Raw genomic sequence first — 55,245 nt, forward strand, 5'->3', positions numbered from 1 at the left:
GTGGAGTGGAACGGGTCGGCGTAGACGCCGTTCGCCAGCAGGGCCGCCAGTACCGTGGAGCGCGGGCCCGCCGGATACCAGTCCCGCGCCGGGTACCCGGGGGAGGACACGTCCGCCGCCGAGTCGCCCACCTTGGCCGTGGACTGGACGGCGTAACCGGTCAGCGGGGTGCTGGTGCCGGCGGCGGAGGGCACGTGGGTGATCCGGGCGGGCCGGTGGGGCTCCGCCGTGTCCCGGGGGCCGGCCCAGGCGCCGGTGGTCAGGGAGCCGACCAGGGCGATGAGCGCGGCGGTCATGGGGAGCCGGCGGGCGGGGCGAGGGAACACGGCGGTCTCCAGCCTCGTAAAGTTAGGAAACTTTACTAACTCAGGCCACGCTAGGGCGCGTCACCGACCGTGTCAACGACCCCCGCCGGGGTGGCCGTTGAACGGGTCAGGTTCCGGCCGTACGGCGCTCGAACACCAGGTCGCGGGCCGTGTCCAGGGCCGTCGCCACCGCGCCCAGCAGCACGGCGTCCTCACCGAGCCGGCTCGGCGCGATCCGGGGCCGCAGCGGGGTCAGCGCGCGCAGCCGCTCGCGCACGGGCCGCAGCAGCAGGTCGACGCTGTGCCCGACACCGCCGCCCAGCACCACGAGGTCCGGGTCCAGCACGGCGGCGGCCGCCGCCACGGTGTGCGCTATCCGCTCGCCCTCCAGCTCCACCGCCCGCACCGCGCCCGGATGCCCCTGCCGGGCCGCGTCGAACACGGCCTTCGCCGTGAGCTGCCCGCGCATCCCGAACTCCCGGGCGGACTCCACCACCGCCACCCCCGACACCGCGTCCTCCAGGCGCTCCTGCTTCTGCCGGCCGTGCCACGGCAGGAAGCCGATCTCCCCGGCCAGTCCGCGCGCGCCCGTGAACAGCCGCCCCTCGCTGACCACCCCCATTCCCAGACCGGTGCCGATCAGGATGTACGCGAAGAGCCGGCTGCCCGCGCCGACGCCGTAGGTGTACTCGCCGAGCGCCGCCAGATTGGCGTCGTTGTGCACCTCCAGCGGCACGCCCAGCTCCGTGCGCATGCCGTCCACCAGCCCGGCCCGTCCCCAGCCCGGCAGGTGCATCGCGTAGCGCACCCGCCGCTGCTTCTCGTCGTACACCCCCGGCGTGCCCACCACCCCGTGCACCACCCGAGCCGGGTCCACGCCCGAGTTGGCGATCACCTGGCGGGCGGTGCTCACGACCAGGTCGGTGAGGGCGGCCGAGGCGCGCGCCCGGTTGCGTATGTCGGCGCGCGCCACGACCGTGCCGTCCAGGTCGACCACCGCCACGCGCAGCCAGCCCCGGCCGATGTCCACGCCGAGCGCGTACCCGGCGGCCGGATCGGGGGCGTAGAGCACGGCGGTGCGCCCGCGCTCGGGGGCCTGGGTGCCGACCTCGTGCACCAGGCCGGCCGCCGCCAGCGAGGCCAGCGCGCTGGAGACGGTCGGCTTGGACAGGCCGGTCTCGCGGGCCAGTTGGGCGCGTGAGGCGGCGCCGAGCGCGCGCAGCCGGTCCAGCAGCAGCCGTTCGTTGGTACTGCGCAGACGCCGGCGGCTCCAGGGCTGTTCCGGCTGCTCTACGACGTCGCTGGCGGGCATCGCACCATTCTCGTGCATTCCTGCCGCACACTTGACGGCTCTAGTAAGGCTCCTTAACTTTATCCGCCAGTCACCCTCCGCCGGGCGCAGCGCGCCCGTCGCGTCAGGAGTCCCCCATGTCCGGTAGCCCGCCACCCCCGGGTGGTTTCGTCCGCCGTGTCGGCCTGTTCCAGGCCACCGCGATCAACATGAGCCAGATGTGCGGCATCGGGCCGTTCGTGACGATCCCGCTGATGGTCGCTGCGTTCGGCGGCCCCCAGGCGGTCATCGGGTTCGTCGCCGGCGCGGTCCTGGCGCTGTGCGACGGCCTGGTCTGGGCCGAGCTGGGCGCCTCCCTGCCCGGCTCCGGCGGCAGTTACCTCTATCTGCGCCAGGCCTTCCAGTACCGCACCGGTCGCCTGATGCCGTTCCTGTTCGTGTGGACGGCGATGCTCTTCATCCCGCTGATCATGTCCACGGGCGTGGTCGGCTTCGTCCAGTACCTGGGCTATCTCGCCCCCGGCCTCGGGCAGACCGCGGGTGACCTGATCGGCCTCGGCGTCATCGCCCTGGTGGTGGCCCTCCTCTGGCGCGGGATCGAGCACATCGCCCGGATCACCGCCGTGATGTGGACGGTGATGATCGCCTCGGTGCTGCTGGTGATCGTCGCCGCCGCCACCCACTTCAGCCCACACATGGCCTTCACCTATCCGGCAGGGGCCTTCAATGTGATGAGCAACCACTTCTGGCTCGGCTTCGCGGCGGGCCTGACGATCGGCATCTACGACTACCTCGGCTACAACACCACCGCGTACATGGGCGCCGAGATCAAGGAGCCCGGACGTACGCTGCCGCGCTCCATCCTCTTCTCGATCCTCGGCATCATGGCGATCTACCTGCTGCTCCAGATCGGCACGCTCGGTGTCGTGGACTGGCACCGGATGACCGACCCCGGCGACATCGCCTCCTCCTCGGTCGCCTCCGCCGTGCTGGAGGAGACCTGGGGCGAGGGTGCGGCCGACACGGTGACGGTGCTGATCCTGATCACCGCGTTCGCCTCCGTCTTCGCCGGACTGCTCGGCGGCTCCCGGGTGCCCTACGACGCCGCCCGGGACCGGGTCTTCTTCCGCCCGTACGCCAAGCTGCACCCGAGGCACCGCTTCCCGATGCTCGGCCTCGCCACCATGGGCGCGATCACCGCCGTCGGCTTCCTCATCGGCCGCCACACCGACCTCGCGACCCTGATCCAACTGCTCACCACGGTGATGGTCATCGTGCAGGCACTGGCCCAGATCGTCGCGTTGACGGTCCTGCGCCGACGCCGGCCGGACCTGCCCCGCCCGTACCGGATGTGGCTGTACCCCCTGCCGAGCGTCGTCGCCTTCGTCGGCTGGTGCGTGATCTACGGCTACGCCGACGAGAACTCCCCGGGCCGTCATCCCCTCGAGTGGTCCCTGGCCTGGCTGGCCCTCGGCGGTGTGGCCTTCCTGATCTGGGCGCGGACGGAGAAGGTGTGGCCGTTCGGCCCGAAGGAGATCAGCGAGGAGACCGGCACGGAGCCCGCGGGGGCGGTCACGGCAACGCCCTTGGCATGAGCTAGAGTTACCGCATACGCACACCTCCCCGGCCGGACCCCTGTCCGCCGGGGAGGCTTCGGTTCATGACCGACATCATGACCGCGGACGTCACCGTCCGCCCCGCGACCCCCGAGGACCGGCCCGCCGTGGAGCGGCTGTGGCTGATGTTCCGCCACGATCTGTCCGAGTTCACGGGCCTCCTGCCCGCCGCCGACGGCGCCTTCCGCAGCGAACGCGTGACGTACGCCTTCACGGAGCCGGGCTGGGCGCCGTATCTGCTGACCTGCGCGGAGCGCCCCGCCGGGTTCGCCTTCGTCCGCGGGCTCGACGCTCCGGTCCGCGTGCTGAACAGCTTCTTCGTGGTGCGTGGCGCCCGGCGCCGGGGCATCGGGCTGCGGGCCGTGCGCGAGGTGCTCACCCGGCACCCGGGGCCGTGGGAGATCGCCTTCCAGCAGGACAACCCGGCCGCGGGGGGCTTCTGGCCGCGCGTCGCCGCGGACCTGGCCGGCGCCGCCTGGACCAGCGAGCCACGGCCGGTGCCGGGGCGGCCGGACCTGCCCCCGGACGTGTGGATCTCCCTCACCGTGGCGGGCTGAGCATGCCGGACCGTCGGGGCCTCCTTGACATGCAGGTAATTGCCTGCATAACGTCGAGTGTGCGATCGGAGGACGACACCCGGATGGACAAGGTCTTCAAGGCGCTCGCCGACGACACGCGCCGGCGCCTGCTCGACCGGCTCCACGAGAACAACGGCCAGACCCTGGGCGAGCTGTGCGAGCGCATCGCCATGACGCGCCAGTCGGTGACCCAGCACCTGGCCGTCCTGGAGTCCGCCAACCTGATCAGCACGGTGCGGCGGGGGCGGGAGAAGCTGCACTACCTCAACCCCGTGCCGCTCCACGAGATCCAGGAGCGGTGGATCGACAAGTTCGAGCGCCCGCGCCTCGCCGCGCTCGGCGCCGTGAAGCGACGAGCCGAGGAAGCCATGACCGACAAGCCCCGTTTCGTGTACGTCACCTACATCGCGAGCACACCCGAGAAGGTCTGGGAGGCCCTCACCGACGCCGACCTGACGGCCGCCTACTGGGGGCACCGCAACGTCTCCGACTGGCGGCCCGGCTCCCGCTGGGAGCACGTGCGCACCGACGGCTCCGGCATCGCCGACGTGGTCGGCCGGGTCGTGGAGAGCGAGCCGCCGACCCGTCTGGTGACCACGTGGGCCGCTCCCGGCCAGGAGGGGCAGGAGGACCGGCACTCCCGGGTCACCTTCGAGGTCCGTGCGCACGAGGACATCGTCCGGCTGACCGTCACCCATGAGGAGCTGGCGGACGAGGGGGAGCACGCGGACGTCGCGTCGGGCTGGCCGGCCGTGCTGTCCAACCTGAAGTCGCTGCTGGAGACCGGCCGGACCCTGCCGCAGGAGCCGTGGCTGGTGCCGTCCCGCTGACGGCCGTGACCTGTCCGCCGCGCGGACACGAGAACGCGGAGCCGGTCCGCCCGGGGGCGGACCGGCCCGCGTTCTTTCCTTCCTTTCCTCGGTCTCCTCTTCAAAGGCTCATGACGGCTCTTCCAGGGCTCCTCCGGCCTTCTAGGGCCGGGGGGCGCTCTTCGCTGCCGTACCGGCGCACACGAGTCCGAGGACGAGGGCCAGGGCTCCGATGACGATGTTGTTGACGATGACACCCGTGTCGGGGGCCGTGCCCACGATCCACGGAGCGATGATCATCCAGATGCCCAGGGCGCACATGGCCCAGCTGAGGCCGTACATGCGCTCGGGGGCCCGGGTGAATCCCAGCGCCAGCAGGCCTATCGCGATGCCCATGATCAGGTTGTGGGTCATGAGGGCGGGCTGGCCGGCCGTGTAATGCAGGATCCACGGGGAGGCGGCGCAGTACAGGCCGAGCAGGAAGACCGGCCCGTCCACGAGCGCCACATCACGACCGCCGAGCATGCGGGCGTAGCGGTCCCGCATTTCGGAGACATCGGGGTGGCTCGATATGTCACCCCTGTGCAAGTTGGCCATGAGTCGTCTCCTTCGACTGTGCAGCCCGGACCGCGTCCGGTGCGGCAGGCGACAAGCTCCGCATGCTCCAGTTTGCCCTTATTTCTCCCTTATGTGTAGAGCTTCGGGCGCATGTGACGCCTGACCCTGCCCAGGGGGAGGGAGCGACGGCACCCAGGGCGCCCGCCGGGCCGGCGGGCCCGCTCAACCGCGGCTCCGCGCCCGCCTGAACCGGGCCAGCCCGTCGGCCAGGTCGACGATCGGCTCGGGATACGCGGCGGCGCGCCCGCGGTCGGGGCCCGCCAGCTTCCACGGCTCGTGCGCCGCCGCGCCCGCCACCTCCCTCAGCTCGGGCACCCACCGCCGGACGTACGCCCCGTCGGGGTCGTACCGCTTGGCCTGGATCAGCGGGTTCAGGACCCGGTTGGGGCGGGTGTCCGTGCCGGTGCCCGCGATCCACTGCCAGTTCATCTGGTTGTTGGCCAGGTCACCGTCGACCAGCCACTCCAGGAAGTGCCGGGCCCCGACGCGCCAGTCGACGTACAGCGTCTTCGCCAGGAAGCTCGCCGTCAGCAGCCGGGCCCGGTTGTGCATCCAGCCCTCGTGGCGTAGCTGGCGCATCGCCGCGTCGATCACCGGCCAGCCGGTACGGCCCTCCCGCCACGCCTCGATGTCGTCCCGGGCCGTCCGCTCGGAGCGCCAACGGTCGTGCCGGGTGCGGTAGTCGGCCGCGGCCGCGCCGGGCCGGGCCGCCAGCACCTGACGGTGGAAGTCCCGCCAGGCGATCTGCCGTACGAAGGCCTCCGCCCCCGGACCGTCCGCGCGGCGCGCCCGGTGGACCAGCTCGACCGGGGACAACGTGCCGAAGTGCAGGTGCGGGGAGAGCCGGGAGGTCGCGTCCCCGGCCAGGTCGTCGTGCCGGTCGGCGTAGGTTGCGAGGCCGGAGCGGAGCCAGGCGGCGAGCCGCTTCCGGCCGGCCGCCTCGCCGCCCTCCGCCAGCCCCGGGGAGATCCCCGGCAGCGAGGCCCGGGACGGCAGCTCCTCGGAACCGATGCCGGGCGGCACGGGGACCGAGCGGGGCGCACCCAGGACCTCCCGCGGCCGCTGTCGCGACCACTGCCGGAAATACGGCGTGAACACCGCGAAGTGGTCCGAGGAGGCGGGGGTCACCTCGCCGGGCGGCACCACCGTGGTCACGGCCTCGTGGACGTGCAGCCGCCGCCCCTCGGCCTCCAGCGCACGCCGCAGCCGCCGCTCCCGCGACCGGGCATAGGCACTCGCGTCGGCCGCCATGTGCACCTCGTCGGCGTCCGCCTCCGCGACCACCGCGCAGACCTCCTCGACGACGTCGCCGGAGCGCACCACCAGCCGCCCGCCGCGCTCACGCAGCCCCGTGTCCAGGTCCCGCAGGCAGTCGGCGAGGAACGCCAGCCGATTGGGCGCCGCGAAGCCCGCGTCGGCCACGCCCCGGTCGCGGACGAACAGCGGGACGACCTGACGGGGGCCCTCCAGCGCGGCCCGGAGCGGCGGGTGGTCGTACAGGCGCAGGTCGGCGGTGAACAGGACGACCGAGACATCCATGGCGCGGCTCCGGAACGAGGAGGACGGAGGGGCAGGAGAGGAGCAGGAAGGAGTGAGGGCGAGGAGGACCGAGGAAGAGGCGACAACCGGGGGACTTCCGGTCCGGCGGGCCCGGCGGACGAGGCGTCAACGGGTGACGTCCGGGTCCTGCCGGGCCGCCGCCCGCGCGATGTTGCGGGCCATCCCGCCGAAGACCACGGCGTGGAACGGCGAGACGCTCCACCAGTACGCGTGGCCCAGCAGCCCGTGCGGGTGGAACAGGGCCCGCTGCCGGTACCGGCTGCGGCCGCTGCCTGCCGGTTCCGCGCACATCTCCAGCCAGGCCAGCCCGGGCAGGCGCATCTCCGCTCGCAGCCGCAACAGGTGACCGCGCTCGATCTCCTCCACCCGCCAGAAGTCCAGCGAGTCGCCCGCCCGCAGCCGCTCCGCGTCCCGCCGGCCCCGGCGCAGGCCCACCCCGCCGACCAGCCGGTCCAGCCACCCCCGAAGGCTCCACGCCAACGGGAAGGAGTACCAGCCGTGCTTTCCGCCCACGCCTTCGATCACCCGCCACAGTGCGTGCGCCGGGGCGTCCACCACCTCCTCGCGCCGGTCCGTGTACAGGCTGCCGCCGGCCCAGTCGGGGTCGGTGGGCAGCGGATCGCTGGGCGCGCCGGGTACGGCGGCGGAGGACCAGCGGGTGGTCACGCGCGCCTCGCGCACCCGGCGCAGGGCCAGCCGTACGGCCTGGTCGAAGCCGAGCGGATGACCCGGCGGGTCGGGCAGGTACCGGGTGATGTCGTGTTCGCGGCAGACCACCTCGTGGCGCAGCGACTCCGTGAGCGGACGCGCGATGGACGCCGGGACGGGCGTGACGAGTCCCACCCAGTGGCTGGACAGGCGCGGCGTGAGGACCGGCACGGACACGATCAGCCGCCGCGGAAGCCGCGCGACGCGCGCGTAGCGGACCATCATGTCCCGGTACGTGAGGATGTCCGGCCCGCCGATGTCGAAGGCCCGGTTCACGTCGTCCGGCAGGCCCGCGCTGCCGACCAGCAGCCGCAGCACGTCCCGTACGGCGATGGGCTGGATGCGGGTGTGCACCCAGCTGGGCGTGACCATCACCGGCAGTCGTTCGGTGAGGTAGCGCAGCATCTCGAAGGAGGCCGAGCCCGAGCCGATGATCACGGCGGCACGCAGCACCGCGGTCGGTACCCCGGAGCGCAGCAGGATGCGGCCCACTTCCGCCCGGGACCTCAGGTGCGGGGAGAGCCGGTCCGCGGGCACCCCGGACGGCGTGAGGCCGCCGAGGTAGACGATGCGCCGCACACCCGCCGCCTTCGCCCGTTCCCCGAAGACGCGGGCCGCGCGGCGGTCGGTGTCCTCGAAGCCCTTGCCGCTGTTCAGCGCGTGCACGAGGTAGTACGCCACGTCGACGTCCCGCATGGCCCGGGCGACCGAGTCCGCGTCCGTGACGTCCCCCCGCACCACCTCCGTCTCACCCGCCCACGGGTGGTCGCGCAGCTTCTCGGGGGAGCGGGCCAGACAGCGCACCCGGTGCCCGGCGGCCAGCAGTTCGGGCACGAGCCGGCCCCCGATGTAGCCCGTGGCCCCCGTCACCAGGCAGCGGGGCCGGTCCGTCGAGTCGTGGTGGTTCATCCCGTGCAGGTCCTCCGCGTCGGTGGTCTCCCGGCAATCACTTCCCGCCGGGCCCGGCGGGCGGATGCGTGTCCTCCCCTCGGCCGAACCTCCGGGCGGGTCCGCGCGACGGCCGGTCGGCGGCCACCGGCCGACCGCACCGCACGGGGTGCCGCAAGCACCGGACGGGGTGACATGTCCTCACCGATCCGGGGCAGCCGGACCGGTACAAGCTGTACATTCCGCTGGGTCAGCGACGCAGGAGGTGTCCGCCGTCATGAGTGCCAAGGTGCTGGAGCGATTCCCCGCAGGGTCTCCCCGTGGGTCGTGGCCCGCGGAGGAGTACGCCGCCGCCCGACGTGCCGAGGGCGAACCGGCGACCGTGGTCATGGACCTGAAGTCGGACGCGTTCCTCGTCGTGGTCGAGGCGCGGGAGAACGACGGCCGGGCCTGAGCCGTCCGGTGGCGCGGGAGTCTTTCCCCGGCTTTCGGCCGCCGGACCCGCCTTGCCTTGTCCGGTCCGCCATACGAGACCGGCCGGGAATTCCTTGACGGCCGTCGCCGGGTGCTGCGACGATCACGGCATGACGATGCGACTGGACCTCACGCGGCGACGCCATGTCGACCTCGCGCGCGTCTCCAGTGCCTCCTGTCGCCCCACGGTCTGAACCGCGCTTTCCCGCCGGTCCCGTCGGGCCCTGCCGCGTTCCTGACTCGCCCGCTCTTTCCGCCCTGCCGTAGCCGTCATCCGGCGTGCCCGGAAATCCTGGATTCCCGCCGGGCACTTCCGCGGCAGGAATTCCGTGGTTCCGTCGTTCCTCGGTTCCCGGCATCCGCGGTTTCCCGGAAGCGCGGTTTCCCGGAAGCGCGGGTTCCCGGAGTCGGGGGTTTCGCGGAGTGCGCGGGTTCGTGGAGTTCGCCGAGTTCCGCATGCCCGGAACGCCCGCGGAACCCGCCTGCCGGTTCCCCGCCCGGCCTCCGGGCCGGACTCCGCTCCCTCCGACTTCACCGGGCGCCCGCTCCCGTGCGCGCGTGCCCGGAGCACCCCAGAAACGAGGCACCCATGGCCACCGTCCTGTCCGTCTCCGGCAGCCCTTCCGCCTCCTCGCGCACCGGCCGCCTGCTGCGCCACCTGGACCAGCGGCTCACCGCCCAGGGCCACGAGGTGATCCCGCTCGACGTCCGTACCGTCCCGGCCGAGGCCCTGCTCGGCGCGGACTTCCGGCACCCCGCCATCGTCGAGGCCACCGAACTGTTCTCCCGCGCCGACGGCGTCGTGGTCGGCACCCCCGTCTACAAGGCCTCGTACTCCGGCGTCCTCAAGGCGCTCCTCGACCTGCTCCCGCAGTACGCGCTCACCGGCAAGACCGTACTGCCCCTCGCCACCGGCGGCTCCACGGCCCATGTCCTCGCCATCGACTACGCCCTGCGCCCGGTGCTGAACTCCATGGGTGCCGCACACATAGTCCAGGGCTGGTTCACCCTCGACAAGGACATCACCGTGCGGGAGGACGGCTCGGTGGCGCTCCCGCCCACGACCGCCGAGGCCCTGGGGCACGTGGTGGACCAGTTCGCCGCGGCCCTGGACCGCACCCCGCTGCTGGCGGCGGCGAGTTGACGGCCCTGGCCGCCGGGTGCCCGCACCCGCCCCACACCCCACTCCGCACCCCCGGCGAGGCGCACCGCGCCGCACCGCTCCACCCGGCCGCCCCGGCACGGCCCGCTCGATCGGAGACCCCCGCGTGTCCCTCACCTTCCACTGGTTCCTGCCCACCAACGGGGACAGCCGCCATGTCGTGGGCGGCGGCCACGGCACCCCGGCCACGGAGTCCGGGCGCGACCGGCCGCCGACGGTCGCCTACCTGAGCCAGATCGCCCGGGCCGCCGAGGACCTGGGTTTCGCCGGTGCGCTGACGCCGACCGGCGCCTGGTGCGAGGACGCGTGGCTGACCACCGCGATGGTCAGCCGGCACACCGAGCGGCTGAAGTTCCTGGTCGCCTTCCGGCCCGGCTTCGTCTCGCCCACCCTCGCCGCCCAGATGGCGTCCACCTTCCAGCGGCAGAGCGGCGGACGGCTGCTGCTCAACGTCGTCACCGGCGGCGAGAGCCACGAACAGCGCGCCTACGGTGACTTCCTGGACAAGGACGCCCGCTACCGCCGTACCGGTGAGTTCCTGCAGATCGTCCGAGGGCTGTGGGAGGGCAGGACGGTCGATCTGCGCGGGGAGCACCTCCGGGTGGAGGAGGCGAGGCTCGCCCGGCTGCCCGACCCGGTCCCCGAGGTGTACTTCGGGGGTTCCTCGCCCGCCGCCGGACAGGTCGCGGTCCGGCACGCCGACGTGTACCTCACCTGGGGCGAGCCGCCCGCTCAGGTCGCGGCGAAGATCGCCTGGATCCGGAAGCTCGCCGCGGAGCACGGCCGTAGCCTCCGCTTCGGGATCCGGCTGCACGTCATCACCCGGGACACCTCGGCGCAGGCGTGGGCGGAGGCGGACCGGCTGCTCGCAGGCTTCGACCCCGAGACCGTACGGGCCGTCCAGTCGGGCCTGGCGCGCAGCGAGTCGGAGGGCCAGCGGCGGATGCTGGCGCTGCACGGCGGCAGCCGTGACCGCCTGGAGATCCACCCCAACCTCTGGGCCGGCATCGGCCTGGTGCGCGGCGGCGCGGGCACGGCGCTGGTCGGCAGTCACGAGGAGGTCGCCGAGCGCATCGAGGAGTACCACGCCCTCGGCATCGACGAGTTCGTCCTGTCCGGCTATCCGCACCTGGAGGAGGCGTACTGGTTCGGCGAGGGCGTCCTGCCCCGGCTCGCCGGCCAAGGGCTGTGGACACACCCTGAGGGCGGGGCCGCCGCCTCGGCGCGGGTGCCGTTGGCGGACTGAGCGAGCGGCGGGCGGCCGGAGCGGGGGCGGGGGAGAGAACCGGGGCGCAGGCCGCGGCCTGCCGTCGCTGCTCCTACCGGTCCTGCCCACCGGCGGTGGCGGGTGCCCCGCCGAGCGTCCGCAGATGGGCCGCGCGCGATTCCACGGTCTGTCCCTGCACCAGCAGGAACAGTCCTTCCCGGGCCAGACGCTGGGCGCGGCTCGTCAGGGCCATCGCACGGCCGCCGCCGGCCACCACCGCGGCGGTGGTGGCCGCGCGCAGCACCTCGTACGCCTCCGCGCGCACGGCCAGCCGTTCCCCGGCCCAGTCGTCCACGCCTTCCCCGGTGTTGTGCCCTCTCGGCGCCGGCCCGTGCCCAGCCGCCTCGGTGCCCGCCCCGCCCGGCCCCCCGCCCCGCGCCTCCGGGAGCGGAGCGTCGGCCAGGGCGTAAGCGCGTGCGCGCAGGCCGGTCAGGCGGGAGCGGAGCGGGGTGGCCGTCTCGCCGTCCAGGAGGGACAGCGCCGCCTCCGCCACGCCGAAGACCGCCGGGCTGGTGGTCAGGGTCTTGACCCGGTCGCCGGCGGCCCACCGGTCGTACGGCGTGCGCAGGGCCACCGCCTCCTCGGGCAGCCGGAAGCCGTCCAGGTCCAGCGACACCGTGCGCGCGGCGGTGAGCGCCGCCAGCCGCATCGGCGCCGACGCCCGCAGCCCGGGCTGTTCGCGTGCCTCGGCGAAGGCGAACAGCACCTCGTCGCGGTCCGTCACCCCGGCCAGCAGCATCACGTCGTTCAGGCCCCACCCGGTGTACCAGGGGACGGTGCCGTCGAACCGCCAGCCGGTGCCGTCCCGGCGGACCCGCACCGGCCGGCGCGGATACGACCGCAGGTGCGCGTACGCCACCCCGGACAGCAGCTCCCCGCGCGACAGCGGGCCCAGCAGCCTGTCCCGGACCGCGCGTTCACCGCGTACCAGCGTCTGCACGGGCGTGTGGTGCTGGGTCTGCACGAACCAGGTCGCACAGCACGCGCCGGACAGGATCTCCGCGGTCTCCCGCAGGACGGCCGGTGGCGCCCCCGCGCCGCCGTACTCCGCGGGCGCGGCCACCCCGAGCAGCCCCGACCGCTTCACCGCCTCGATGTGGCCCGCGGGAACCCACTCCTGGTCGACCCGTTCGGCCTCGGGGATCAGCAGGTCCGTGGCGAGCCGGCGGGCGCGGACGACGAGCGGGTGCGAGGAGAGGTCCATGCGGGGGATTCTTCCGCTGTTCCGGCGCTCCGGAGATTTTTTCCGCGACCGTGGCGCGCGGTGTCGATCCGGGACCCGGCCGTTCGTGTAGGAGGTGACACACAGCCCGCCACGGGCCCGACGCCTTGGAGGACGTCATGAAGCACTACCTGCTCAGCGTGGTCCAGCCGGCCGGTGCGACCCCGCCCGGTCCCGAAGCCCTCGCCACGATCATGCGCAACGTCGAGGCCTTCAACGACGAGCTGCGCACCGCGGGCGCCTGGGTCTTCGCCGGTGGCCTGCACGGTCCGGAGACCGCGACCATGCTCCGTCCCCAGGACGGTGACGTGCTCGTCACCGACGGCCCGTACGCCGAGGGCAAGGAGTACCTGGGCGGTCTGTGCCTCATCCGGGCCGCCGACTCGGACGAGGCCCTGGACTGGGGCCGCAAGGCGGCCCTCGCGACCACTCTGCCCATCGAGGTACGGCCCTTCGTGGACCAGCACTGAGGCCGGAGCGGCACCGATGGCCGAGACCGGGGCCGGCGGCGGCCCTGGAGCTGCTCGTCGCGCTGGACCCCGGCCGGTACCACGTGCCGAACGTCGTCGTGCTGCGCCGACCGGGCCGGAGTGCCGAGGCGGCGGCGGAGTACGGCCACGCCGCCGGCCCGGCGCCGAGCGCGCGTACCTGGTGCCGCGAGGACGGGAGACGGAGGGACCTGAGGCACCCTTGACTGGTACAGACCAATGGGGTTAAGTGTCCGCAACCCCCCGCCGCGGCCGCCCCCACCTCGTGGGTGCGGCCGTGTCACACCGGGAGGAGCCGGTCCCCGGTCGGGCGCCGCGTCGCCGCGGTGCCGTGTGCGAGACTCCGCCGATGACTCCCGACGACATGATCACCGCGGACGCGTCCGGCACCTGGGAACTCGGCGACCTGCCCGTCCACCGCATCGGCTTCGGCACCATGCGGCTGACGGGCAGCGCCGCCTTCCACCACGGCACCCCGAGCGACCGGGACCGGTCCCTCGCCGTCCTGCGCACGGCGGTCGAACTGGGCGTGAACCACATCGACACGGCGGCCTTCTACTTCTCGTCGCTGCGTTCCGCCAACGAACTCGTCAACACCGCGCTGTCCCCGTACCCCGACGACCTCGTCATCGCCGCCAAGGTCGGCCCCTACCGCGACTACCACGGCGAGTGGGGCACCTCCGCCCGGCCCGACCAGCTGCGCGGGCACGTCGAGGAGAACCTGCGCCAGCTCGGGCGGGACCACCTCGACCTGGTCTATCTGCGCCGGATGCGCCAGGACTCCATCGCCGAGCACTTCGGCGCCCTCGCCGAGCTGCGCGAGGCCGGCCTGGTCCGGCACCTCGGGATCTCCTGCGTCGAACCCCGGCACCTCGCCGAGGCGCTTGGGATCGCGCCGGTGGTGTCCGTGCAGAACCGGTACGCGGTGGACCGGCCCGACCCCGTGGACGACGAGGTGCTGCGGCTGTGCGGCGAGCACGGCATCGCCTTCGTCCCCTTCTACGCCGTGGCCGGACGGACCGGGGAGCGCGGTGCGACGACCGCTCACGACGACGCGGTGCTCTCCGCCGCCCGGGCCCACGGCGTGAGCCCGGCACAGGTCCGCATCGCCTGGACCCTGCACCAGGGACCGCACGTCCTCGCCATCCCCGGCACCGGCAACCCGGACCACCTGGCCGAGAACGTCGCCGCCGGTGCGCTGCGCCTGACGGAGGAGGAGCTGACCCGGCTCGGCCGGGCCCGGGCGCAGGCGGGCTGACAGCGCAGGCGGACCGGCCGCGCGCGGGCCGGCTGACCGAGGGCGGGTGTCACACGCCGAACGGGCCGGTCGCGCGCGGTGGGCGCCCGGACGCCCGACCGTGACGGACCGCGGCCGGGACCGGTACCGGGCTGACTACGATGGCACGGACGCGCGCTGGACCGCGCACGAAGACGACCGCATACGAGGACGGGTGAAGAACCTCGCCATGACCGACGCCAAGGACGAACGCCGGCCGGCCGGCGAGCTCGAAGCGAGCGTCCTGGCCGCGCTCTGGGCCGCCGGCGCGCCCCAGACGCCCGGCCAGGTCCAGTCCAGCCTGGGCGCGGACCTCGCCCGTACGACGGTGACGACGATCCTCACCCGCCTGCACGACAAGGGCGTCGTCCACCGGCGGCGCCAGGGCCGCGGGTACGCCTACTTCCCCGCCCGGGACGTCCAGGACGCCCACGGCCTCACCGCCCGGCGGATGCACAGCGAACTGGACCGGGACAGCGACCGCGAGACGGTCCTCGCCCGCTTCGTCGCCCAGCTGAGCCCGGACGACGAACGCATCCTGCGCGACCTGCTCGAATCCGACGGCCGATGACCGCCCTCCTCCTGCTGCCCCTGCTGCTGCCGTGCGCCCTGCCGCCCCTGGCCCGCCGGGCCCTGGACCGGCTGGCCCCGGCCGCCGCGCTGTGGTCCGTCACGGGCTGCGCGGTGCTCCTCGCCGGCTGTTCGACGCTGGCACTCGGCATGTCCGTCCTGACCGGGCTGCTGAAGCTGCCGCTCTTCGCCGCGCTCGGCGAGCTGGTCCGTCCGCTGCGCACCGCCTCCGACGCCCTCGTCGTCCCGGCCGCCGTCGCCTCGGCCTGCGCGCTGGCCGGGTGCGGCTGGAGCCTCGGCCGCGCGGTGCTGGACCAGGCCCGTGCCTTCCGGGCGGCCCGGGCGGAGGCCGCGTGCGGAGCCGTCGCCGGCGACCTGTGCGTGATCGACTCGTCCCGGCCCGACGCCTACGCCCTGCCGGGCCGCCCGCACCGGGTCGTCGTCACCACGGCGATGCTGCGCAGCCTGGACGGTCCGGAGCGGGAGGCGCTGCTGGCCCACGAGCGGGCGCACACCGCGGGCGGCCACCACTACGCCCTCGCCGCCGCCGAACTGGCGGCGCGCTGCCACCCGGCGCTGCGGCCGGTCCGCGCGACGATCCGGCTGGCCGCCGAGCGCGCCGCCGACGAGGCCGCCGCCGTCTCGGTCGGCGACCGGCGCCTGACCGCCCGCGCCATCGCCCGCGCCGCCCTCGCCGGACAGGCCGCCCGGTCCGTACGCCCCGGCATCGCCCCCGGCGCGGCCACCGGTCCCGTCCCCCAACGCGTCCAGGCCCTGCTGACCGCCCCGGGCGCCCGCACGGCCCGCGCGGTCTCCGCGCTCCTCATCGCCTGCACCGCCCTGTCCTGCGTGGCCTCGGCCACCGCGACGGCCGACGTCCACCACCGCGTGGAGGTCGCCCAGGGCGAGGAGAGCCCCTGACCCGAGGCACGGGTGGCGGTCCGTGGTCCCGCGTCCGGTCGCAACGCGCGTAGACCGAGACTGGCGTCGCGAAGGTTTTACGTATAACCTCACCGGCTAACCACCCCCTCCGGAAGGTCGCCATGCGTCGCGTCGCCCTTGTCACCCTCGTCGTGCACGACTACGACGAGGCCGTCCGCTTCTACACCGAAGCCCTCGGGTTCCGGCTCGTGGAGGACGCCCCGCGCCCCGACGGCTCGCGCTGGGTCGTCGTGGAGCCGGGGGGCGACGGACCCGGACTGGTGCTGGCCCGTGCGAAGGACGACGCGCAGCGGGCCCGCGTCGGCGACCAGACCGGCGGGCGCGTCGGCTTCTTCCTGCACACCGACGACTTCGCCCGCGACCACGCCCGGATGACCGCCGCCGGCGTGACCTTCCTGGAGGAGCCGCGCCACGAGCCGTACGGCACGGTCGCCGTCTTCCAGGACCTGTACGGCAACCGCTGGGACCTGCTCCAGCCCGCCGGCCACTGACCCGCCACCGCACCACCTGCCCCAGGACCCGAGGAAACGAAACGCCCATGACCGCGTCCCGCATCGACACCGAGACCCTCCGCCGGCTCCCCAAGGCCGTCCTGCACGACCACCTCGACGGCGGCCTGCGCCCCGCCACCGTCGTCGAGCTCGCGGCCGCGGTCGGCCACACACTGCCCACCACCGACCCGGACGAGCTGGCCGCCTGGTACGTCGAGGCCGCCAACTCCGGTGACCTGGTCCGCTACATAGCCACCTTCGAGCACACCCTCGCCGTCATGCAGACCCGTGAGGGCCTGCTGCGCACGGCCGAGGAGTACGTCCTCGACCTCGCCGCCGACGGCGTCGTCTACGCCGAGGTCCGCTACGCCCCCGAACTGAACACGAGCGGCGGGCTCACCATGCGCGAGGTCGTGGAGACCGTGCAGGAAGGGCTCGCCGCCGGGATGGCCAAGGCGGCCGCCGCCGGCACCCCCGTCCGCGTCGGCACCCTGCTGTGCGGCATGCGCATGTTCGACCGGGTCCGCGAGGCCGCCGACCTGGCCGTCGCCTACCGCGACGCGGGCGTCGTCGGCTTCGACATCGCCGGCGCCGAGGACGGCTTCCCGCCCGCCGACCACCTCGAAGCCTTCGAGCACCTGCGCCGCGAGAGCGTCCCGTTCACCATCCACGCCGGCGAGGCGCACGGCCTGCCCAGCATCCACCAGGCCGTCCAGGTCTGCGGCGCCCAGCGCATCGGCCACGGCGTCCGCATCACCGAGGACATCCCCGACCTCGCGGCAGGCAAGCTCGGCCGTCTCGCCTCCTGGGTGCGCGACCGCCGCATCGCCCTGGAGATGTGCCCGACCTCCAACCTCCAGACGGGCTGCGCGACCTCGATCGCGGAGCACCCGATCACGGCCCTGAAGGACCTCGGCTTCCGGGTCACCCTCAACACCGACAACCGTCTGGTCTCGGGGACGACGATGACCCGGGAGATGTCCCTGCTGGTCGAGGAGGCCGGCTGGACGGCCGAGGACCTGCGCACGGTCACGGTGAACGCCCTCAAGAGCGCGTTCATACCGTTCGACGAGCGCAACGCCCTCATCGAGGGCGTGGTCCTGCCGGGTTACGCGTCCGCGCTCTGAAGGAGCCCCCTGAGGTAGGCGGCCTGCCCGACGTGCTGGAGGTCGTCGGACAGGACGCTCACCAGGCGCACCCCCAGCGACACCGGGGGATCCCAGCGTTCGTCCACGACGCGTTCCAGATCCTTGGCGGCCAGCCCGCGCAGGCAGCCGAGGGTCTGTTCGTGGACGGCGTCGTAGTACCCGGTCAGCAGGTCCGCCGAGTCCACCCGTACCTTCGCGACCTTGGCGGGGGTGTGCGCGTACCCCGTGTCGTGTCGTGGCAGGTCGAGGCCGAAACGCTTCTCCCAGTCCTGCGCGAGCCACACCTGGTCCAGGTCGAAGGCGTCGGCGACGTGGTCGTCCTGCACCCGTGTGAGGTGCCAGACCAGCCAGGCGACGGAGTTGGCGCCGGCGGCCGGGCGGTGGTTCAGCTCGTCGGGGCCGAGGCCGTCGAGGGCGGCATGGACTTCTTCCCGGATGCGGCCGTAGCCGTCGATGAGGATGTCCTTCGCATGCATACCGTCCACCATCGCGCATCACCGGCGCGCCCGCGCCCGGAACCCCGCTTTCGCACAGCCCCCGGCGGCTCCCGCCGGGAGTCGCCGCCGAGCCGGCCGGCGTGCGTGGCGCCCGGCGGCCGTCACCGCGGCGCGCCGGCGGCCGTCACCGCAGCTCGTCCGCGGGCGTGGCCAGGACACCCGTCTCCAGGAGGGTGACCAGTGCCCGCGCGGCCGGGCTCGTGGCTCGTTCCGGCGGCAACAGGGCGACCGTCTCGTACTCCGGCTCGTCCGCGCCCTTCACCGGGAGCGCCGTGAGCGCCGGCCGCTTGTGCCGGAAGTGCCGGGGTACGACGGCGATCCCCAGGTTCTCGTCCACGAGGTCCAGCAGGCTGTGCACGTCGTTGACCTCCAGCGCGACCGTGCGCCGCACGCCGGCCGCGGCGAACGCGGCGTCGGTGGTGCGGCGCGGACCCCAGTCCGGGTGGAAGTCGACGAAGACCTCACCGGCGAGGTCCTCCGGGCCGAGCACGGCCTGGGCGCGGGCCAGCCGGTGGCTCGGGTGGCACAGCACCGTCATCGGCTCGCTGGTCAGGGACACCGAGCGCAGCTGGTCGGTGTCGGCCTGGGTGCGGTAGGCGAAGGCCAGGTCGAGCCGCCCGGCCGCGACCTCCTCGGCCAGCGCGCCGGAGCCGGCCTGCCGCAGCCGGATCTCCACGTCCGGGTGCCGGCCCCGGAAGGCGGCCAGCAGCCGGGCCACGTGCACCCCGGCGATGCACTGCTCGGTGCCGAGGGCCAGCGTGCCCCGCAGGACACCCTGCACGGCGGCCACCGCCTCGTGCGCGGAGCGCACCTGTGCCAGGATGCGTTCGGCCTCCCCCAGCAGCGCGCGCCCGGCTTCGGTGAGCGTCACCCGGCGGGTGGTCCGTACGAACAGCGGCGCCCGCAGCTCCCGCTCCAGCGCCCGGATGGACGCCGACAGGCCCGACTGGGACACCATCAGGCGTTCCGCGGCCCGGGTGAAGTGCTGGTCCTCGGCGACCGCGACGAAGTGCTGGAGGTGGCGCAGTTCCATGATTGAGAAGCCTATCCGCTGAATTCCATCGGATTCTTCTGTTGGACCACTGCCCGCCGCCCGGGGAAGAGTGGCACCGGTAGATCGTGTGCCAACCCCTCTGGAGTCGCGTTGTACACCGCACACCCCGACCGCTACGCCGACATGCCCTACCGGCGCACCGGACGCAGCGGCCTGAACCTCCCCGCCCTGTCGCTCGGCCTGTGGCACAACTTCGGGCCCGACCGGCCCGTGGAGACCCAGCGGGCCATCCTCCGCCGCGCCTTCGACCTCGGCGTCACCCACTTCGACCTGGCCAACAACTACGGCCCGCCGCCCGGCGCCGCCGAGTCCGCCTTCGGCGAGGCGCTCAAGGCGGACTTCGCCGGCTACCGCGACGAACTGGTGATCTCCACCAAGGCCGGTTACCTGATGTGGCCCGGCCCGTACGGTGAGTGGGGCTCGCGCAAGTACCTGCTGTCCTCGCTCGACCAGAGCCTGAAGCGGATGGGCCTGGAGTACGTCGACATCTTCTACTCGCATCGCTTCGACCCGGACACTCCCCTGGAGGAGACGATGGGCGCCCTGCACACGGCGGTGCAGCAGGGCAAGGCCCTCTACGTCGGCGTCTCCAACTACTCCGCCGAGCAGACCCGCGAGGCCGCCCGCATCCTCGGCGAGCTGGGCACGCCGCTCCTCATCCACCAGCCGCGCTACTCGATGCTCGACCGGCGCCCCGAGGACGAGGGCCTGCTCGACGCCCTCGACGAGCTCCAGGTCGGCTCCATCGTGTACTCCCCGCTGGAGCAGGGCCTGCTCACGGGCCGCTACCTGGACGGCATCCCCGAGGACTCCCGGGCCGCGAGCGACAGCCCGTTCCTGAACTCGGACGCCGTCACCGAGGACCTGGTCGCCCGGCTGCGGGCGCTGGACGAGATCGCCAAGTCCCGCGGCCAGACCCTGGCGCAACTCGCCCTCGCCTGGGTGCTGCGCGGCGGCCGGGTGACGTCCGCCCTGGTCGGCGCGAGCAGCCCGCGGCAGATCGAGGACAGCGTCGCGGCCATCGGCAACCTCGGCTTCGACGCCGACGAGCTGGCGCGGATCGACGCGATCGTCCGGCCGTAGCGCCGCAGCGCCCGACGGTACGGGGGAGCGGCCGCGACGAACCGCGGCCGCTCCCCGCGTCGTACCGTCACCCCCGTGCCCTTCCGGAAGGCGGCGCCGGCCCGGTCAGGCGCCCGCCGGTACCCGGTCCAGGAAGCCCAGCACCTGCCGGATGCGGCCCTCGTCGTCCAGCGTGACCACGTCGAACCCGGCCACCGGTGCCGAGCCGTCCTGCTCGTTCACCAGCTCCCACCCGAAGCGCGCGGTGTCGTGGTGGCCGTCGACCGCGCCGAGCGGACGGAACACGAAGCCGGGGAACTGCTCGTGGGCCGCCGCGATCACGGCCGCGATCTGCTCGTGCCCGCGGACCTCCACGAGCGGGTCGGTGTAACCGCCGTCCTCGGTCCACGCGGCGGCGACGGCCTTCTCGATGTCCTCCCGCCGGGTGGCGTTCCAGGCCTCGAAGTAACGGGCGGCGGCGTTCTCGTGACGGTCGGTGTGCGCGGTCATGGTGAAGCTCCTCCATCGAGGTCGTCCGTGCTGGTCAGGTCCCGGATGCGGGGTTCGCCGATCCGGTGTGACCACCATGCGGGAGGAGTGGGTGCCGGGTCGATTACCTCCGGGGTCATGGCCCGGGGGCGGGACGGCCCGTCGCGTTTCGGCCAGAACCGGCGCTGAATATGCCAAGAGACTGGCCGGAAAGACATGGTGACAGTGGTTCAGTAGTGAACATACTCGACAGTGAGGACTTCACTTCCCGCGAGGTCCCGATCACGCACCGCACACGGCCGCACCGCAGACGAGCCGCACCGAAAGCGAGGCCAGCCGCAAGGCGAACGACGCGACGGGGAGTGCGCATGCACGACGAGTTCCTGTGCCATGTCACCGCGTACGGCACGTGCGGCGGAGAGCGCATCGGAGTGCCCCTGGGCACCTACCGGGCGCCCACCCTGGCCCTCGCTCTGTGGTGGCTGCGCGACCGGGCCAACTGGATCGCCGACCGGCTCGACCCGCGGCCCGAGGCCGGGCATTTCCCGCCGAACGCGCTCGTCCCGGTCGCGGACACCGTGCCCGACGTGCCGGCCGTCCTGCGCGCGTGGTGCGGCGACCCGGCCCAGCAGGAACTGGTCGCCGACGAGCTGGCCGCGGGGAGGCTGGTGCGGATCGCGACCGGCGACGACACGACCGAATACGAGCTGCTCGCGGAGTCCGTCGACGCCCTGCGCATGCAGCGGACCGTCCCGGCCCTCGTGGTGCCCGTCGCCTGAGCGCTCGCCGGACCGGTCGCACCCCGCCGAGCCGTGAGCCGCCGTTCCGGCCCCTCCCGGCCCCTGCAGGCCCCTGCCGGCTTCGTGGGAGAAGCGTGCGCCGTGACCCTCGCCACTGTGCGCGGTGGGCGAACGGATCAGGTGGACTGCCGGGCCGGGCTCGGGGTACGAGGACTGGTGCAACAGCGACCGGCCGGACCGGGTTTTCGAGAGAGACAGCATGATCAAGCACCTGGGCGGGGCAGTGATACCGACTGGTTTCGACGTACCCGTGGAGCCGCTGCGGCGCGCGGCACACTACACCGGCGAACCCGGATGCATCGCCGAGGCACGTGCCTTCGCGTCCCAGTTCCTGGAGCAGCTGCGCACGGAATGGTGCGCCACCGCCGACGACCGGGCCGACGGCGAGCTGCTGCTGATGGTGAGCGAACTGGTCACCAACGCCGACCAGCACAGCAACGGCCCCTACATCCTGGAGCTGGAGGGCACGGACGCCTCGGTCGCGGTGTCCGTGTACGACAGCAGCACCGCCCTGCCCCGCCGTTACCCGAAGGACCCCAAGCGCGTCGGACGGCACGGGCTGGAGATCGTGCACGCCCTGGCCTGCGAGGTCACCGTGGAGCGCGTGCCGGTGGGCAAACGCGTGCGGGCCGTCTTCCCGCTCCGGCGCGAGGGCGACGTCCGGCCTGAGGCCTCCTGAACCACGACGTCGACGACGTCACCACAAGGACGAGAAGTCGGGCCGGTGCCTGGGCGCCGGCCCGACCCGCATGTCAGGCGCAGCCGAGTTCACCCAGCATCCCCTGCCGCAGCCGGGTGATGATCCGCTTGATCAGCCGGGAGACGTGCATCTGGGAGCACCCCAGCCGCTCCCCGATCTCGGCCTGGGTGGCCTCCTCCACGAACCGCATGTGGATGATCCGCCGGTCCCGGTCGCTCAGCTGCGCCATGAGCGGGGCGAGCGCGTGGAAGTCCTCGACGAGCCGCAGGCCCTCCTCCTCGACACCGATGAAGTCGGCGAGCACGGCCTCGCCGTCCTCGGGGCCGTCGCCGGTGAGCGCGGCGTCCAGGGAGGCGGAGTTGTAGCCGTTGGAGGCCAGCTGGGCCTCGACGACCTCCTTCTCGGAGAGGTTCATCAAGGTGGCCAGCTCGGCGACGGTCGGGTCCCGGTCCAGCCGGCTGGACAGCTCCTCCCTGGCCTTGGCCAGCTCCACCCGCAGCTCCTGGAGGCGGCGCGGCACGTGGACGGCCCAGGTGGTGTCCCGGAAGAACCGCTTGATCTCGCCGACGATGTACGGCAGCGCGAAGGAGGTGAACTCGACCTCGCGTGCCAGCTCGAACCGGTCGATGGCCTTGATCAGGCCGACCATGCCGGTCTGGACGATGTCCTCCATGTCGTCGCCGCGACCGCGGAACCGTCCGGCCGCGAAGCGCACCAGCGACATGTTCATCTCGATGAGGGTGTTGCGCGCGTACTGGTACTCGTGCGTCCCCTCCTCCAGCTCGGTCAGCCGGCGGAAGAACTGGCGGGAGAGTTCCCGTGCGTCCCGCGGGGCGACGGACGCGGGGTCCGCGATGCCAGGCAGTGACCCTTCGCCCGTCCTGTCCTGCTCGGTCTGCTCGGCGACCTCTGCTTGCGACCGGATCCCGGCGGCGGTTGTCATTGCCTCTCCCACGAAAGTCACGGTTCGACCCTGCCTGTGCGGCAGCCGGTCGGCCCCGGACACAGGTCACGTTCCCGCGGGTACCCGATGTACGGCGGGTCATTCCTCCCGCGGAGCCGTTCACGGCGCGAGTACCCCCGGCTACGGCGCGCATGCGTGCGCCGCCCGCAAGTGGCGTGAAACAGCCGCTTCGGGCCGGGTTTCCCTCTGGGCGGAACGCCGCGCCCTTGTCCCTCACCGTACCGCTCCTAGGCTGACGGGATGAGCAACCCGCTGAGCGAGGAAGCCCGAGTGATCCCCCTGCGGCCGGCGCCCGGCCGTCCGGACCTGCCGGACGTGCCGGACGGCGGCACCCCGCCCCGTGAGCCGCTGTGGCGTGATCTGGTCGGCGAGGTGCTGCGCCGGGAGCGGCGGGCGCAGGAGCGCACGCTCAAGGACGTGGCCGACGCGGCCCGGATCTCGCTGCCCTACCTGTCCGAGGTCGAGCGGGGCCGCAAGGAGGCATCGTCCGAGGTGCTGGCCGCCGCGGCCCACGCGCTCGGCCTGGGCCTCGGCGACCTGCTGTCGCTGGCGCACGGCGAGCTGACCCGGCGCACGGCCGAGCGGCGCCGGCCCGCCGCCGTACCGCACCGGCCCGCCGCCGCGCCGGACCGGACGTACCGGGGGCTCTGCCTGGCTGCCTGACCGGCGGCGGCCCGGCCGGCTGCCCACGGCCGGGCTGTTTCCGGGTGGTCGAGGGGCGGACCGATGAGTTTCGCGCGGGGGAGCGGTCTGCCTGTGTACGACGGCGTTCCACGCCCGGTTCCACCCCCTCGTACACGCCCCAGGAGGCGCTCATGACCACCGGCGGATTCACCACGTGTCTCTGGTTCGACGGCCAGGCGGAGGAGGCCGCGCACCACTACGTGTCCGTCTTCAAGGACGCTGCCCTCGGGCGCGTCGTGCGCTGGCCCGAGGGCGGTCCCGGACCGGCCGGCTCGGTGCTGACCGCGGAGTTCACGGCCAACGGCCAGCGGTTCGTCGCGCTCAACGGCGGCCCCGAGTTCACCTTCGACGAGGCGGTCTCCTTCCAGATCCTCTGCTCCGACCAGCAGGAGATCGACCACTACTGGACGAAGCTCACCGAGGGCGGCGGCGAGGGGGGACCCTGCGGCTGGCTCAAGGACAAGTACGGCCTGTCCTGGCAGGTCGTCTACGCCCGGCTGCTCGACATGGTCGCCGACCCCGACCCCGAGAAGGCCGCGCGTGCCGTCAAGGCCATGATGGGCATGGGCAAGCTGGACGCCGCCGCGCTGGAGAAGGCGTACGCCGGCGAGTAGCGGGAGATCCGGCCGGCCGCCCTCACCGTCACCCGGCCTCGGCGAGGATCTCGGCGATCACGTGCCGGGAGTTCTCCGCCAGGGCCGGGTTGGTGTGCCAGTAGTACGGCAGCTGGATCAGCGAGATCGACAGCGCCCAGCCCCGCCCGCGCGCCCACTCCGCGTCGTCGGCGCCCACGACCTCGCGGAAGGTGTCCCGGGCGGAGGCGGGCAGCAGGTTCCAGGCCACGATCAGGTCCACCGCCGGGTCGCCGACGCCGGCACAGCCGAAGTCGATGACCGCGCTCAGCCCGTCCCCGTCGACCAGCACGTTCCCCGGGGAGAGATCCCCGTGCGCCCAGGCCGGCGGACCCGCATGGGCCGGGGCCCGCAGCGCCTCCTCCCACCGGGCCGCCACGGCCGCCGTGTCGATCCGGTCGGTGAGCCCGCCGAGCCGCGCCAGCGCGGCCCGGGTCGGCTCGTCCCGGGAGGCGAGCGGCACACCCCGGGAGGCGGGCGGACCGTCACGCGGGTCGATCCGGCGCAGCGCCGCCACGAACGCCCCGAGCCGCTCGGCCAGGCGCTCCGGCTCCGCGACGGCGCCGGCGACCGGGTTCCGCCCGTCCAGCCAGCGGTACACCGACCAGGGCCAGGGGAAGTCCTCGTCGGGCGCGCCGAGCCCGGCCGGCTCCGGGGTGGGCACCGGCAGCAGCGGACCGAGACGGGGCAGCCAGCGCTGCTCGTGCGTCACGTCGGCGACGGCGCCGGGATGCCGGGGCAGCCGTACCACGAGGCCGCCGCCGAGGCGGAACATGGCGTTCTCCGTGCCGGAGGAGTCCAGGCGCCGTACGGGCAGCGCCGCCCATTCGGGAAACTGCCGGGCGATCAGCCGGCCGACGAGCGGCGGGTCGGCACCGACCTCGCCCTCGCGCATCTTGACCGTGTTCATCGGACTCATCACAGCGCGACACGGGCCCCGCTGTCGACCGAATTGCGGCTGCCGGCTCGGCGCGCGGGCCGCACCCCCGGTGGCTAGCGTGAACAGACGGGACAGACCACTCCAGGAGGGCCGCCAGCATGGCCGTGCAACCCGAGGGAACGCCCTGTTGGGCCGATGCGATGTTCAGTGACGTCGAGGGAGCCAAGCGGTTCTACGGCGACGTCCTCGGCTGGACCTTCGGCGAGTCGTCGTCGGAGTACGGCAACTACACCCAGGCCTATGTGGACGGCAGGGCGGTGGCGGCGGTCGTCCCGCCCATGCCCGGTCAGGAGGGCCAGTCGCAGTGGTGCCTGTACTTCGCCTCGCCGGACGCCGCGGCCACCGCGGAGCGGATCCGGGAGAACGGCGGCGAGGTCCTGATGGAACCGATGCAGGTCGGTGACTTCGGCACGATGTGTCTGGCCCGGGAGCCCAGCGGAGCCGTGTTCGGCGTGTGGCAGGCGGGCACCCACGAGGGTTTCGAGGCGGTGGCCACGCCGGGGGCGTACTGCTGGGCCGAGGTCTTCACCAGGGAGCCGGAACAGACGGACGCCTTCCTCGCCGCGGTCTTCCCGTACCGGGTCAAGGAGATCGAGGACGACGCGGTGGACTTCCGGATGTTCGACGTCGGCGAGGACACCGTCCTCGGCCGGATGCGGATGACCGACGACTTCCCGCCCGAGGTGCCGTCCTACATCAATGTCTACTTCGCCGTCGACGACTGCGACGCGGCCGTCGACCGGGCCGTGAAGCTGGGCGGGATCCTCCGCTTCGGCCCGATGAGCAGCCCCTTCGGCCGGTTCGCCGCGCTCAGCGACCCGCAGGGCGCGAACCTCTCGGTGATCGACATCACCACCACCGAGGGCGAGATGCCGAAGGTCAGGGACGTCTGACCGGGCGCGCGGGAGCGCCCCGCGCGGCCATGGCATGATCGGGCGCATGCGTGAACGTATGGTGGCCGCCTGCGACGGGGCTTCGAAGGGAAACCCCGGACCGGCCGGATGGGCGTGGGTGGTCTCGGACGACGACGAGCGGACCCCCGCCCGCTGGGCGGCGGGCCCGCTCGGCCGGGCCACCAACAACGTCGCCGAACTGACGGCCCTGGAGCGGCTGCTCGCCGCCGTCGACCCGGACGTGCCGCTGGAGATCCGGATGGACTCCCAGTACGCGATGAAGGCCGTCACCACCTGGCTGCCCGGCTGGAAGCGCAACGGCTGGAAGACCGCCGCCGGCAAGCCCGTCGCCAACCAGGACCTGGTGGTCCGCATCGACGAACTGCTCGCAGGCCGGTCCGTCGAGTTCCGCTACGTCCCCGCCCACCAGGCCGACGGCGACCCGCTGAACGACTTCGCCGACCGCGCCGCCAGCCAGGCGGCCTCCGTCCAGGAAGCGGCCGGCAGCGCGCTCGGCTCCTCGGAACCCCCGCCGTCGCCCGACACCCCGTCGGGCGCCGGGGCGGCGCGCAGGAAGGCGCCCCACCGCACCGGCGGCACCGCGTCCTCACGCACCGGTGGCGGCGCGTCCGGCCGCACCATCAAGGCGAAGTTCCCGGGCCGCTGCCTGTGCGGCCGGTCCTACGCGGCCGGTGAGAAGATCGCCAAGAACGCGCAGGGCTGGGGCCACCCGGAGTGCCGTACCGCCGAGGGCTGATCAGGCGTCGAACGTGTAGAACCCGGTGTGGTCCAGCAGGTCCGCCGGGCGCACGGTGTTCCACGGCTTCATGGTGTCGTTCAGGTCCACCACGTCCGGCGTGCCGCCCGTCGGCACGTAGGCGGCACCGGGGTGGCGGCGCTGCCACTGCGACCACAGCTTGTCGACGTAGGCGTGGTGCAGCCAGAACACCGGGTCGTTGGGGGAGACCCCGGTGGCCATCTGGCCGCCGACCCAGACGTGGACGCGGTTGTGCAGGTTGACGCCGCGCCAGCCCTCCAGGTGGTTGCGGAAGCCGTCCGAGGCGCTGTTGTACGGCGCCGTGTCGTACGTCGCGATGGACAGCACCGACTCCACCTCGGCGGGCGTCGGCAGCTCGCGCACACCCGTGCCGAGCGAACGGCGCAGGAACGTACGGCCGTCGACCCGTACGTTGACCGGCCAGTCGCCCGTGGACGCGGCGAACGGCCCGTCCATCACCCGGCCGTCGCCGGCGCGCCCGGTGCCGCCGAGGAAGTCCGGTGCCCACAGCGAGGCGCGCACCGTGCGGTCGGCGCTCCAGTCCCAGTAGGGCAGGGCGACCGAGGAGTCCACGGACTGCAGCGCCTGCTCGAAGTCGAGCAGGAATCTGCGGTGCCAGGGCAGGAAGGAGGGGGAGCGGTGGCCGGTCCGCTCGCCGCTGTCGGTGTCCGCCATGATGAACGCGTTGTGCGTGCGCACGAAGTCGTCGTAGCGCCCGGTGCGCTTCAGTTCGAGGACGGCGGCGACGAATCGGCGCTTCTCGTCCGCGGTCAGGGTGGCCTGGTTCTTGCGTACGGTCATGGTGCGTGGTGCTCCGGAAGTCCTCGGCGGGGCGGTCAGTTGGCGTCGAAGGGCAGCAGCGGCGCGCCCTGCAGTTCCGCCACCGCGGCACGGGCCGCGGCGCGCGGGGTGGCCACCGGGGCGTAGTGACTGACGACGCTGATCCAGCTGCCGTCGGCGTTCCGCATCACGTGCAGCGGCACGCCGTCGACGAACACGGCGTAGTCGCCGCCGTGTTGGTGGTGGTGTCCGCCGCCGCTCGCCGGACCGCCCTGTATCCGGCGGCCCCGGTAGACCTCGTCGAAGGAGCCGGGGGCGGCGGGCGCGTGGCGGCCGACGGCCGAGGCCGTCGTGGCGACGGCGGCTGCCGCGCTGAGCGCGCGGCGCCGGGTGATGCCGGGCATGCGGGTCCTCCTGAGGAGCGGTCCGGTGGTGACGACGCATGCCTACCGGGACGCCGGGGAGTGGAAGAAATCGGTCGGAACCGGTTGGCTGTGATCCGGACAATCGGTCACATGTGGTACGGAGTTGAACCAGGACGATCTTGCCGTCACAGCCGTCCGATCCGCGCCGGAACGGGGAATTCCTTGCCGGGCCGACCGGCTTACCGGTGATCCTTCCCGGCCGCCGACCGTCCGGGTGGCGCGGCTCACCGCGCCAGACTGACGCGATCAGGCGCGCCCGCACCCTGCTACCCTCCGGTGTCAGTCGATCACGTCCGGTGACTGTCAGGGGTGTGCGCGTGAAGGTCGTCTGTGTCGGAGGCGGGCCCGCCGGTCTGTACCTCGCCATCCTGCTCAAGCGGCAGGACCCCGCCCGCGACGTCACCGTCCACGAACGCAACCCGCGGGGCTCCACCTACGGCTGGGGCGTCACGTACTGGCGCGGCCTGCTCGACAAGCTCCAGGCCCACGACCCCGCTTCGGCACGGGCGATCGAGGAGCACTCCTTCCGCTGGAGCGAGGGCGTCGCCCACGTGGGGGACCTGACGACCCGGCACCACGGCGACGAGGGCTTCGGCATCGGCCGCCACCGCCTGCTCGACCTGCTCGCCACCCGGGCCCACGCCCTGGGCGTCCGCCTGGAGTACGAGAGCGAACCCACCGACCCGCCCGCCGACGCCGACCTCGTCGTCGCGGCCGACGGCGTGCACAGTGCCCTGCGCACCCGCCGGGCCGCCCACTTCGGCACCCGGATCACCTCCGGCCGCAACCCCTACATCTGGCTCGGCACGAGCAAGGTCTTCGACGCCTTCACCTTCGCCTTCACCGAGACCGAGCACGGCTGGATCTGGGCCTACGGCTACGGCTACAGCGGCGAGCACAGCACCTGTGTCGTCGAGTGCTCCCCGGAGACCTTCACCGGCCTCGGACTGGACCGGGCCGGCGAGGACCAGGGCATCGCCCTGCTGGAGAAGCTCTTCGCCGGTGTCCTGGACGGCCACCCCCTGACCGCGCGCCCCGGCGCCTCATGGCTGACCTTCCGCACCGTGACCAACGAGACCTGGCACGACGGCAACCTGGTCCTGCTCGGCGACGCGGCCCACACCACCCACTACTCCATCGGCGCCGGCACCACCCTCGCCCTGGAGGACGCCATGTGCCTCGCCGACGCCCTGGGCTCACACGCCGCACTGCCCGACGCCCTCGCCGCCTACCAGCACCGGCGCCAGGCCGAACTGCTGTCCGTGCAGAGCGCGGCCCGCCACAGCGCCCAGTGGTACGAGAACCTGCCCCGCTACATCCACCTGCCCCCGCACCGGATGTTCGCCCTGCTCGGCCAGCGGCACTCGCCCCTGCTGCCGTACGTCCCGCCCCAGCTCTACTACGGCCTGGACAAGGCGGCCGGACGGCTGGAGGCGCTGCGCCGGCTCAAGCGCTGGCTCGGCCCGCGCGCCGCCCGCGCCCTGCACGCCCGCGCCACGGCCCGCCGGAACTGAGGTCTTCCGCTCGGATCGGGCCGGACCGGCACGGCGTGACCCAAACGGGAGACCCTGGCCGCTCCGTCCCCTCGGGGGGCCGGGCGCGACCACGTCCGTCGTGTGCGGCCGCACCCGCGCGGGCTACGGCCTCAGCGCGTTCGCCGGCCGGCCCGCCCGGCCTGCCGGGGCCGGGCCGCCGCCGCGCAACAGGCCGCCCCTCGCGGGGGCTTCGCCAAGGCGCGGCACCACCAGGTCGGCTCCGTGCCGGCTCCCCGTTCGGATCAGGAAACGTTGGTGAATGGCCATTCACTCGATAAGGTGAATGAGTATTCACCCCGTCACCGTGCCGCCCGCAGGAGCGCCGATGGACCAGCCCGCCCCGATATCCCCGCCGTCCCGGCTGCGCGACCGGCTCACCATTCCCGTACTGGCGTCCGGCGGCATCCTCATGGCGGTCATGCAGACCGTGGTCGTCCCGCTCCTGCCCGACCTGCCCCGGCTCACCGGCGCGTCGGCCGCCGCCGTCTCCTGGACGGTCACGGCGACCCTGCTCTCCGGCGCCGTCCTCACCCCCGTCCTCGGCCGGGCCGGCGACATGTACGGCAAGCGCCGGGTGCTCACCGCCGCGCTCGCCCTGATGACCGTCGGCTCCGTGATGTGCGCGCTCTCCTCCGACATCGGCGTCCTCATCGCCGCCCGCGCCCTCCAGGGCGCCGCCGCCTCCGTGGTCCCGCTGTCCATCAGCATCCTGCGCGACGAACTCCCACCGGAACGCCGGGGCTCGGCCGTGGCGCTGATGAGTTCCACCGTCGGCATCGGCGCCGCGCTCGGCCTGCCGCTCGCCGCGCTGGTCGTGCAGTACGCCGACTGGCACACCATGTTCTGGCTGACCAGCGCCCTCGGCGCGGCGGGCGTCACGGCGACCTGGTGGGCGGTCAAGGAGTCGCCGGTGCGGGAACCCGGCCGGTTCGACGTCCCCGGCGCCCTCGGCCTCGCCGCCGGCCTGGTCTGCCTGCTGCTGGGCGTCTCCCAGGGCGGCACCTGGGGCTGGGGGAGCGCACGGGTCCTCGGGCTGTTCCTCGCCGCGGCCGTCGTGCTCGCCCTGTGGTGCCTGTGGCAACTGCGCACCGCCCGGCCCCTGGTCGACCTGCGGCTGGTCACCCGGCCGCGGGTGGGCCTGTCCCATGTGGCGGCCCTGCTGACCGGGTTCGCCTTCTACGCCAACTCCCTGGTCACCGCCCAGCTGGTGCAGGCACCGAAGGCCACCGGCTACGGCCTCGGCCTGTCCATCGTCGCCACCGGCCTGTGCCTGCTGCCCGGCGGCGTCACCATGCTGCTGTTCTCCCCGCTGTCGGCCCGCATCTCGGCCGCGCGCGGCCCCCGGATCACACTCGCGCTGGGCGCCGCCGTCATCGCCTGCGGCTACGCGCTCCGCATCGCCGACAGCCGCGACCTGTGGATGATCATCCTGGGCGCCACCGTGGTGGCGACCGGCACCACGCTCGCCTACTCCGCGCTGCCGACCCTCATCCTGCGCGCCGTGCCGGCCGCCCAGACCGCTTCCGCCAACGGCGTCAACGTCCTCATGCGGACCATCGGCCAGGCCGTCTCCAGCGCGGCTGTCGCCGCCGTCCTCGTCCACCACAGCAGCCCCCTCGGCGGCGTTCCCGTACCCAGCCTCCACGGCTACGAGCTCGCCTTCGCCATGGCGGGCGCCGTCGCCCTCGCGGCCTGCGCGGCGGCGCTGTCCATCCCCGGCGACGGCCCCGCGCCCGGTGCCCGGCGGGCCCGCGGCGGCACCCGCGGCGCCCGCGACGAGGCGATGGAGGGAGCATGAGGACCATGACCACGCCGCCCGGTGAGGCGCCCGCACCCGCACGCCGGGACGCCGAGGCCACCAAGGCCGCCATCCTGAGAGCCGCCCGCCACCTCCTGGCCCGGCACGCGCACGCCGACATCACCCTCAAGGCCGTCGCCGAGCGCGCCGGGGTGAGCCCGCCGCTCATCCTGAAGTACTTCGGCAACAAGGACGCCCTGTTCGCCCGCGTGATGTCCTTCGACACCGACGCCGACGCCCTGCTGGACGCGCCGCTGGACGCACTCGGCCGGCACATGGTCCGGCACGTCGTGTCCAGCCAGCGCGAGCGGGGCGCCGACCCGCTGCTGCGCATCGTCTTCGCCCCGCTGCACGGCGACCACGGCGACGTCCTGCGCGCCAACTTCCGCGCCCAGGTCACCGAACGCCTCGCGGCCCGGCTCACCGGCGCCGACGCGGGCCTGCGCGCCGAACTCGCCGTCGCCGCCCTGGTCGGCCTCGGCGTGATGTACGGCATCGCCCGCGGCCCCCACCTGCGCGGGACCGACGCCGACGACCTCGCCGAGCGTTACGGGCCCGCCGTCCAGGCCCAGCTGACACCCGGTGCGGGGCAGCGGGACCCGTCCGGCGCGGACCCCCGGCGGTGACCTCGCCGGCCAGGTCTCGGAGTGCCCCGCGCCAAGGGCTCATCCCGTCCGGGAGCCCGGGGAGTTCCGCGGCGGCCGGCGCCGGGGCGGCCGCCGACGCGGGTCCGCCGGCCGGATGACAGACTGACGCCATGGACGAACGCGTAATCGGCAGGTCGGGACAGTGGGCATCGGTGGTCGGGCTCGGCACATGGCAGCTGGGCGCCGACTGGGGCGACGTGGACGACAAGGAGGCGCTGTCCGTCCTGGAGGCGGCGGCCGAGGCCGGGGTCACCTTCTTCGACACGGCCGACGTGTACGGCGACGGGCGCAGCGAGGCCACCATCGCCGCGTTCCTGCGCGGCCGGCCCGATCTGCACGTGCTGGTGGCCACCAAGATGGGCCGCCGGGTCGAACAGGTCCCGGAGAACTACGTCCTCGACAACTTCCGTGCCTGGAACGACCGCTCGCGCCGCAACCTCGGCGTCGACCGCATCGACCTGGTGCAGCTGCACTGCCCGCCCACCCCGGTCTACTCCTCGGACGCGGTGTTCGACGCCCTGGACACGCTGGTCGAGGAGGAGCGCGTCGCCGCCTACGGCGTGAGCGTGGAGACCTGCGCCGAGGCGCTCACCGCCATCGCCCGGCCGAACGTGGCGAGCGTGCAGATCATCCTCAACCCGTTCCGGATGAAGCCCCTGTACGAGGTGCTGCCCGCCGCCCGCGCGGCCGGCGTCGGCATCATCGCGCGCGTGCCCCTCGCCTCCGGGCTGCTGTCCGGCAAGTACACGAAGGACACGGTGTTCGCGGCCAACGACCACCGCACCTACAACCGGCACGGCGAGGCCTTCGACCAGGGCGAGACCTTCTCCGGCGTCGACTACGCGACCGGTGTCGAGGCCGCCGCCGAGTTCGCCGCCCTCGCCCCCGAGGGCTACACCCCGGCCCAGCTGGCGCTGCGCTGGATCATCGAGCAGGACGGCGTGACCACGGTGATCCCGGGTGCCCGCAACCCCGGGCAGGCCCGCGCCAACGCCGCCGCGGCCAAGCTGCCGCCGCTGCCGCCGCAGACGTCGGCCGCGATCCGCGAGCTGTACGAACGCCGGATCAAGGACCAGGTCGAGCGCCGCTGGTAGCCGCGCGCACGCGGACCGTTTGAACGGACGACCGGGCGGTTACACGCAACCGCATGACGGAGGCAGGGCGGCGCAGAGGGCGGAATGAGACCGAGGAGGAGCGGGCCGACCGGATGTGGGGTGAGCTCATCCAGGAGGTCCGGGTCGCGCAGACGGGCGTACAGATCCTGTTCGGCTTCCTGCTGACGGTGGTCTTCCAGCCGAAGTACGGCAAGCTCGAAACCGTCGACCAGGTGATCTACATCGTGACCGTCGTCCTGGGCGCCTGCGCGACCGGCGCCCTCATCGGACCGGTCTCCCTGCACCGCCTGGTCTCCGGCCGCCGGGTCAAGCCGCAGGCGGTACGGCTGGCGTCCCGGATGACCTTCGTCGGCCTGGTCCTGCTGCTCGCCACGATGACGTCGTCCCTGCTGCTGATCCTGCGGGTCGCCACCCACGACAGCTACGTTCCGTACCTCGTGGCGGCCGTCGTCGCCTGGTACCTGCTGTGCTGGTACGGCCTGCCGCTTTGGGCCCGCCGCCGCCACACGTCCGGGACGGACGAGAGCCCCTAGGACCGGCGGGCGGCCAGGGCCGTGAGGTGCCGGTCGTGCGTCCTGCCGAGCAGCAGCACGGAGAGCACCGCCCCGATCAGGGCGCAGAACATGTCCCACTGGGTGTCCCACACATCGCCCTGCGTGGCGAGGAACGCGTCCGCGCCGTGTCCGCCGGTCTCGGCCGCCAGCCACTCCAGCAGCTCGAAGCAGGCGCTGAACGCCAGGCAGGCGCACACGGTGAGCGGCGCCAGCCAGCGGCTGCCGCGCAACGGCGAGGTGCGGCTGAGGAGCTCACGGACCAGTACGGCCGGGACGAAGCCCTGCACCAGGTGGCCGAACCGGTCGTACGGGTTGCGTTCCAGGCCGAAGGTGTCGCGCACCCAGTCGCCCACCGGGACCTGCGCGTAGGTGTAGTGGCCGCCGACCGCGAGGACCAGCGCGTGCGCGGTCAGCAGTGCGCACAGCAGCCCGGTCAGGGGGAAGCGGCGCCAGAGCAGCACCACCAGGGGCAGCCCGGCCAGCGCCCACACGGTCTCCAGGAACCAGGTGGTGCGGTCGCGCGCGCCGCACACCGACACGGCCAGCCCGACGGCCACCACGCCGGCATAGAGGGCGGGCGGCACGCGGCGCGGCGCGCGGAACGGGGCGGGGTGCACTGCGGTCACGGCGGGCTCCTTGCCTGAGGCGGCCTGGGGGTCGTAGGAGGCCCATGGTGGCGCCCGGCCGGGGCCGCCGGCATGAGTACGGCTACTCAGCCGCCGAGAGGATCTCCGCCAGCAGCTCGTCCACCGGGAAGTGCTCCCGGCCCGGCGGGACGACCTGGTGGGTCTCGTGCAGGAACGCGGCGACGGCGGGCGCCCAGGCGAACACCACCGCGCGGTGCCGGCCTCCGTCCGGCCGGGTGTCCCCGAGGAACTCCAGGCGCAGCTCGTGCCACGGGCCGGTGGCCTCCGGGCGCATCCGGACGTCACCGACGCCGACCGGCCCGGCCAGTCCGTCGGCGAGCATCTGCCGGTCCAGCCGCCAGCAGGCCAGCACCCGGCCGTCGTGGGCGAAGACGGCGCTGACGGCGAACGGGTCGTCGGCGTCGTAACCGAGGTGGGCCAGCACCGGACACCTGCCGGTGCCCTGCGCGAGGAGCTGCACCACAAGGGTCTTGTGCACGTACGAGTTCACGCGGGGGCCTCCGGGACGATGGGCGTAGAGCCCTCTAGTACCCCCGTTGCGCCCGGAATGCTCACCCGTGTGACTGAATCCGAAGCACGGCGCTCCGCACGGCCGGGCGGCAGCCGGGGCCGCCCGGTCCGAGAGCGCACGTCAGGCGTGTCGTGCGGCGGTTCGCCGTCAGGCGAAGGCCTCCCGCAGCGCGGGCAATAGGGTCTTCGCCGACCAGTCCAGGAACTCGGGCTGCGAGTCGCCGCCGATCTGGACCAGGGCGACCTCCCCGAACCCGGCCTCGGCGTAGGGCCGTACGGCCTCCACGAAGGCGTCGGGGTCGTCACCGCACGGGATGGAGGAGGCGACGTCGTCCTCGGTCACGAACTGGGTGGCGGCCTCGAAGGAGTCCGGGTGCGGCAGTTCGGCGTTCACCTTCCAGCCGAGCCCGAACCAGCGGAACTGGGAGTGGGCACGCTTGACCGCCGTTTCCCGGTCCGGGTCGTAGCACACGGGAAGCTGGCCGACCCGGGGCTTGCCGGTGCCGCCGTGCCGGTCGAACGCCTCCAGCAGACCCGCCTTCGGCTCGGTCGCGATCACCAGGTCGGCGAGGTGGCCGGCCAGCTTGCAGGACTGGTCGCCGGAGACGGCGATGCCGATCGGCGGCGCCTGCTCCGGCAGGTCCCACAGCCGTGCCGACTCCACGTCGTAGTGTTCCCCGTGGTGCGTGACATGGCCGCCCTCGAACAGCGCCCGGATGATCCGCACGGCCTCTTCGAGCATGTCGTGGCGCACGTCCACCGGCGGCCAGCCGCCGCCCACGACATGCTCGTTCAGGTTCTCCCCGGCGCCCAGGCCGAGCCGGAACCTGCCCTCCGACAGCAACTGCACGGTCGCCGCCTTCTGCGCCACGATCGCCGGGTGGTAGCGCAGAATGGGGCAGGTCACGTACGTCATCAGGGGGATCCGCGAAGTGGCCTGGGCGGCGGCGCCCAGCACGCTCCACGCGTACGAGGCGTGTCCCTGCGAACGCAGCCACGGGAAGTAGTGGTCCGAGATCACCGAGAAGTCGAAGCCCGCCTCCTCGGCCCTCACCACGTGGTCCACCAGGTCCCGGGGACCTGCCTGCTCGGTCATCATCGTGTATCCGATTTGCACCATGGAAGGCGAGTCCCCGGCTCGGCGCCCGGAAAACGGCCCACGCGCGCGGGTCACTCGTCCGGCGTGCGGAAGGTGGCGAGGATCGTCTTCAGCGCCAGCCGGCTGGCCGCGTCGTCCCAGGCCGCGGCCGGGGTGGTGAAGCGCAGCGAGAAGCCCCGCGCACCGCCCAGCAGGAAGCCCCGCCCGAAGGTGTGCACCCGGGCATCCCCGGAGCCCGCCAGCCACTCCAGGTCGGCGGCGCTGCGGCCCCGGTACGTGGTCGCCCGCACGGTGCCGACACGGTCGTAACCGGGGAGCTTCCTCAGCCCGGGCTCGACGTCGTCCCGCCAGACGGCCACCGGGTCGGGGCCGACGCGCTCGCTGTAGGTCACGGCGAGCGTGGGGGAGCCGCCGCCCCGGCCGAAGGTGACGCGGTAGGCCAGGCCGGACACCCGGGAGGTGGCCAGCCGCCGCCAGCCGCCGGGCAGCGCCACCGAGAAGCCCTCGGGCGCGGTGTACCGGCGGTAACCGGCGGGCAGGGCGGCAGTCGGCTTCGAGGAGGGAGCCGGGGTGGGTGCCGAGGTGGGTGTGGCGCCGCCGCCCGGCTGCCGGGCCGCGGGGCCGGACGGGGTGGCCCGGGGCGGCGCCCCCGCCGTGTCCGTGCCGGAGGACAGCGCACCGGACGCGGCCAGTGCCGCCACCGCGGCCACGGTGACCACGGCCAGCGCGGTACCGGCGATCAGGGCCCGGCCGCCCCGCAACGGTCCCGTGCGGCGCACGGCCCGGTACGCGCCGCGCAGCCGGGGCTCGGGGGCCGGCGGCCGTTCCGCGTCCGTGTCCTCGCGCAGCGCCCGGGCCAGCGCCTCGCGCACCACCGGCCGGGTCAGCCGCTCCCGCGCGTTCTTGCGCAGCAGGCCCTGCACGGCCTGGGTGAGCGGCCCGGCGCGCAGCGGGGTGCGCAGCGGCAGCCGGTCCACCGCCTTCAGCGTGGCCTCGGGCCGGCCGCGGTCCCGGAACGGCGGCCGGCCCTCGACCATCGTGTAGAGCAGCGCGCCCAGCGCCCACAGGTCGGCGGCCGGGCCGATGCGCTCGTCGCGGGCCTGCTCCGGGGAGGCGTACGACGGTGCCGTCAGCCGGGGCACGAGCGTCGCGCCCGCCAGCCCGAACCCGGTGACGACGGCTGGGCCGTCGTCACGCACGAAGACCTGGCCGGGGCTCAGCTCGCCGTGGGTGACGCCCTCGTCGTGCGCGGCCTCCAGCACGTCCAGCAGCTCCAGGCCGAGCCGGGCCGCCCGCACCGGATGGAACGAGCCCTCCCGCGCGAGGAGTTCCCCCAGGGGTGTGCCGTCGACCCACTCGGTGACCGTCCACAGGGTGCCCGCCTCCACCACGGCGTCGACGACCGCCGGCACCCGGCCGGGGCGCAGCAGCCGCACGGTCTCCGAGGTGCGGACGACCCGGGCCGTGACGCGGCGCGCGGCCTCCCGGTCGACGGGCTCCGGCAGGGCCGTCTGCGCCACGAGGCGGGGCTGCCGCGCCGCCACGTCCTCGGCGTACCACCACAGGCGGTTCGTCTCGCGGGAGAAGACCTCCAGGAGCCGGTACCGTCCGGCGACCCACTCGTGTGCGGAGACGTGCGCCTTGGCCATGGTCATCCCTCGCTGAACCCCTGCCTCGTCTTTCCCAGAGGTACGCGGGACGAGCGGGGGTGCGTTCAGGGGCGCGCCCAAAAGCTGTGACGGCGCGGTCCCGACGCGCGGTGCCGGCGGCGAAGCCGGGACGGCGGCGCCGTCACAGCAGTGCGAAGCGGCCCGCCCAGTCGGTGAGTTCCCGGGGAGTCGTGTTGCCCCCGCACACCACGAGCCCGATCCGCGCCCCGTCGCCGACCCGCTCCAGCACCTGCCGGGCCGCCGGCAGCAGACAGCCCGCGGCCGGTTCGGCCCACACCTTGGCGTGCTCGGCGAGGTCCAGACAGCCCCGCACCGCGTCCCGGTCCGGTACCACCAGCACCTCCTCGACCAGCGCGGACACATGGTCGTACGTCAGCCGTGACACCGAGGGCGCGCTCAACGTGGTGACCAGGGAGGAGAGCGGGACCGGCACCGGACCGCCGGCCTTCAGCGCGCCGGACATCGCCTCCGCGCCCTCGGTCTCCACGCCCCACACGCGCACCCCGGGCCGCTTGGCGCGCAGGGCCGCCGCCACCCCGGCGATCAGACCGCCGCCGCCGACGCTGACGACGACGTCCGTCAGCTCCCCGGCGTCCTCGGCCAGCTCGAGACCCACGGTGCCCTGTCCGGCGATCACGACCGGGTCGTCGAACGGGTGGACCAGGGTCAGGCCCTCGTCCCGGAGCCGTGTCACCAGTTCGAAGGCTCTGTCCATGCCGTCGGTCAGCCGCACCGCCGCCCCGGCCTCCTCGGCGAGTGCGAGGGAACGCGCGGGCGCGGTGCGCGGCATGACCACGGTCGCCTTCACGTCGAGGGCCGCCGCCATCACCGCGAGCGCGATCCCGTGGTTGCCGCCGCTCACGGCGACCACGCCCGCCGCCCGCTCGGCCTCGCTCAGCGACAGCAGCTTCGCCGTGGCCCCGCGGGCCTTGAACGAGCCGGTGCGCTGGAGCAGTTCGAGCTTGGCGGTGACGGGGACGCCGAGCAGCGCGCCGAGGCCGGGGCTCGGTACCGTCGGCGTGCGGACGACGTGCCCGGCGATCCGCCGGGCGGCGGTCTCGATGTCCGAGATCTCGATCACGGTGCTCCACCCTTCCGGCGCGGATCGGGACCGCGCCGGACGCACCTTCACCCGCCGACGGGCCCGAGGTCAACGTCCTTCCGGATCATGGCTACAGCGCGCGGCCCACCAGGGACTCCAGCAGCTCCGTCAGCTCCCGCGCGGCCCCGGCGGCCAGCGGCGCGGTGGTCAGCAGTTCCCGTGCCGCGGCCGTGTGGACGCGGGCCTCCGCCAGGGCCGCCGTCCGGCCCCCCGCCGCCTCGATCAGCGCGGCGGCCTCCTCGGGGTGCCCGTCCGGGCCGAGCAGCGCGGGCAGCCGCCGGGCCGCCGGGGAGCCGAGCGCGGCCAGGACCGGGAACGTCCTCTTCCGCTCCCGCAGATCGCCGCCCACGGGCTTGCCGGTGACGGCCGGATCGCCCCAGATGCCGAGCACGTCGTCCACCAGCTGGAAGGCGATCCCGAGGTGGCGGCCGGCCCGGTCGAGCGCGTCGGCCGTGTCCCCGGGCGCACCGCCGAGCGTGGCGCCCAGCGCCGCGGCACACCCCAGCAGCGCGCCGGTCTTGCCCTCCGCCATCGTCCGGTACTCCTCGGGCGTCACCCGCTCCGGGCCGGTCCAGGGCCGGGTGGCGAACAGCAGGTCGTCGGCCTGTCCGCGCACCAGATCGGCGAGGGCGCGGGAGAGGAGCCGCACCGTGCCGGGGCCCTCGGGCGCTGCGGCCAGGGTGTCGACCGCCAGCGCGAACAGGGCGTCCCCGGCCAGTACGGCCGGACCCGTGCCGTAGGCCTGCCAGACGGCGGGGCGGCGGCGCCGGGTCGCGTCGCCGTCCATGATGTCGTCGTGCAGCAGCGAGAAGGCGTGCACCAGCTCCACCGCGACCGCCGCCGGGATTCCGGCCCGGCCGCCGGCACCCGCCGCCTCGGCCCCGAGGACGGCCAGTGCCTGCCGTACGCCCTTGCCGCCCGGCGCGGTGGCGGGGGCCCCGCCGACCTCGCACCAGCCGAAGGAGTACGCGGCCATCTCGGCGACCCACGGGTGCAGCCGCCCCACCGCGTCCCGCAGTTCCGGCCGCACCAGCTCGTGGCAGCGGGCGAGGACCTGCCGGGCGGACTCCCGCACCGGCGTGACGGCCGCCGTCATCGCACGGCCTCCGCGTCGAGAGCGAACTCCCGCTGGGCCCGGGCCACCATCTCCCGCGCGTGCCGCAGCCCGCCGCGCTCCAGGGTGCTTGCCAGGTCGGCGAGTTCGGCGGCGGTCTCGGCGCGGTCGCGGCCGAGCCGGGCGAGGGACTTGGCGAGGCCCAGCCGGGACAGCGCCTCGCCGCGCGGTTCGCTCATCGCCCGGAACTCGCTCAGCGCCAGCTCGTACGCCGCGCGGGCCTCGGCGTACCGGCCCGCGCGGTACAGGACGTTGCCCTGCATCTTGTGGTTGTAGGCGAGCGCGCTGGAGAGGTTCATCTCCCGGCAGGTCCGCTCCGCCTCGGCCAGCAGCTCCAGCGCCCGCCCGGTGGCGCCGTCGCGCACCGAGAGGATGTCCGCGAGTCCGCGCAGCGCCCAGGCGTGCCCACGCCGGTCCTCGGCCCGGCTCGCTATCTCCGCCGCCTCCTCGAACAGGGCGTACGCCTTGTCGTGGTCGCCGGTGTTGCGGTGCATCTGGGCGATGCCCTCCAGGGCCCACACCGTGTGCCGGGCCTCGCCCCGCTCACGGGCCTCGGCCAGCAGTCGCTCGTGCAGCCGGCCGACGGCTTCGTAGTCGCCCTGGATGCGGCCCGTCTCGGCGAGGCCGGCCAGCGAGTAGCCGCGCACGACGACGTCCCCGCCGCGCTCGCCGAGTTCGGCCGCGAGCCCCAGCAGCCGCCAGGCCAGCGGGAAGGCCCCGCGCTGACGGGCGAGCGTGCCCCCGCTCCACAGCGCCCAGGCCATCGCCGCGGTGTCGCCGGCCTCCCGGGCGGCGCGGTAACTCGCCTTCCAGGCGCGGTCGGCCTCCCGCACCTGGCCGAGCCGCCGGTGTGCCTCGGCGACGGCGAGCCCGCAGCGCGCCGCCTCGCCGGGGCGTCCGGCGTGCTCGGCCTCGCGCAGCCGCTCGGTGCCTGCGGCCAGCACGTCGACCAGCGAGGAGTTCACGGAAAGGGTGGTCAGGGTGCCCTGGTACTCCGGGGCGAAAGCCTTGCCGTACATGCGTACCCTTCTATACACGGAGTGTATACATGGCGTGTATAGCGTCTCGGAAAAGTGCCCCGGCCCGAGGGGGCCGGGGCTCGGTCTGTCGACGATCAAGACGTCGGTACGGCGGCGCGGGTTGCCCGCCCGTCCGGGATCAGCTGTGAAGGTTCAGTGCTGGTCCTTCTGGGGCGTCACCTCGCTGGGCCGCACCACGACGAAGCCCTCACCCTGGAGCATCAGCTGCACGGCCTCGCCCGAACCGCCGCGCAGCATCGAGCCGATGGACTGCGAGCGGTGCAGCGAGGTCTCCAGGTGCGCGGTCCAGCCGACCACGGCGTCCGTGTCGACGTACACCGGCGCCTGCGCCGACACCGGGATGACCAGCGGATTGCCCTCGCAGACCAGACCGAGCCGGCCCTGCCCGCTGAAGACGCTGTTGAACAGGCCGCCGCCGGCGATGCCGGAGCCCTTCACCGTCTTGATCTCGTACGAGAGGGAGGCGTCGAAACACAGCACGTTACGGCCGTTGACGGTGAACCGGTCACCGGCCTCGACCTCCACGATGAAACAGTTCTGCGCCTCGTGCGCGAACCAGGCCTCGCCCTGTCCGCGCACCGCCATGAGGGGCAGTCCCTCACCGGTGACCGCACGCTTGAGCATGCCGCCGACGCCCTGCCCCTTGCGCTCGAACTTCAGGCTGCCGCGGTAGGCGACCATCGCGCCCTGCCGGGCGTACATCTCGCCGTTCACCGCGTACTTGAGGCACTTGGCGTTCTCGACGGACATTCCCGGCTCCACGGCCGGCTGCACCACGTGCTGACTGGAAAAGAGATCACCCTTCATGCGGGGCATGGTGTCCCGGAGGATGCCATTCCGCCAAGATCACGGAACGTACCGGTTCTTCCGGGGCGGGCGCCCGCCCGTCAGGCGGCCTGCCACGGCGCCGGCACCGCCGGGGGCTCCCAGCCCCGCCGGGACGTGTGCGGCTGGAGGCAGACGTACACGCGCGCCGCGTACGTGACCCGGTCACCCGTCCGGTAAGCGGTCCCCGGCGTCCAGGTGTTCTCCGGCGAGGAGGGGCCGGGACCCGGGCCGGGGTCCCGCGGGACGTCGAGGACGAAGCCGAACGCCGCCTCCCGGCCGGCTGCGGGCCGCGCTGGGCGCGCACTACGCGGGCGCCTGGGTGCGCGGCGCGGAGTCGGACACGCTGACCGTCGCCACCACGGACCCGGCCGGCGTGCCGGCGATCCGCGCCCAGGGCGCCGCCGCGCGCGTGGTGGACCACTCCCTGGCCGCGCCCGACGCGGCCAAGGCGCGCCTGGACCGGGCCGCCGCCCGGCGCGCCACCACCGAAACCCCGGTCTGGTACGTCGACGTCCCGGCCGACACACAGGTGGTGCGGGCGGTACGCACGGGCGCCGCACGCTCCCTGCCGGCGGCGGCCCACGTCGACGCCTCCCTCGTCCGGGTCGTGAAGTCCGCCGAGCACCCCCGTCCGCTCCACGACCTGCGCGGCGGCGATTCCTACTCCATCGACGGCAGCACCCGCTGCTCGTTCGGCTTCCCGGTGACCCGCGGCACCCGGCAGGGCTTCGCCACGGCCGGCCACTGCGGCCGGACCGGCAGCACGACCACCGCCTCCGACCGGGTCGCGCAGGGTTTCTTCCAGGCGTCCGTCTTCCCTGGCAACGACATGGCGTGGGTGGCCGCGGACGCCGGCTGGTCGGCGACGCCGTACGTCAACGGTCCCAGCGCGCGGTCCACCCAGGCCACGGTGGGCCTCCGTGTGCCGTTCCGGTTCGACGACGGGCCGGCACTGCGGGACGGTCCGGCAGCTGAACAGCAGCGTCACCTACCAGGAGGGCACGGTCACCGGGGTCACCCGCACCTCGGTGTGCACCGAACCGGGCGACTCGGGCGGCTCGTTCGTCTCCGGCGGCCAGGCGCAGGGCGTCACCTCGGGCGGCACGGGCGACCGCACGAGCGGCGGCACGACGTACTTCCAGCCGGTCAACCCGATCCTCCAGTCGTACGGCCTGACGCTGAAGACGACCGCGACCGGTCCCGGCGACCCCGGGGGATCCCGGTGACCCGGGCGACCCGGGCGACACCTGGCCGGCCGGCACCGTCTACCAGGCGGGCGCGACGGTCACCTACGGCGGCGCCGCGTACCGCTGCCCGCAGACCCACCAGGCCCAGCGGGGCTGGGAACCGCCGAACACCCCCGCGCTGTGGCAGAGGCAGTGAGCGGCTGACCCCGGGCACCGCCGTCCGCCTGCCCACCCCGGACACACCGGATGTCCCGGCACTCGGACGTCCGCCCGGAGCGTCCCGGCGCACGGCACCGGCGCACGGCACCGGACCCCGCCCCCTGATCCGGCCCGGTCCAGACGAGAGACCCTAGCCCGCCGCCGTTGCCGGCTTGCCGCAGAACGCCGATTCCAGGGCACCCGCCAACGTGTCCAGCACCCTCCCGTTGTTGGACGTGTTGGCCACGGCGGTCAGACTCCGTCCCCCGTCCTTCGTGCTGAACGCGTAGGTGTAGTACCCCTGCACCGCCCCCGTGTGCCCGTACACCGACACCCCGCAGGACAGATCCCGTCGCCGCAGCCCGAGTCCGTACCCGGTCGTGCCGGTCACCTCGGTGAACCGCTCCATCTCGGCCAGCCGCGCGGCGGACATCAGCTTCCCCCTGAGCAGCGCGCCGTAGAAGACGTCGAGGTCCCGCGCGCTGGAGATGACCGCCCCGGCGCTCTGCGCCCAGGACACGGTCTGCTCGGTCGCGTCGACCAGCGGGGCGCCTGCCGTGTCCGGCGTCAGGTACCCGCGGGCGTACCGGCCCGGGATCGCGGTGTCCGGATGGACGTAGAACGTGTCCTTGAGCTTCAGCGGCCCGACGACGCGGTCCTCGTACGCCTGCCGCACGGACTGCCCGGTGAGCTTCTCGATGAGCAGCCCGGCGACGACGAAGTTGGTGTTGGAGTAGGAGTACGCCGCGCCCGGGGCGTTGGTGCGCGGCTTCTTCAGGGACAGGGCGACCAGCTGCCGGTAGGTGAAGACCTTCTTCCGGACCGCCTCGAAGCCGGAGACACTGCTCGCGAACATGTCGTCGGTGTAGTCGTACAGCCCGCTGCGGTGGCCCAGCACGTGACGGACCGTGATCCGGTCGTCCGGCAGCAGGCCCGGCAGGTAGCGGTTGACCGGCGCGTCGAGCGCGAGCCGGTGCTCGTCCACGAGCTGGAGCAGCACGACGGCCGAGAAGGTCTTGGTGACGCTGCCGACGCGGAAACGGTCGTCGGTGCTGATGGCCCGCCGGGTGGCGCGGTCGGCGACGCCCTGGGTGACCCGGTACGTCCTTCCCCCGTCGTCGATCCGGGCCAGCGCCCCCGGCGCGCCCCGCGCCACCGCCGACCGCAGCACCTCGGCCAGGCCCGCGGTGTCCGGTCCCGGCAGCGCCGCCGGCACCGGGGTGGCCGGGCCCCCGGCCGCCGCCCGCGCCGGGACCGCGAGCAGGGACAGCGCGACCGCTGCGAGGACCGCTCCCCGCCCCACTGTTGCCGAGACCATCCCCTACCCACTCCCGTCGGCCGGTTCCTGATGCGATGTCGGTCACATTCCGCCCTGGGAACCTAGGGGATCGGGCCCACGTCTCCACAGCCGACACACAGTTGGTCATCCCGTGATCACTCTGCGGCTGCCGTTCGTAAAGGATTGCCATAGAAGTTCGCGAAATGGATCATTCCGGCTTTACGTGCCCATGACTGATCCGCAAGGGTGATCCCTCGGGGCCTGACCGGCCCCCGTGGCGCCCAACCGCGTCACGCCCCAAGGCGGTTGGGCAGTCCGGCCGCCTTCGAACGGAGGAACCCTGATCAGATTGCGTAGACCGCACATACGCACCGTGGCCGTCGCCATCGCGGTGGCGACGGCTGCCACGGGCCTGGCCGGTACGGCCTTCGCGGCTCCTTCCACGGGGGTGGAGCGGTCCGCCGCCTCCGCCGCCCCGAACGCCACGGCGGTGGTGGAGGCGGCGCGCACAGCGGCCTTCGCGCACGCCTCGGCGACCGGTGTCTCCCAGGGCGACGAACTGCACGCGCAGGACGTCATGATCGACCCCGAGGGTGCCCGGCACGTCCGTTTCGTCCGCACCCACAACGACCTGCCGGTGCTCGGTGGCGACCTCGTCGTCCACCTCGACCGCCGGCTCGGCTACACGGGCGTGACCCGTGCGGCCGACCACGCCGTCAAGCCGGCCGCCGCCAAGGCCAAGCTGACCGCGGGTCAGGCCGCCGCCAAGGCCGCCCAGGCCGCGAAGGGCGACGCCGGCAGCGCGCGGCTCGTCGTCGACGCCCGCGGCGGTGCCTCCGCGCTCGCCTACCAGGTCACCGTCACCGGCAAGGACAGCGCCCGCACGGTCGTCGTCGACGCGGTCACCGGCAAGGTGCGCAGCAACACGCCGACCAGGGACGAGTTCCTGTCGCCGAAGCTGCTCGACGCCCTGCGCGAGCGCGGCGAGACCCTCGACCCGGCCACCGGCACCGGCTCCGACGCCGCCGTCTCCGGCCTGGTCGGCTCCCACGGCGCCGGCGCCGCGGCCTACCCGTCGGCCGCCAAGGGCACCGGCAAGACCCTCTTCGTGGGCACCGTCGGTCTGACCACCACGCAGACCTCGCGCGGCCACTACCAGCTCAAGGACCCGAACCGGTACGGCACCGAGACGCGCGACGCCAAGGGCTCGTACACGGAGAAGTTCAGCGCCGGCACGAAGTTCACCAACACGACCAACGTGTGGGGCAACGGCAAGACCACCAGCCGGGTCAGCGCCGCGGCGGACGCCCAGTACGGCATCACCAAGACGCTGGACTTCTACAAGTCCACGTTCAAGCGCAAGGGCATCGCCAACAACAGCAAGGCCGCGCAGGGCATGGTCCACTGGGGCAAGCAGGTGGCCAACGCCTTCTGGGACCCGGCCTGCACCTGCATGCTGTACGGCGACGGCGACGGCGACCTGTTCAAGAAGCCGCTCGTCGTGCTCGACGTCACGGGTCACGAGCTGACCCACGGCGTGGTCGAGGCGACCGCCAACCTCCAGCCGACCTTCGTCGACTCCGACGGCAACCAGTACGGCGAGCCCGGCTCGCTGAACGAGTCGCTCGCGGACATCTTCGGCTCGAACGTCGAGTTCTACGCCAAGAACACGAAGGACACGCCGGACTACCTGATCGGTGAGAAGCTGGGCCTCGCGCAGAAGTTCCTGCGCCGCCTGGACCACCCGTCCCTCGACAAGCTCGAAGGCACGATCGACTACTGGTCGGCGGACACCTACTACACCGAGGTGCACGCCGGTTCGGGTGTCTCCTCGCACGCCTACTACCTCCTTGCCGAGGGAAGCGGCAAGAAGACGATCAACGGCGTCAACTACAACTCGCCGACGTACCACAACATCGCGGTCAAGGGCATCGGCCGCACCAAGGCGACGGCCATCTACTACCGTGCGCTCACCCGCTACATGGTCTCCACGACCGACTTCCACCAGGCGCGCACCGCGACGCTGAAGGCGGCCAAGGACCTGTACGGCGCGAACAGCACCGAGTACAAGACCGTGGACAAGTCGTGGGCCGCGGTCAACGTCACCGCCGCCAACACCCCGAGCGCCCGTCACTGACGGACACCGGACCACACCGGCACCACCGGATGCCCCGCCCCGTGCGGGGCATCCGCGTGTCCGGGGACCCGTCGCGCGTTCTCAGCGCAGCGTCCGCGCCCAGTCCGCCGGCACCCGGCCCGCCGGGCCCGGCACCGGCTGGTCGGCGGGATGACAGTCCGGGGGAGCGAGTTCGGGCCCGGAGCCGTACAGCCGGCCGGTGCCGAAGTCCCAGAACCAGTCCTCGCCCGGCTCGAAGCTCTGGATGATCGGGTGTCCCGTCTCGCGGTAGTGGGCGGTGGCGTGCTTCGAGGGGGAGTCGTCGCAACAGCCGACGTGCCCGCACTGCGCGCACCGGCGCAGGTGGAACCACCAGCCGCCCGCCTCCTCGCACTCCACGCAGCCGGCGCCGCTGGGCGGGGCGCTGGGGTCGATTCCGTCGATGTCGTTCATACCGGCTCCTCGTCGGGTGTCTCGGCGGTCAGGGGAAGCAGCACCTGGAAGCGGGTGTCACCGGGCACCGACTCCACCCGCAGGGCTCCGTGGTGCTTGTTGACGACGATCCGCCAGGAGATGTCCAGGCCGAGCCCGGTGCCCTCGCCGACCGGTTTCGTGGTGAAGAACGGGTCGAAGATCCGGTCCTTGATCTCCGGTGGCACACCGGGACCGGTGTCCCGGAACTCGACCAGCAACTGCTCGTTGTGGAGCGCCGTCCGCACGGTCAGCGTGCCCTGGCCGCCCGCGCTGTTCATGGCCGAGACGGCGTTGTCCACCAGGTTGGTCCACACCTGGTTCAGTTCGGCCGGGTAGGCGGGCACCGGCGGGAGCGTGCGGTCGTACTCCTTGACGACCTCGATGCCCGGCCCGATCTTCCCGGAGAGCATCAGCAGCGTGCTGTCGAGGAGTTCGTGCACGTCGACCACGCGGTACGGCGCCCGGTCCAGCTGCGAGTACTGCTTGGCCGCGTCGACGAGGTGCGAGATGCGGGTGGTGGAGTCCTCGATCTCGTTCATCAGCAGCTCGGTCTCGATGGTGTAGTTGAGCCAGCCGACCGCGTTCGGCAGGATCTCCTCGTCCACCACCGCCGCGACCTGCTCCAGCCAGTCCACGTCGATCCCGGCCTGCACGAAGGTGGGCGCCAGCTGCCAGCCCTGCTCGACGCCGTGGTCCTCCAGCCAGTCGGTGAGCGTGTCCTCCCGGTCGCTGGCCTCCAGCGGGCTGAGCGCCGGGGCCTTGGCCACCCGCTCCGCGGTGCGCTCCTGGATCTCGACCAGGCGCGCCAGCACATCGCGCGAGAACGGGCCCTCGGCGATCAGGCCGAGCTTGCGCCGCATCTTCGCGACCCGCTCCCGCAGGGTCGCCGTCGCCCGGACCGCCGCCGCGGCCGGGTTGTTCAGCTCGTGCGTGAGCCCCGCCGACAGCGAGCCCAGCGCCAGCAGCCGCTCCCGCTGCCCGATCAGCGCCTGGGTGTTCTTCGTCCCGAAGAACAGGCCCTCCAGCAGGTGCACGGCCATCGGGAACCACTCGTGCATGACCTCGCAGAACAGCTCCGCCGGCAGCACGAAGAACCGCGTCGGTTCGGTGACCCGCATGGAGTTGTTGTAGACCTGCTGGACCCGGTCGCCGAGGTACGCCTGCATCGCGCCCGCGTACACCCCGCGTTGCGAGGTCCGGATGACCTCCACGTCGTCACCGCCGACCCGGCGGGACAGCACGACCGTGCCCTCGATCATCACGTAGAAGCAGGTGGCCGGCTCGCCCTCGGCGTAGACCGGGCCGGGCTGGAACAACATCACCCGTCCCTGGGCGCACAGCCGGCCCAGCTGCTCGTCGCTGAGCTTCTCGAAGAGGAACAGCGAGCCGACCTCCCGCGGGCTGCACGCCACGACCTGCCCGCTCACGACTGCTCCAGGTACCGGTGGACGAGCATCACGGCCATGGCTCCCTCTCCGACGGCGGACGCGACACGCTTGGCGGACTCGGAGCGGGCGTCACCCGCCACGAACACACCGGGGATGCTGGTCTCCAGGTGGTACGGCGGCCGGTCCAGCTCCCAGCCGGCCGGCGGCCGCCCGTCGGCGGTCAGATCGGGCCCGGCCAGGATGAACCCGCGCTGGTCGCGCAGCACCGTCTCGCCCAGCCAGTCGGTCAGCGGGGCGGCGCCGATGAACACGAACATCCACTGCGCGTCGACCCGTTCCGTCTCCCCGGTCACCGTGTTCCGCAGGGTCAGCTGCTCCAGGTGCTCGGCGCCGTGCGCCTCCTCGACGACCGTGCGGCAGCGCACCGAGATGTTGGCGGCCTCGCCGATCTGCTGGATCAGGTAGTGCGACATGGACGCCGACAGGTCCGGGCCGCGCACCAGCAGCGTCACCGACTTCGCGCCCCGGGACAGGTACATGGCCGCCTGGCCCGCCGAGTTGGCGCCGCCGACGATGTACACGTCCTGGCCCTGGCAGGAGGCGGCCTCGGTCAGCGCCGAGCCGTAGAACACCCCGCAGCCGGTCAGGTCGGTGCAGCCCGCCGCCTCCAGCTGGCGGTACTGCACCCCGGTCGCGAGGATCACGCTGTGCGCGGCGATCGCCGAGCCGTCCGCGAAGCGGACGACGCGTGCGGCGCCGTTGACCTCCAGGCCCGTCACCTCGCGTGCGGTCAGCATCTCGGCGCCGAACTTGGCGGCCTGCCGCCGTGCCCGGTCGGTGAGCTGGGCGCCGGAGACCCCGTCGGGGAAGCCGAGGTAGTTCTCGATCCGGGAACTCTGCCCGGCCTGCCCGCCGGTCGCCGAGCGTTCCACCAGCACGGTCCGCAGGCCCTCGGAGGCCCCGTACACGGCCGCGCCGAGCCCGGCCGGACCGCCGCCGATCACGACGAGGTCGTAGAAGTCGGCCGTCGGTGTCGTCGCCAGGCCCACGTGCGCGGCGAGCTCGGGCGCCTCGGGTTCCACCAGGACCGTGCAGTCCGGGGTGATCACCAGCGGCAGCCGCTCCCCGTCCTGCCCGGCCGCCGCCAGCAGCCGCTGCCCCTCCGGCTCCTCCACCGAGTACCAGCGGTACGGCACCTGGTTGCGGGCCAGGAACTCCCGCACGTCCGAGGAGCGCGCCGACCAGCGGTGCCCGACGACCTTGGTGCTGGGCACCGGCTTGTAGGCGCTGTTGCGCCACGCGTCCAGCAGATCGTCCAGGACCGGGTAGAGCTTCTCCTCCGGCGGGTCCCAGGGCTTGAGCAGATAGTGGTCCAGGTCGACCACGTTGATCGCGTCGATCGCCGCGTTGGTGTCGGCGTACGCGGTCAGCAGCACCCGGCGCGCCCCCGGGTACACGTCGAGCGCCTGCTCCAGGAACTCGATGCCGTTCATCTGCGGCATGCGGTAGTCGGCCAGGATCACCGCGACGAGGTCCCCGCGCAGCTTCAGCTCGCGCAGCGCGTCCAGCGCGGACTCGCCGGACTCCGCGCGCACGATCCGGTACGACCCGCCGTAGCGCCGTCTGAGGTCGCGGGCGACGGCACGGGAGACCCCCGGGTCGTCGTCCACGGTCAGGATGACGGTCCGCGCGGTGTCGGCGGCCTGTCCCATACGTCTCCCACCCGAGTGTCGGATCCCCCCCCGGTCGGTGTCGTGCGGACACCGCACCGGTTCCACGCCATCGTATGTTCGGTCCGCCCGGACGCGCTTGTCCGACGGAGACCTGTACTTGCCTGACAGCGACCGGCGAGCGCCTCGCGCTGTGCGGGGGACCGTCGCGAGGGGCCGTGGGAGAGATCATCATGGCGGTGCGCCGGGGCCCGGCAGCGGGCACCCGGTACCCGAGGACACGACGACGAGGAGGCCCACGGATGACACGCCCGATCACGGCAGGGGTGGACGGTACGGCGGAGAGCCTGGCCGCTTTGGACTGGGCGGCCCGGGAGGCCGTGCGCCGGGAGCTGCCGCTGCGGGTGGTCCATGCCTGGCGGTACGCCGAGGCGCTGGCCGCCGCCGACCGGGACACCCAGCGCGGGTGGGTGTCCGCGGGTGTCGAGGAGGCCGTGCGCACCGTCTCGGCGCGGCACCCCGGGCTGACGGTGACCACCGACGTGGTCGAGGGCGTGGCCGCGCACGCGCTGGCCGGCGCGGCGGCCGGCGCCGAGATGCTGGTGCTCGGCTCGCGCGGCCACGGACCCGTCGTCGGGTTCCTGCTGGGCTCGGTCGGCCAGCAGGTCATCGCGGAGGCGACCCGGCCCGTGGTCCTGGTCCGCGCCGGGGACGAGCCCGCGGCGGAGGCGGCCGGCCGGGACGTCGTGGTCGGCCAGCACGGCGGCCCCGAGGACAGCGCGGCGGCGCTGCGGTTCGCGTTCGAGACGGCGGCGTCCCGTGGCGCCGCCGTCCGCGCCGTCCGCGCCTGGACCCTGCCGCCGGTCTTCGCCTACAGCCCCGGTTCGCTCAAGCTGCTGGACGACGCGGGCGGTCTCGAACCGTACGAGAAGCAGGCGCTGGCCGAGGCCCTGCGGCCGTGGCGGGAACGGTTCCCCGAGGTACCCGTGGCCGAGCACGTCGAGATGGGCAGCGCCGGCCAGGTGCTGCTGTCGATGACCGGCCGGGCCCAGCTGATGGTCGTCGGGCGCCGGGCGCGCCGCACGGCCGTCGGCGCCCGGATCGGATCGGTCGCGCACGGGGTGCTGCACCACGCCGACTGCCCGGTGGCCGTCGTCCCGCACGAGTGACCTACTCCGGGCCGGCCGTCGTCTCCAGGCCGGCCCGGGCCTTGGGCAGGACGTTGTCGATGTAGTCCTGGACGGCGGTGTCGAGCCCTATGTCGTGCTGGGCGCGCTCGGACAGGTACCAGCGGTGTTCGAGGAGCTCGTGGTAGATCTCGGCCGGGTCCATGGAGCCGCGCAGCTCCGGTGGCACCGCCCGCACGGTCGGCCGGAACACGTCCCGCACCCAGCGGTGGGCGAGGACCTCCGGGCGGGCGGCGAGGGGGTCGCCGGGCGCGTAGTCCTCCTGGGTGGCCATCCAGCTCTCCAGGTCGTTCAGCAGCCGCCGCGCCTGGTTCTCCTCGGCGTCCAGACCGGTCAGCCGGAGCAGCTGCCGCTGGTGGTGGCCGGCGTCGACGACCTTCGGCACGAAGGTGACCGTGTCGCCGTTGGAGGAGTGTTCGATCTGCATCTCGGCGACGTCGAAACCGAGGTCGTTCAGGCGGCGGATCCGGCGCTCGATGTAGTGGTACTTGCCCGCCGGGTACACCGAGGTGCGGGTCAGCTCCTGCCACAGGCCGTGGTAGCGGGTGCAGATCTCGTGGCCGAACTCGACCGGGTCGACGGACGGGTGCAGCGCGCCGGAAGCCTCCAGGTCCAGCAGCTCCCCGCTGATGTTCACGCGGGCCAGGTCCAGGTCGTAGTCCCGCTGTCCGGGGCTGAGCCGGGGATGCAGGTCGCCGGTCTCGGCGTCGACCAGGTACGCCGCGTAGGCGCCGGCGTCCCGCCGGAAGAGGGTGTTGGACAGCGAGCAGTCGCCCCAGGCGAACCCGGCCAGGTGCAGGCGGACCAGGAGGACGGCGAGGGCGTCCATGAGCCGGTGCATGGTCGCCGGGCGCATGGTCGTCTCGAACATCGACCGGTACGGCATCGAGCCGCGCAGGTGCCGGGTGACGAGCACCGGCTCCAGCGGGTCGCCGGAGGGGTCGGTGCGGCCGGTGACCACGGCGAGCGGGTCGACGGCGGGGATGCCGAGCCGGTCCAGGTCGCGCAGCAGCTCGTACTCGCGCAGCGCGGGCCGCTCGGCGAGCTCCTTGACGGCGATCACCTCGTCGCCGGCGTGGGCGTAGCGCACCACGTGCCGGGAGATGCCGCGGGGGAGCGGCACGAGGTACTCCTCGGGCCACTCCTCCAGCGGGGTGTCCCAGGGGAGGGCGAGCAACAGTGCGGGATGCTCCGGGTTCGTGGCACTGATCTGCAAGGCCATGGCACGAACCCTAAGGCCCCGCAGGTCCGTTCGAGGAGGCCGGTCCCCGCGGGCCGCTCCGCGCGGTCCGGGCTGCGTAGGGGGCCGGTTGTTCTCTGCGCGGTGCGCTTCCGTCGGGGGACTCGACACGGTCGGAGCGGGTCCGGTTCCCGCGTCCTGCCGAGGGCCGGCCCCTTAAGGGGGGCTTCCCGAGTACTCCTCGGGAAGCACCACAGCGATTTCCGCTCATCTGTAGGGGTCGGCTGCGCCAGGCCCGCCACAGCAGTGACACTTGAGCGCTGTCGGCGAGACCGGCCCGTCCAAAAGGCGGGCTCCTTGTCCCCCCTCGCGGGATACGAGGGGGGACAAGGAGCCCACTCATGGCCGAACAGGTCCAGCCTCGATCAGGCTGCGCGGCTGAGAACGGTCAGCCGGCGTCGCCGATCAGCTTCCAGGGCTCGTGGTCGGCGTCGGCCCCGGTGCCCGGGGCATTGCCCTGCGTCCACCACTTGGCCTTCCAGACCTTGCCGTTGTACTTGACCGTGGTCTGCTCGATCGGCTGGCTCGCCGGGGAGTAGACCTTGGTCGCGTCCCAGTTCCCCGCGCTGCATCCACCGGCCGGCGGGGTCGCCGAACCGAGTCCCTTGAGGTTGTCGGTCACCGGCGCGTATGCCGTACCGCCGATCGACAGACTCGTATTCACCGGACCGGTGATCGGGAGGTAGTAGATGATCGGCAAGTCGAGCGACTTCCCGGCCGGGATGATCTGGCAGTAGTCCAGCGTCGTACTGATCCGGTGGAGCGTCGTACCGGGTGTCAGCTTCCACTGGCCGCCTTGGGCATCGGTTTGCCAGTTGCCGTCCTTGACCAGCCAGGACGTCGAGGCCGGGATGTCGAACGACAGCTTCGTGTCCTTGCCACCGCCGAGCGCGCGCCCGGTGTTGTTGGTGATCCGGACGGTCGGCTGCAACGGCCACAGGTTCGCCGTCGACGTCGGGTAGTTGACCAACTCGACGCTCACGTTGGCCGTCACCGTCGGCGCGGCACCGCTGCTGCCGGTGCGCAGATCGTTGTCGTAGGCAGTGGCATTGCCCAGCTTCTGGTTCAGCCGGGTGGTCAACGTGTACCCCATCCCGCACGGGGTGTCCGGCTGGACGTCGGCCGGGCAGGCGTAGTCGCCGCCGAGCTCCCACATCATCACGCCGCCCGCACCGGTCGACTTGACCAGATCGGTGACCGCGTCGATGCCCTGCTCGTCCTCGGTCGAAAGGAACACCTTCTTCTCGGCGTTCCACAGCCACGACGTCTTGGTGGTGTCGTCCCAGTACCGGGTGTAGTGGCCCGTGCGCCGGTCGGTGACGTCGGAGTGCGGCTTCAGCCCGATGCTGGGGGCGTAGACCGGGGTGATGTTCTTCTCCAGGTTCTTGGCGTGCCACAGCGGGTTCGTCCCGGAGCCGAGCTCGCTGCCGTTGCTGGTCTCGTCGTGCCAGATGTTGTCGATGCCGAGGGCACCGTCACCGCACGGCCGTTTGATGCCCGTACCCGGCTCGCAGCCGTTCGGCTTGGGCGACGTACCCCACAGGCCGTTGGTGCCGCCGGTGACGTTCTGCCAGCCGCGCGTGTAGTAGGGCACACCGATGTTGACACGCCCGGCCTGCATCGCGCCGCGCATGTACTTCACCGCCCAGTCGGTGTTGAAGTACCCGATCCTCCCGTTCTCCGGGGTGGCGTACTGGTCGGCCAGTTCGGGATCCTTGCCGTCGTCGAACAGTGCCGCGTTCGGGCCCACGACGTCGTTCCAGGTGCCGTGGTAGTCGTACGCCATCAGGTTGGTGAAGTCCTGGTACTTCAGCGCGGTCTGGTTCGCCATCCCGCGGGCCAGGTAGCCGGAGGCCGACGACGCCGAGGTGAGCAGGTAGTACTTGCCGTCCGCGGCCGAAGCCCGGTTCAGCGAGTCCCGCAGCGCCTTCATCAGCGCGGCGTACGTCGTGGGCAGGCCCTTGCGGCGCGGGTTCGACACCGCCCAGTCGGCCGGATTGCCGGTGTCCTCGAGGACCGTGGGGTACTCGAAGTCGATGTCGACACCGTCGAACCCGTAGGTCCGCAGGAAGTCCACCACCGAGCTCGAGAACGTGTCGATCCCGCCCTGGTTGACCGAGCCGTCGGCGTTGGTGGTCATCGTGTAGAAGCCACCGGAACCGGCCCAGCCACCGACGGATATCAGCGTCTTCACCCGCGGGTGCAGGCGCTTGTACTTCGTCAGCAGGTTGAAGTGCCCCTTGTAGGGCAGCGAGGGATCCATCTCGGCGCCGACCTCGCCGGGCCACTCCTTCTGGGTGGCGTTCGAGTCGACCTTGATCTTGTTGTTCTCCACCGACGCGAACGCGTAGTTGAGGTGGGTCACCTTCGACCACGGGATGTTCTTCACGAGGTAGTGCGGCGTGCCGTCGGCGCCCGTACGGCCACCGTTGAAGTAGCCCACGACCCGGCGGCTGCGGCCCTCGCCGAGCCATTCGCGGCCGTCGCTCTGATAGATCTTGCAGTACGGCGTCGCCACACCCGGAGTGGTCGCCAGACCGTCCGGTCGGCAGTCGCCGGTCGCGGCCGGCCGCGTACCGCCGTCGTCGCCACCGGGGTGCGACTCCATAGGGTCGCCGACACCGCCGTTGACACCGAGATCACCGGCGCCGCCGTCGGTGCGGCTGCCGTCGCCGTAGCTCGGCACCAGCCAGCCCTCGATGTCACCGGCACCACTCGCCGCGGCCTCCTGGGCCG

Annotated in this window: 55 protein-coding genes and 1 pseudogene (2 of these 56 running past the window's edge); 28 read left to right on the top strand and 28 right to left on the bottom strand. The window is 73.1% G+C overall.

The features are described 5' to 3' along the window. Together LG395_RS25390 and LG395_RS25395 are read right to left on the bottom strand one after the other, a co-directional pair. On the bottom strand, window positions 1-326 hold the start of the coding sequence (locus tag LG395_RS25390) for a glycoside hydrolase family 2 protein (RefSeq protein ID WP_225811356.1). The gene continues 2,389 nt to the left of window position 1, outside the view; the window shows 326 of its 2,715 coding nt (coding positions 1-326); it begins with the start codon at window positions 324-326; its stop codon lies off the left edge, out of view. A 106-nt stretch (window positions 327-432) separates the two neighbouring features. Next, entirely contained in the window at window positions 433-1,617 is a 1,185-nt protein-coding gene (locus LG395_RS25395; protein ID WP_225811357.1) for an ROK family protein, read from the bottom strand. A gap of 116 nt (window positions 1,618-1,733) precedes the next feature. Here LG395_RS25395 and LG395_RS25400 point away from each other — a divergent pair, with 116 nt between their 5' ends. The 3 genes from LG395_RS25400 (at window position 1,734) to LG395_RS25410 (ending at window position 4,620) form a co-directional block, all read left to right on the top strand. Next, window positions 1,734-3,191: an APC family permease gene (locus LG395_RS25400; RefSeq protein ID WP_171158952.1), complete on the top strand. Its 1,458-nt coding sequence runs from the start codon at window positions 1,734-1,736 to the stop codon at window positions 3,189-3,191. A gap of 65 nt (window positions 3,192-3,256) precedes the next feature. Beyond that, complete coding sequence (locus LG395_RS25405) at window positions 3,257-3,769, top strand: GNAT family N-acetyltransferase (protein ID WP_171158953.1); 513 nt, start codon at window positions 3,257-3,259, stop codon at window positions 3,767-3,769. 83 nt (window positions 3,770-3,852) lie between these two features. Continuing rightward, complete coding sequence (locus LG395_RS25410; protein WP_171160252.1) at window positions 3,853-4,620, top strand: ArsR/SmtB family transcription factor; 768 nt, start codon at window positions 3,853-3,855, stop codon at window positions 4,618-4,620. A gap of 141 nt (window positions 4,621-4,761) precedes the next feature. Here the strand turns inward: LG395_RS25410 and LG395_RS25415 are convergent, their stop codons facing one another. The 3 genes from LG395_RS25415 to LG395_RS25425 all read right to left on the bottom strand — a co-directional run bounded on the left by LG395_RS25415 (window position 4,762) and on the right by LG395_RS25425 (window position 8,394). Continuing rightward, entirely contained in the window at window positions 4,762-5,196 is a 435-nt protein-coding gene (locus LG395_RS25415) for an SPW repeat protein (RefSeq protein ID WP_171158954.1), read from the bottom strand. A 183-nt stretch (window positions 5,197-5,379) separates the two neighbouring features. Then, entirely contained in the window at window positions 5,380-6,756 is a 1,377-nt protein-coding gene (locus LG395_RS25420) for a cryptochrome/photolyase family protein (protein WP_171158955.1), read from the bottom strand. A gap of 126 nt (window positions 6,757-6,882) precedes the next feature. Further along, window positions 6,883-8,394 carry an SDR family oxidoreductase gene (locus tag LG395_RS25425; RefSeq protein WP_171158956.1) on the bottom strand — a complete coding sequence of 504 codons (1,512 nt, stop codon included), beginning with the start codon at window positions 8,392-8,394 and terminating at the stop codon, window positions 6,883-6,885. Between the two features lie 256 nt (window positions 8,395-8,650). Here LG395_RS25425 and LG395_RS25430 point away from each other — a divergent pair, with 256 nt between their 5' ends. The 4 genes from LG395_RS25430 (at window position 8,651) to LG395_RS25440 (ending at window position 11,255) form a co-directional block, all read left to right on the top strand. Beyond that, window positions 8,651-8,827, top strand: a complete 177-nt coding sequence (locus tag LG395_RS25430; protein ID WP_171158957.1) for a DUF8839 family protein — start codon at window positions 8,651-8,653, stop codon at window positions 8,825-8,827. A gap of 136 nt (window positions 8,828-8,963) precedes the next feature. Next, on the top strand, window positions 8,964-9,041 hold the full coding sequence (locus LG395_RS41700; protein ID WP_366753051.1) for a putative leader peptide: 78 nt from the start codon (window positions 8,964-8,966) through the stop codon (window positions 9,039-9,041). A 395-nt stretch (window positions 9,042-9,436) separates the two neighbouring features. Beyond that, window positions 9,437-9,991: an NADPH-dependent FMN reductase gene (gene ssuE / locus LG395_RS25435; RefSeq protein WP_225811358.1), complete on the top strand. Its 555-nt coding sequence runs from the start codon at window positions 9,437-9,439 to the stop codon at window positions 9,989-9,991. Window positions 9,992-10,115: 124 nt separating this feature from the next. Then, window positions 10,116-11,255, top strand: coding sequence for an LLM class flavin-dependent oxidoreductase (locus LG395_RS25440; RefSeq protein ID WP_225811359.1), 1,140 nt, complete (start codon window positions 10,116-10,118; stop codon window positions 11,253-11,255). 73 nt (window positions 11,256-11,328) lie between these two features. Here the strand turns inward: LG395_RS25440 and LG395_RS25445 are convergent, their stop codons facing one another. After that, entirely contained in the window at window positions 11,329-12,480 is a 1,152-nt protein-coding gene (locus LG395_RS25445; RefSeq protein ID WP_225811360.1) for an acyl-CoA dehydrogenase family protein, read from the bottom strand. A gap of 137 nt (window positions 12,481-12,617) precedes the next feature. On the opposite strand from LG395_RS25445, the gene LG395_RS25450 reads away from it, so the two are divergent. The 6 genes from LG395_RS25450 to LG395_RS25475 all read left to right on the top strand — a co-directional run bounded on the left by LG395_RS25450 (window position 12,618) and on the right by LG395_RS25475 (window position 17,392). Beyond that, entirely contained in the window at window positions 12,618-12,968 is a 351-nt protein-coding gene (locus tag LG395_RS25450; RefSeq protein ID WP_171158961.1) for a YciI family protein, read from the top strand. Window positions 12,969-13,335: 367 nt separating this feature from the next. Next, on the top strand, window positions 13,336-14,244 hold the full coding sequence (locus LG395_RS25455; protein WP_171158962.1) for an aldo/keto reductase: 909 nt from the start codon (window positions 13,336-13,338) through the stop codon (window positions 14,242-14,244). 208 nt (window positions 14,245-14,452) lie between these two features. After that, window positions 14,453-14,833, top strand: a complete 381-nt coding sequence (locus tag LG395_RS25460) for a BlaI/MecI/CopY family transcriptional regulator (protein WP_225811361.1) — start codon at window positions 14,453-14,455, stop codon at window positions 14,831-14,833. Next, window positions 14,830-15,753 carry a M48 family metalloprotease gene (locus tag LG395_RS25465; protein WP_225811362.1) on the top strand — a complete coding sequence of 308 codons (924 nt, stop codon included), beginning with the start codon at window positions 14,830-14,832 and terminating at the stop codon, window positions 15,751-15,753. Before LG395_RS25460 ends, LG395_RS25465 begins: the two co-directional genes overlap by 4 nt. Before the next feature lie 122 nt (window positions 15,754-15,875). After that, the gene (locus LG395_RS25470; protein ID WP_225811363.1) at window positions 15,876-16,265 is read left to right on the top strand and encodes a VOC family protein; all 390 of its coding nucleotides are present in this window, start codon (window positions 15,876-15,878) and stop codon (window positions 16,263-16,265) included. A gap of 47 nt (window positions 16,266-16,312) precedes the next feature. After that, window positions 16,313-17,392: an adenosine deaminase gene (locus tag LG395_RS25475; protein WP_225811364.1), complete on the top strand. Its 1,080-nt coding sequence runs from the start codon at window positions 16,313-16,315 to the stop codon at window positions 17,390-17,392. Here LG395_RS25475 and LG395_RS25480 read toward each other — a convergent pair. Both LG395_RS25480 and LG395_RS25485 read right to left on the bottom strand, forming a co-directional pair. Further along, entirely contained in the window at window positions 17,374-17,889 is a 516-nt protein-coding gene (locus LG395_RS25480; protein WP_225811365.1) for a mycothiol transferase, read from the bottom strand. The genes LG395_RS25475 and LG395_RS25480 overlap by 19 nt on opposite strands. 145 nt (window positions 17,890-18,034) lie before the next feature. Beyond that, entirely contained in the window at window positions 18,035-18,943 is a 909-nt protein-coding gene (locus LG395_RS25485) for a LysR family transcriptional regulator (RefSeq protein ID WP_171158968.1), read from the bottom strand. Window positions 18,944-19,054: 111 nt separating this feature from the next. Here LG395_RS25485 and mgrA point away from each other — a divergent pair, with 111 nt between their 5' ends. Beyond that, window positions 19,055-20,047: an L-glyceraldehyde 3-phosphate reductase gene (gene mgrA / locus LG395_RS25490; protein ID WP_171158969.1), complete on the top strand. Its 993-nt coding sequence runs from the start codon at window positions 19,055-19,057 to the stop codon at window positions 20,045-20,047. 105 nt (window positions 20,048-20,152) lie between these two features. Here mgrA and LG395_RS25495 read toward each other — a convergent pair whose 3' ends face one another. Beyond that, a complete protein-coding gene (locus LG395_RS25495) occupies window positions 20,153-20,536 on the bottom strand; it encodes a nuclear transport factor 2 family protein (protein WP_171158970.1) in 384 nt (127 codons plus the stop codon). 347 nt (window positions 20,537-20,883) lie between these two features. On the opposite strand from LG395_RS25495, the gene LG395_RS25500 reads away from it, so the two are divergent. Continuing rightward, the gene (locus LG395_RS25500) at window positions 20,884-21,294 is read left to right on the top strand and encodes a hypothetical protein (RefSeq protein WP_171158971.1); all 411 of its coding nucleotides are present in this window, start codon (window positions 20,884-20,886) and stop codon (window positions 21,292-21,294) included. A 220-nt stretch (window positions 21,295-21,514) separates the two neighbouring features. Further along, on the top strand, window positions 21,515-21,994 hold the full coding sequence (locus LG395_RS25505; protein ID WP_225811366.1) for an ATP-binding protein: 480 nt from the start codon (window positions 21,515-21,517) through the stop codon (window positions 21,992-21,994). Window positions 21,995-22,067: 73 nt separating this feature from the next. On the opposite strand, the gene LG395_RS25510 is transcribed toward LG395_RS25505, so the two are convergent. Next, window positions 22,068-22,958, bottom strand: coding sequence for an RNA polymerase sigma factor SigF (locus LG395_RS25510; protein ID WP_171158973.1), 891 nt, complete (start codon window positions 22,956-22,958; stop codon window positions 22,068-22,070). A gap of 261 nt (window positions 22,959-23,219) precedes the next feature. Here LG395_RS25510 and LG395_RS25515 point away from each other — a divergent pair, with 261 nt between their 5' ends. Beyond that, entirely contained in the window at window positions 23,220-23,642 is a 423-nt protein-coding gene (locus LG395_RS25515) for a helix-turn-helix domain-containing protein (protein WP_225811367.1), read from the top strand. A 152-nt stretch (window positions 23,643-23,794) separates the two neighbouring features. Beyond that, window positions 23,795-24,277, top strand: coding sequence for a VOC family protein (locus LG395_RS25520; protein WP_171158974.1), 483 nt, complete (start codon window positions 23,795-23,797; stop codon window positions 24,275-24,277). Between the two features lie 28 nt (window positions 24,278-24,305). Here the strand turns inward: LG395_RS25520 and LG395_RS25525 are convergent, their stop codons facing one another. Further along, complete coding sequence (locus tag LG395_RS25525) at window positions 24,306-25,205, bottom strand: aminoglycoside phosphotransferase family protein (protein WP_225811368.1); 900 nt, start codon at window positions 25,203-25,205, stop codon at window positions 24,306-24,308. Window positions 25,206-25,333: 128 nt separating this feature from the next. Here LG395_RS25525 and LG395_RS25530 point away from each other — a divergent pair, with 128 nt between their 5' ends. Both LG395_RS25530 and LG395_RS25535 read left to right on the top strand, forming a co-directional pair. Further along, a complete protein-coding gene (locus LG395_RS25530; RefSeq protein ID WP_171158976.1) occupies window positions 25,334-26,128 on the top strand; it encodes a VOC family protein in 795 nt (264 codons plus the stop codon). 34 nt (window positions 26,129-26,162) lie between these two features. Further along, window positions 26,163-26,885, top strand: a complete 723-nt coding sequence (locus tag LG395_RS25535) for a ribonuclease H family protein (protein WP_225811369.1) — start codon at window positions 26,163-26,165, stop codon at window positions 26,883-26,885. On the opposite strand, the gene melC2 is transcribed toward LG395_RS25535, so the two are convergent. Next, entirely contained in the window at window positions 26,886-27,707 is an 822-nt protein-coding gene (melC2, locus tag LG395_RS25540; RefSeq protein ID WP_225811370.1) for a tyrosinase MelC2, read from the bottom strand. A gap of 35 nt (window positions 27,708-27,742) precedes the next feature. Further along, the gene (gene melC1 / locus LG395_RS25545; protein ID WP_225811371.1) at window positions 27,743-28,090 is read right to left on the bottom strand and encodes an apotyrosinase chaperone MelC1; all 348 of its coding nucleotides are present in this window, start codon (window positions 28,088-28,090) and stop codon (window positions 27,743-27,745) included. A 332-nt stretch (window positions 28,091-28,422) separates the two neighbouring features. Here melC1 and LG395_RS25550 point away from each other — a divergent pair, with 332 nt between their 5' ends. From LG395_RS25550 to LG395_RS25570, 5 genes are all read left to right on the top strand, one after another. Beyond that, window positions 28,423-29,625 carry an FAD-dependent monooxygenase gene (locus LG395_RS25550; protein ID WP_225811372.1) on the top strand — a complete coding sequence of 401 codons (1,203 nt, stop codon included), beginning with the start codon at window positions 28,423-28,425 and terminating at the stop codon, window positions 29,623-29,625. Window positions 29,626-29,971: 346 nt separating this feature from the next. Next, a complete protein-coding gene (locus tag LG395_RS25555; RefSeq protein ID WP_225811373.1) occupies window positions 29,972-31,444 on the top strand; it encodes an MFS transporter in 1,473 nt (490 codons plus the stop codon). Next, window positions 31,441-32,070: a TetR/AcrR family transcriptional regulator gene (locus tag LG395_RS25560; RefSeq protein WP_225811374.1), complete on the top strand. Its 630-nt coding sequence runs from the start codon at window positions 31,441-31,443 to the stop codon at window positions 32,068-32,070. Before LG395_RS25555 ends, LG395_RS25560 begins: the two co-directional genes overlap by 4 nt. Before the next feature lie 131 nt (window positions 32,071-32,201). After that, the gene (locus LG395_RS25565) at window positions 32,202-33,185 is read left to right on the top strand and encodes an aldo/keto reductase (protein ID WP_225811375.1); all 984 of its coding nucleotides are present in this window, start codon (window positions 32,202-32,204) and stop codon (window positions 33,183-33,185) included. Window positions 33,186-33,238: 53 nt separating this feature from the next. Continuing rightward, window positions 33,239-33,739, top strand: a complete 501-nt coding sequence (locus LG395_RS25570) for a DUF6328 family protein (RefSeq protein WP_171158984.1) — start codon at window positions 33,239-33,241, stop codon at window positions 33,737-33,739. On the opposite strand, the gene LG395_RS25575 is transcribed toward LG395_RS25570, so the two are convergent. From LG395_RS25575 to LG395_RS41705, 9 genes are all read right to left on the bottom strand, one after another. Next, entirely contained in the window at window positions 33,736-34,386 is a 651-nt protein-coding gene (locus LG395_RS25575) for a DUF2238 domain-containing protein (RefSeq protein ID WP_372463466.1), read from the bottom strand. The two genes, LG395_RS25570 and LG395_RS25575, sit on opposite strands and share 4 nt — an antisense overlap. 82 nt (window positions 34,387-34,468) lie before the next feature. Continuing rightward, window positions 34,469-34,897: an SsgA family sporulation/cell division regulator gene (locus LG395_RS25580; RefSeq protein WP_171158985.1), complete on the bottom strand. Its 429-nt coding sequence runs from the start codon at window positions 34,895-34,897 to the stop codon at window positions 34,469-34,471. A 168-nt stretch (window positions 34,898-35,065) separates the two neighbouring features. Beyond that, window positions 35,066-36,037, bottom strand: a complete 972-nt coding sequence (locus tag LG395_RS25585) for an LLM class F420-dependent oxidoreductase (RefSeq protein WP_225811376.1) — start codon at window positions 36,035-36,037, stop codon at window positions 35,066-35,068. Between the two features lie 50 nt (window positions 36,038-36,087). Next, window positions 36,088-37,671, bottom strand: coding sequence for a protein kinase domain-containing protein (locus LG395_RS25590; protein ID WP_225811377.1), 1,584 nt, complete (start codon window positions 37,669-37,671; stop codon window positions 36,088-36,090). A 136-nt stretch (window positions 37,672-37,807) separates the two neighbouring features. Further along, on the bottom strand, window positions 37,808-38,767 hold the full coding sequence (locus tag LG395_RS25595) for a threonine/serine dehydratase family protein (RefSeq protein ID WP_225811378.1): 960 nt from the start codon (window positions 38,765-38,767) through the stop codon (window positions 37,808-37,810). Window positions 38,768-38,858: 91 nt separating this feature from the next. Beyond that, window positions 38,859-39,884, bottom strand: a complete 1,026-nt coding sequence (locus tag LG395_RS25600) for a polyprenyl synthetase family protein (protein WP_225811379.1) — start codon at window positions 39,882-39,884, stop codon at window positions 38,859-38,861. Then, entirely contained in the window at window positions 39,881-40,921 is a 1,041-nt protein-coding gene (locus tag LG395_RS25605; protein ID WP_225811380.1) for a tetratricopeptide repeat protein, read from the bottom strand. The genes LG395_RS25600 and LG395_RS25605 overlap by 4 nt, the downstream gene beginning before the upstream one ends. A gap of 153 nt (window positions 40,922-41,074) precedes the next feature. Beyond that, window positions 41,075-41,749 carry an AIM24 family protein gene (locus LG395_RS25610; protein WP_171158991.1) on the bottom strand — a complete coding sequence of 225 codons (675 nt, stop codon included), beginning with the start codon at window positions 41,747-41,749 and terminating at the stop codon, window positions 41,075-41,077. Between the two features lie 80 nt (window positions 41,750-41,829). Further along, window positions 41,830-41,910 (bottom strand): carbohydrate-binding protein, encoded by an 81-nt coding sequence (locus LG395_RS41705; protein WP_372463468.1) that lies wholly within the window; start codon window positions 41,908-41,910, stop codon window positions 41,830-41,832. A gap of 134 nt (window positions 41,911-42,044) precedes the next feature. On the opposite strand from LG395_RS41705, the pseudogene LG395_RS25620 reads away from it, so the two are divergent. Then, window positions 42,045-43,153 (top strand): annotated as a pseudogene (locus LG395_RS25620) (carbohydrate-binding protein); the annotation flags it as partial. 153 nt (window positions 43,154-43,306) lie between these two features. On the opposite strand, the gene LG395_RS25625 reads toward LG395_RS25620, so the two are convergent. After that, a complete protein-coding gene (locus LG395_RS25625) occupies window positions 43,307-44,473 on the bottom strand; it encodes a serine hydrolase domain-containing protein (RefSeq protein WP_225811381.1) in 1,167 nt (388 codons plus the stop codon). Window positions 44,474-44,783: 310 nt separating this feature from the next. On the opposite strand from LG395_RS25625, the gene LG395_RS25630 reads away from it, so the two are divergent. Further along, window positions 44,784-46,571 (top strand): M4 family metallopeptidase, encoded by a 1,788-nt coding sequence (locus tag LG395_RS25630; protein ID WP_171158993.1) that lies wholly within the window; start codon window positions 44,784-44,786, stop codon window positions 46,569-46,571. Between the two features lie 81 nt (window positions 46,572-46,652). On the opposite strand, the gene LG395_RS25635 is transcribed toward LG395_RS25630, so the two are convergent. Genes LG395_RS25635 through LG395_RS25645 form a run of 3 tightly spaced genes read right to left on the bottom strand, consistent with a single transcriptional unit; the run spans window position 46,653 to window position 50,124 of the window. Next, complete coding sequence (locus LG395_RS25635; protein ID WP_171158994.1) at window positions 46,653-47,003, bottom strand: UBP-type zinc finger domain-containing protein; 351 nt, start codon at window positions 47,001-47,003, stop codon at window positions 46,653-46,655. Continuing rightward, a complete protein-coding gene (locus tag LG395_RS25640) occupies window positions 47,000-48,451 on the bottom strand; it encodes an ATP-binding protein (RefSeq protein ID WP_171158995.1) in 1,452 nt (483 codons plus the stop codon). Before LG395_RS25640 ends, LG395_RS25635 begins: the two co-directional genes overlap by 4 nt. Beyond that, entirely contained in the window at window positions 48,448-50,124 is a 1,677-nt protein-coding gene (locus LG395_RS25645; protein WP_171158996.1) for an NAD(P)/FAD-dependent oxidoreductase, read from the bottom strand. Before LG395_RS25645 ends, LG395_RS25640 begins: the two co-directional genes overlap by 4 nt. Before the next feature lie 260 nt (window positions 50,125-50,384). Between LG395_RS25645 and LG395_RS25650 the strand changes: the two genes are divergently transcribed. Continuing rightward, window positions 50,385-51,251: a universal stress protein gene (locus tag LG395_RS25650; RefSeq protein WP_225811382.1), complete on the top strand. Its 867-nt coding sequence runs from the start codon at window positions 50,385-50,387 to the stop codon at window positions 51,249-51,251. 1 nt (window position 51,252) lies between these two features. Here the strand turns inward: LG395_RS25650 and LG395_RS25655 are convergent, their stop codons facing one another. Both LG395_RS25655 and LG395_RS25660 read right to left on the bottom strand, forming a co-directional pair. Then, window positions 51,253-52,491, bottom strand: a complete 1,239-nt coding sequence (locus LG395_RS25655; protein ID WP_171158998.1) for a DUF4032 domain-containing protein — start codon at window positions 52,489-52,491, stop codon at window positions 51,253-51,255. A gap of 406 nt (window positions 52,492-52,897) precedes the next feature. After that, window positions 52,898-55,245, bottom strand: the 3' end of a protein-coding gene (locus LG395_RS25660; protein ID WP_225811383.1) for a glycosyl hydrolase family 18 protein. It continues 2,398 nt past the right edge of the window; only the last 2,348 of its 4,746 coding nucleotides appear in the window; its start codon lies beyond the right edge, outside the window; it ends in the stop codon at window positions 52,898-52,900.

The sequence above is a fragment of the Streptomyces spinosus genome, from assembly GCF_020400655.1.
Taxonomy (GTDB): domain Bacteria; phylum Actinomycetota; class Actinomycetes; order Streptomycetales; family Streptomycetaceae; genus Streptomyces; species Streptomyces argyrophylli.

What these genes read in the sequence shown, in the direction of transcription:
- LG395_RS25405 (WP_171158953.1), top strand. Translation starts at nt 3,257, where the DNA reads ATGACCGACATCATGACCGCGGACGTCACCGTCCGCCCCGCGACCCCC.
- LG395_RS25530 (WP_171158976.1), top strand. Translation starts at nt 25,334, where the DNA reads ATGGCCGTGCAACCCGAGGGAACGCCCTGTTGGGCCGATGCGATGTTC.
- LG395_RS25420 (WP_171158955.1), bottom strand. Translation starts at nt 6,756, where the DNA reads ATGGATGTCTCGGTCGTCCTGTTCACCGCCGACCTGCGCCTGTACGAC.
- LG395_RS25520 (WP_171158974.1), top strand. Translation starts at nt 23,795, where the DNA reads ATGACCACCGGCGGATTCACCACGTGTCTCTGGTTCGACGGCCAGGCG.
- LG395_RS25395 (WP_225811357.1), bottom strand. Translation starts at nt 1,617, where the DNA reads ATGCCCGCCAGCGACGTCGTAGAGCAGCCGGAACAGCCCTGGAGCCGC.
- LG395_RS25525 (WP_225811368.1), bottom strand. Translation starts at nt 25,205, where the DNA reads ATGAACACGGTCAAGATGCGCGAGGGCGAGGTCGGTGCCGACCCGCCG.
- LG395_RS25645 (WP_171158996.1), bottom strand. Translation starts at nt 50,124, where the DNA reads ATGGGACAGGCCGCCGACACCGCGCGGACCGTCATCCTGACCGTGGAC.
- LG395_RS25500 (WP_171158971.1), top strand. Translation starts at nt 20,884, where the DNA reads ATGCACGACGAGTTCCTGTGCCATGTCACCGCGTACGGCACGTGCGGC.
- LG395_RS25655 (WP_171158998.1), bottom strand. Translation starts at nt 52,491, where the DNA reads ATGGCCTTGCAGATCAGTGCCACGAACCCGGAGCATCCCGCACTGTTG.
- LG395_RS25450 (WP_171158961.1), top strand. Translation starts at nt 12,618, where the DNA reads ATGAAGCACTACCTGCTCAGCGTGGTCCAGCCGGCCGGTGCGACCCCG.
- LG395_RS25650 (WP_225811382.1), top strand. Translation starts at nt 50,385, where the DNA reads ATGACACGCCCGATCACGGCAGGGGTGGACGGTACGGCGGAGAGCCTG.
- LG395_RS25510 (WP_171158973.1), bottom strand. Translation starts at nt 22,958, where the DNA reads ATGACAACCGCCGCCGGGATCCGGTCGCAAGCAGAGGTCGCCGAGCAG.
- LG395_RS25555 (WP_225811373.1), top strand. Translation starts at nt 29,972, where the DNA reads ATGGACCAGCCCGCCCCGATATCCCCGCCGTCCCGGCTGCGCGACCGG.
- LG395_RS25455 (WP_171158962.1), top strand. Translation starts at nt 13,336, where the DNA reads ATGACTCCCGACGACATGATCACCGCGGACGCGTCCGGCACCTGGGAA.
- LG395_RS25460 (WP_225811361.1), top strand. Translation starts at nt 14,453, where the DNA reads ATGACCGACGCCAAGGACGAACGCCGGCCGGCCGGCGAGCTCGAAGCG.
- LG395_RS25590 (WP_225811377.1), bottom strand. Translation starts at nt 37,671, where the DNA reads ATGACCATGGCCAAGGCGCACGTCTCCGCACACGAGTGGGTCGCCGGA.
- LG395_RS25475 (WP_225811364.1), top strand. Translation starts at nt 16,313, where the DNA reads ATGACCGCGTCCCGCATCGACACCGAGACCCTCCGCCGGCTCCCCAAG.
- LG395_RS25480 (WP_225811365.1), bottom strand. Translation starts at nt 17,889, where the DNA reads ATGCATGCGAAGGACATCCTCATCGACGGCTACGGCCGCATCCGGGAA.
- LG395_RS25535 (WP_225811369.1), top strand. Translation starts at nt 26,163, where the DNA reads ATGATCGGGCGCATGCGTGAACGTATGGTGGCCGCCTGCGACGGGGCT.
- LG395_RS25625 (WP_225811381.1), bottom strand. Translation starts at nt 44,473, where the DNA reads ATGGTCTCGGCAACAGTGGGGCGGGGAGCGGTCCTCGCAGCGGTCGCG.
- LG395_RS25410 (WP_171160252.1), top strand. Translation starts at nt 3,853, where the DNA reads ATGGACAAGGTCTTCAAGGCGCTCGCCGACGACACGCGCCGGCGCCTG.
- LG395_RS25415 (WP_171158954.1), bottom strand. Translation starts at nt 5,196, where the DNA reads ATGGCCAACTTGCACAGGGGTGACATATCGAGCCACCCCGATGTCTCC.
- LG395_RS25430 (WP_171158957.1), top strand. Translation starts at nt 8,651, where the DNA reads ATGAGTGCCAAGGTGCTGGAGCGATTCCCCGCAGGGTCTCCCCGTGGG.
- ssuE (WP_225811358.1), top strand. Translation starts at nt 9,437, where the DNA reads ATGGCCACCGTCCTGTCCGTCTCCGGCAGCCCTTCCGCCTCCTCGCGC.
- LG395_RS25495 (WP_171158970.1), bottom strand. Translation starts at nt 20,536, where the DNA reads ATGACCGCGCACACCGACCGTCACGAGAACGCCGCCGCCCGTTACTTC.
- LG395_RS25585 (WP_225811376.1), bottom strand. Translation starts at nt 36,037, where the DNA reads ATGGTGCAAATCGGATACACGATGATGACCGAGCAGGCAGGTCCCCGG.
- LG395_RS25445 (WP_225811360.1), bottom strand. Translation starts at nt 12,480, where the DNA reads ATGGACCTCTCCTCGCACCCGCTCGTCGTCCGCGCCCGCCGGCTCGCC.
- LG395_RS41700 (WP_366753051.1), top strand. Translation starts at nt 8,964, where the DNA reads ATGCGACTGGACCTCACGCGGCGACGCCATGTCGACCTCGCGCGCGTC.
- LG395_RS25600 (WP_225811379.1), bottom strand. Translation starts at nt 39,884, where the DNA reads ATGACGGCGGCCGTCACGCCGGTGCGGGAGTCCGCCCGGCAGGTCCTC.
- LG395_RS25485 (WP_171158968.1), bottom strand. Translation starts at nt 18,943, where the DNA reads ATGGAACTGCGCCACCTCCAGCACTTCGTCGCGGTCGCCGAGGACCAG.
- LG395_RS25505 (WP_225811366.1), top strand. Translation starts at nt 21,515, where the DNA reads ATGATCAAGCACCTGGGCGGGGCAGTGATACCGACTGGTTTCGACGTA.
- LG395_RS25465 (WP_225811362.1), top strand. Translation starts at nt 14,830, where the DNA reads ATGACCGCCCTCCTCCTGCTGCCCCTGCTGCTGCCGTGCGCCCTGCCG.
- LG395_RS25470 (WP_225811363.1), top strand. Translation starts at nt 15,876, where the DNA reads ATGCGTCGCGTCGCCCTTGTCACCCTCGTCGTGCACGACTACGACGAG.
- LG395_RS25400 (WP_171158952.1), top strand. Translation starts at nt 1,734, where the DNA reads ATGTCCGGTAGCCCGCCACCCCCGGGTGGTTTCGTCCGCCGTGTCGGC.
- LG395_RS25605 (WP_225811380.1), bottom strand. Translation starts at nt 40,921, where the DNA reads ATGTACGGCAAGGCTTTCGCCCCGGAGTACCAGGGCACCCTGACCACC.
- LG395_RS25610 (WP_171158991.1), bottom strand. Translation starts at nt 41,749, where the DNA reads ATGAAGGGTGATCTCTTTTCCAGTCAGCACGTGGTGCAGCCGGCCGTG.
- LG395_RS25515 (WP_225811367.1), top strand. Translation starts at nt 23,220, where the DNA reads ATGAGCAACCCGCTGAGCGAGGAAGCCCGAGTGATCCCCCTGCGGCCG.
- LG395_RS25560 (WP_225811374.1), top strand. Translation starts at nt 31,441, where the DNA reads ATGAGGACCATGACCACGCCGCCCGGTGAGGCGCCCGCACCCGCACGC.
- LG395_RS25635 (WP_171158994.1), bottom strand. Translation starts at nt 47,003, where the DNA reads ATGAACGACATCGACGGAATCGACCCCAGCGCCCCGCCCAGCGGCGCC.
- LG395_RS25425 (WP_171158956.1), bottom strand. Translation starts at nt 8,394, where the DNA reads ATGAACCACCACGACTCGACGGACCGGCCCCGCTGCCTGGTGACGGGG.
- LG395_RS25570 (WP_171158984.1), top strand. Translation starts at nt 33,239, where the DNA reads ATGACGGAGGCAGGGCGGCGCAGAGGGCGGAATGAGACCGAGGAGGAG.
- melC1 (WP_225811371.1), bottom strand. Translation starts at nt 28,090, where the DNA reads ATGCCCGGCATCACCCGGCGCCGCGCGCTCAGCGCGGCAGCCGCCGTC.
- LG395_RS25565 (WP_225811375.1), top strand. Translation starts at nt 32,202, where the DNA reads ATGGACGAACGCGTAATCGGCAGGTCGGGACAGTGGGCATCGGTGGTC.
- melC2 (WP_225811370.1), bottom strand. Translation starts at nt 27,707, where the DNA reads ATGACCGTACGCAAGAACCAGGCCACCCTGACCGCGGACGAGAAGCGC.